At 68.4% G+C, this 57,289-nt stretch carries 52 protein-coding genes, 4 tRNA genes and 2 pseudogenes (2 of these 58 running past the window's edge); 39 read left to right on the forward strand and 19 right to left on the reverse strand.

The genetic code is table 11. From position 1 onward, the window contains the following. The 9 genes and pseudogenes from MBA17_RS33125 to MBA17_RS50645 all read left to right on the forward strand — a co-directional run. Positions 1-192, forward strand: the 3' end of a protein-coding gene (locus MBA17_RS33125; protein WP_238501001.1) for an ABC transporter ATP-binding protein. The gene continues 672 nt to the left of window position 1, outside the view; 192 of the gene's 864 nt are visible here — the last part of the coding sequence; its start codon lies off the left edge, out of view; it ends in the stop codon at positions 190-192. Positions 193-241: 49 nt separating this feature from the next. Then, positions 242-349, forward strand: a complete 108-nt coding sequence (amiA, locus tag MBA17_RS49810) for a streptamidine family RiPP (RefSeq protein ID WP_274386330.1) — start codon at positions 242-244, stop codon at positions 347-349. A gap of 105 nt (positions 350-454) precedes the next feature. Beyond that, positions 455-1,318: a hypothetical protein gene (locus MBA17_RS33130; RefSeq protein ID WP_238501015.1), complete on the forward strand. Its 864-nt coding sequence runs from the start codon at positions 455-457 to the stop codon at positions 1,316-1,318. 14 nt (positions 1,319-1,332) lie between these two features. Beyond that, on the forward strand, positions 1,333-2,889 hold the full coding sequence (locus MBA17_RS33135; RefSeq protein ID WP_238501017.1) for a CocE/NonD family hydrolase: 1,557 nt from the start codon (positions 1,333-1,335) through the stop codon (positions 2,887-2,889). Next, on the forward strand, positions 2,886-4,313 hold the full coding sequence (locus tag MBA17_RS33140; RefSeq protein ID WP_238501019.1) for a YcaO-like family protein: 1,428 nt from the start codon (positions 2,886-2,888) through the stop codon (positions 4,311-4,313). Before MBA17_RS33135 ends, MBA17_RS33140 begins: the two co-directional genes overlap by 4 nt. Positions 4,314-4,327: 14 nt before the next feature. Then, on the forward strand, positions 4,328-5,734 hold the full coding sequence (locus MBA17_RS33145) for a nitroreductase family protein (protein WP_238501020.1): 1,407 nt from the start codon (positions 4,328-4,330) through the stop codon (positions 5,732-5,734). Continuing rightward, entirely contained in the window at positions 5,731-7,452 is a 1,722-nt protein-coding gene (locus MBA17_RS33150; RefSeq protein WP_238501021.1) for an ABC transporter ATP-binding protein/permease, read from the forward strand. Before MBA17_RS33145 ends, MBA17_RS33150 begins: the two co-directional genes overlap by 4 nt. 15 nt (positions 7,453-7,467) lie before the next feature. After that, positions 7,468-9,225: an ABC transporter ATP-binding protein gene (locus MBA17_RS33155; RefSeq protein ID WP_238501023.1), complete on the forward strand. Its 1,758-nt coding sequence runs from the start codon at positions 7,468-7,470 to the stop codon at positions 9,223-9,225. 12 nt (positions 9,226-9,237) lie between these two features. Next, positions 9,238-9,408 (forward strand): annotated as a pseudogene (locus MBA17_RS50645) (molybdopterin cofactor-binding domain-containing protein); the annotation flags it as partial. 132 nt (positions 9,409-9,540) lie between these two features. Here MBA17_RS50645 and MBA17_RS33160 read toward each other — a convergent pair. Together MBA17_RS33160 and MBA17_RS33165 are read right to left on the reverse strand one after the other, a co-directional pair. After that, entirely contained in the window at positions 9,541-9,816 is a 276-nt protein-coding gene (locus tag MBA17_RS33160) for a hypothetical protein (protein WP_238501024.1), read from the reverse strand. Further along, positions 9,813-10,229, reverse strand: a complete 417-nt coding sequence (locus tag MBA17_RS33165) for a hypothetical protein (protein ID WP_238501025.1) — start codon at positions 10,227-10,229, stop codon at positions 9,813-9,815. Before MBA17_RS33165 ends, MBA17_RS33160 begins: the two co-directional genes overlap by 4 nt. A gap of 292 nt (positions 10,230-10,521) precedes the next feature. On the opposite strand from MBA17_RS33165, the gene MBA17_RS33170 reads away from it, so the two are divergent. After that, entirely contained in the window at positions 10,522-11,160 is a 639-nt protein-coding gene (locus MBA17_RS33170; RefSeq protein ID WP_238501026.1) for a DUF6461 domain-containing protein, read from the forward strand. A 952-nt stretch (positions 11,161-12,112) separates the two neighbouring features. Next, positions 12,113-12,571, forward strand: a complete 459-nt coding sequence (locus tag MBA17_RS33175) for a hypothetical protein (protein ID WP_238501027.1) — start codon at positions 12,113-12,115, stop codon at positions 12,569-12,571. Between the two features lie 1,560 nt (positions 12,572-14,131). Here MBA17_RS33175 and MBA17_RS33180 read toward each other — a convergent pair. Then, positions 14,132-14,413, reverse strand: coding sequence for a winged helix-turn-helix domain-containing protein (locus MBA17_RS33180; protein WP_238501028.1), 282 nt, complete (start codon positions 14,411-14,413; stop codon positions 14,132-14,134). Between the two features lie 1,261 nt (positions 14,414-15,674). Between MBA17_RS33180 and MBA17_RS33185 the strand changes: the two genes are divergently transcribed. The 9 genes from MBA17_RS33185 to MBA17_RS33225 all read left to right on the forward strand — a co-directional run bounded on the left by MBA17_RS33185 (position 15,675) and on the right by MBA17_RS33225 (position 23,264). Beyond that, positions 15,675-16,538 carry a DUF2637 domain-containing protein gene (locus MBA17_RS33185; RefSeq protein WP_238501030.1) on the forward strand — a complete coding sequence of 288 codons (864 nt, stop codon included), beginning with the start codon at positions 15,675-15,677 and terminating at the stop codon, positions 16,536-16,538. Positions 16,539-16,542: 4 nt separating this feature from the next. Beyond that, positions 16,543-17,580 (forward strand): toprim domain-containing protein, encoded by a 1,038-nt coding sequence (locus MBA17_RS33190; RefSeq protein ID WP_238501031.1) that lies wholly within the window; start codon positions 16,543-16,545, stop codon positions 17,578-17,580. Beyond that, positions 17,543-18,208, forward strand: coding sequence for a hypothetical protein (locus MBA17_RS33195; protein ID WP_238501032.1), 666 nt, complete (start codon positions 17,543-17,545; stop codon positions 18,206-18,208). The genes MBA17_RS33190 and MBA17_RS33195 overlap by 38 nt, the downstream gene beginning before the upstream one ends. A 25-nt stretch (positions 18,209-18,233) precedes the next feature. Then, a complete protein-coding gene (locus MBA17_RS33200; RefSeq protein ID WP_238501034.1) occupies positions 18,234-18,467 on the forward strand; it encodes a superinfection immunity protein in 234 nt (77 codons plus the stop codon). 206 nt (positions 18,468-18,673) lie between these two features. Further along, positions 18,674-19,009, forward strand: a complete 336-nt coding sequence (locus MBA17_RS33205; protein ID WP_238501036.1) for an NAD(P)-binding protein — start codon at positions 18,674-18,676, stop codon at positions 19,007-19,009. 60 nt (positions 19,010-19,069) lie between these two features. Further along, entirely contained in the window at positions 19,070-19,243 is a 174-nt protein-coding gene (locus MBA17_RS33210) for a M48 family metallopeptidase (RefSeq protein ID WP_238501038.1), read from the forward strand. Between the two features lie 191 nt (positions 19,244-19,434). After that, positions 19,435-20,034, forward strand: a complete 600-nt coding sequence (locus MBA17_RS33215; RefSeq protein WP_238501039.1) for a DUF1345 domain-containing protein — start codon at positions 19,435-19,437, stop codon at positions 20,032-20,034. A gap of 206 nt (positions 20,035-20,240) precedes the next feature. Beyond that, entirely contained in the window at positions 20,241-21,461 is a 1,221-nt protein-coding gene (locus MBA17_RS33220; protein ID WP_238501040.1) for an NAD(P)/FAD-dependent oxidoreductase, read from the forward strand. A gap of 705 nt (positions 21,462-22,166) precedes the next feature. Then, positions 22,167-23,264, forward strand: a complete 1,098-nt coding sequence (locus tag MBA17_RS33225; protein WP_238501044.1) for an FUSC family protein — start codon at positions 22,167-22,169, stop codon at positions 23,262-23,264. Positions 23,265-23,436: 172 nt separating this feature from the next. Here the strand turns inward: MBA17_RS33225 and MBA17_RS33230 are convergent. Together MBA17_RS33230 and MBA17_RS33235 are read right to left on the reverse strand one after the other, a co-directional pair. Further along, a pseudogene (locus MBA17_RS33230) lies at positions 23,437-23,613 on the reverse strand (helix-turn-helix domain-containing protein); the annotation flags it as partial. A 280-nt stretch (positions 23,614-23,893) separates the two neighbouring features. After that, positions 23,894-24,619 carry an SDR family oxidoreductase gene (locus MBA17_RS33235; protein WP_238501045.1) on the reverse strand — a complete coding sequence of 242 codons (726 nt, stop codon included), beginning with the start codon at positions 24,617-24,619 and terminating at the stop codon, positions 23,894-23,896. Positions 24,620-24,706: 87 nt separating this feature from the next. On the opposite strand from MBA17_RS33235, the gene MBA17_RS33240 reads away from it, so the two are divergent. Further along, the gene (locus MBA17_RS33240) at positions 24,707-25,585 is read left to right on the forward strand and encodes a LysR family transcriptional regulator (RefSeq protein ID WP_238501051.1); all 879 of its coding nucleotides are present in this window, start codon (positions 24,707-24,709) and stop codon (positions 25,583-25,585) included. 438 nt (positions 25,586-26,023) lie between these two features. Here MBA17_RS33240 and MBA17_RS33245 read toward each other — a convergent pair whose 3' ends face one another. Continuing rightward, positions 26,024-26,338 (reverse strand): MFS transporter, encoded by a 315-nt coding sequence (locus MBA17_RS33245; protein ID WP_455432904.1) that lies wholly within the window; start codon positions 26,336-26,338, stop codon positions 26,024-26,026. 498 nt (positions 26,339-26,836) lie between these two features. Between MBA17_RS33245 and MBA17_RS33250 the strand changes: the two genes are divergently transcribed. After that, a complete protein-coding gene (locus MBA17_RS33250) occupies positions 26,837-27,382 on the forward strand; it encodes a phosphate-starvation-inducible PsiE family protein (RefSeq protein ID WP_238501052.1) in 546 nt (181 codons plus the stop codon). A 214-nt stretch (positions 27,383-27,596) separates the two neighbouring features. On the opposite strand, the gene MBA17_RS33255 is transcribed toward MBA17_RS33250, so the two are convergent. Together MBA17_RS33255 and MBA17_RS33260 are read right to left on the reverse strand one after the other, a co-directional pair. After that, positions 27,597-28,346 carry an MFS transporter gene (locus MBA17_RS33255; RefSeq protein WP_274386344.1) on the reverse strand — a complete coding sequence of 250 codons (750 nt, stop codon included), beginning with the start codon at positions 28,344-28,346 and terminating at the stop codon, positions 27,597-27,599. A 95-nt stretch (positions 28,347-28,441) separates the two neighbouring features. Beyond that, the gene (locus tag MBA17_RS33260) at positions 28,442-28,870 is read right to left on the reverse strand and encodes a DUF2267 domain-containing protein (RefSeq protein ID WP_238501053.1); all 429 of its coding nucleotides are present in this window, start codon (positions 28,868-28,870) and stop codon (positions 28,442-28,444) included. A gap of 243 nt (positions 28,871-29,113) precedes the next feature. Here MBA17_RS33260 and MBA17_RS33265 point away from each other — a divergent pair, with 243 nt between their 5' ends. From MBA17_RS33265 to MBA17_RS33310, 10 genes are all read left to right on the forward strand, one after another. After that, complete coding sequence (locus MBA17_RS33265) at positions 29,114-31,747, forward strand: AAA family ATPase (RefSeq protein WP_238501055.1); 2,634 nt, start codon at positions 29,114-29,116, stop codon at positions 31,745-31,747. 160 nt (positions 31,748-31,907) lie between these two features. Continuing rightward, positions 31,908-32,381: a YflT domain-containing protein gene (locus MBA17_RS33270; protein WP_238501057.1), complete on the forward strand. Its 474-nt coding sequence runs from the start codon at positions 31,908-31,910 to the stop codon at positions 32,379-32,381. A 21-nt stretch (positions 32,382-32,402) separates the two neighbouring features. Next, a complete protein-coding gene (gene dnaK, locus MBA17_RS33275; protein ID WP_238501068.1) occupies positions 32,403-34,313 on the forward strand; it encodes a molecular chaperone DnaK in 1,911 nt (636 codons plus the stop codon). A gap of 11 nt (positions 34,314-34,324) precedes the next feature. After that, positions 34,325-34,891 (forward strand): nucleotide exchange factor GrpE, encoded by a 567-nt coding sequence (locus tag MBA17_RS33280; RefSeq protein WP_238501069.1) that lies wholly within the window; start codon positions 34,325-34,327, stop codon positions 34,889-34,891. Then, positions 34,891-35,832, forward strand: a complete 942-nt coding sequence (locus MBA17_RS33285) for a DnaJ C-terminal domain-containing protein (protein WP_238501073.1) — start codon at positions 34,891-34,893, stop codon at positions 35,830-35,832. Before MBA17_RS33280 ends, MBA17_RS33285 begins: the two co-directional genes overlap by 1 nt. After that, complete coding sequence (locus tag MBA17_RS33290; RefSeq protein WP_238501075.1) at positions 35,829-36,119, forward strand: chaperone modulator CbpM; 291 nt, start codon at positions 35,829-35,831, stop codon at positions 36,117-36,119. Before MBA17_RS33285 ends, MBA17_RS33290 begins: the two co-directional genes overlap by 4 nt. Positions 36,120-36,146: 27 nt before the next feature. Further along, positions 36,147-38,750 carry an ATP-dependent chaperone ClpB gene (gene clpB / locus MBA17_RS33295; protein WP_274386345.1) on the forward strand — a complete coding sequence of 868 codons (2,604 nt, stop codon included), beginning with the start codon at positions 36,147-36,149 and terminating at the stop codon, positions 38,748-38,750. A 1-nt stretch (position 38,751) separates the two neighbouring features. After that, positions 38,752-39,186 (forward strand): thioredoxin, encoded by a 435-nt coding sequence (trxA, locus tag MBA17_RS33300; RefSeq protein WP_238501081.1) that lies wholly within the window; start codon positions 38,752-38,754, stop codon positions 39,184-39,186. Beyond that, on the forward strand, positions 39,183-40,871 hold the full coding sequence (locus MBA17_RS33305; RefSeq protein ID WP_238501084.1) for an FAD-dependent oxidoreductase: 1,689 nt from the start codon (positions 39,183-39,185) through the stop codon (positions 40,869-40,871). Before trxA ends, MBA17_RS33305 begins: the two co-directional genes overlap by 4 nt. A gap of 5 nt (positions 40,872-40,876) precedes the next feature. Next, positions 40,877-41,326, forward strand: coding sequence for a DUF1931 family protein (locus MBA17_RS33310; protein WP_238501085.1), 450 nt, complete (start codon positions 40,877-40,879; stop codon positions 41,324-41,326). A gap of 281 nt (positions 41,327-41,607) precedes the next feature. Here MBA17_RS33310 and MBA17_RS33315 read toward each other — a convergent pair whose 3' ends face one another. Beyond that, a complete protein-coding gene (locus MBA17_RS33315; RefSeq protein WP_238501087.1) occupies positions 41,608-43,002 on the reverse strand; it encodes a helix-turn-helix domain-containing protein in 1,395 nt (464 codons plus the stop codon). 1,107 nt (positions 43,003-44,109) lie between these two features. Between MBA17_RS33315 and MBA17_RS33320 the strand changes: the two genes are divergently transcribed. Further along, entirely contained in the window at positions 44,110-44,442 is a 333-nt protein-coding gene (locus MBA17_RS33320) for a hypothetical protein (protein ID WP_238501089.1), read from the forward strand. Further along, positions 44,439-44,729 (forward strand): hypothetical protein, encoded by a 291-nt coding sequence (locus MBA17_RS33325; protein WP_238501090.1) that lies wholly within the window; start codon positions 44,439-44,441, stop codon positions 44,727-44,729. Before MBA17_RS33320 ends, MBA17_RS33325 begins: the two co-directional genes overlap by 4 nt. A gap of 179 nt (positions 44,730-44,908) precedes the next feature. On the opposite strand, the gene MBA17_RS33330 is transcribed toward MBA17_RS33325, so the two are convergent. From MBA17_RS33330 to MBA17_RS33345, 4 genes are all read right to left on the reverse strand, one after another. Further along, the gene (locus MBA17_RS33330) at positions 44,909-46,282 is read right to left on the reverse strand and encodes a hypothetical protein (protein ID WP_238501092.1); all 1,374 of its coding nucleotides are present in this window, start codon (positions 46,280-46,282) and stop codon (positions 44,909-44,911) included. Positions 46,283-46,454: 172 nt separating this feature from the next. After that, positions 46,455-48,212 (reverse strand): relaxase/mobilization nuclease domain-containing protein, encoded by a 1,758-nt coding sequence (locus MBA17_RS33335; RefSeq protein WP_238501094.1) that lies wholly within the window; start codon positions 48,210-48,212, stop codon positions 46,455-46,457. Beyond that, on the reverse strand, positions 48,209-48,625 hold the full coding sequence (locus MBA17_RS33340; RefSeq protein ID WP_238501096.1) for a hypothetical protein: 417 nt from the start codon (positions 48,623-48,625) through the stop codon (positions 48,209-48,211). The genes MBA17_RS33335 and MBA17_RS33340 overlap by 4 nt, the downstream gene beginning before the upstream one ends. 464 nt (positions 48,626-49,089) lie before the next feature. Beyond that, positions 49,090-49,161 (reverse strand) — tRNA-Val (locus tag MBA17_RS33345). A gap of 431 nt (positions 49,162-49,592) precedes the next feature. Between MBA17_RS33345 and MBA17_RS33350 the strand changes: the two genes are divergently transcribed. Further along, on the forward strand, positions 49,593-50,009 hold the full coding sequence (locus MBA17_RS33350) for an SsgA family sporulation/cell division regulator (RefSeq protein WP_238501098.1): 417 nt from the start codon (positions 49,593-49,595) through the stop codon (positions 50,007-50,009). A gap of 22 nt (positions 50,010-50,031) precedes the next feature. Here MBA17_RS33350 and MBA17_RS33355 read toward each other — a convergent pair whose 3' ends face one another. Next, complete coding sequence (locus tag MBA17_RS33355; protein WP_238501100.1) at positions 50,032-50,682, reverse strand: DUF305 domain-containing protein; 651 nt, start codon at positions 50,680-50,682, stop codon at positions 50,032-50,034. Between the two features lie 259 nt (positions 50,683-50,941). Here MBA17_RS33355 and MBA17_RS33360 point away from each other — a divergent pair, with 259 nt between their 5' ends. After that, positions 50,942-52,180, forward strand: a complete 1,239-nt coding sequence (locus tag MBA17_RS33360) for an LVIVD repeat-containing protein (RefSeq protein WP_238501102.1) — start codon at positions 50,942-50,944, stop codon at positions 52,178-52,180. A 41-nt stretch (positions 52,181-52,221) separates the two neighbouring features. On the opposite strand, the gene MBA17_RS33365 is transcribed toward MBA17_RS33360, so the two are convergent. The 4 genes from MBA17_RS33365 to MBA17_RS33380 form a co-directional block, all read right to left on the reverse strand. Next, positions 52,222-53,052, reverse strand: a complete 831-nt coding sequence (locus MBA17_RS33365) for an aminotransferase class IV (RefSeq protein ID WP_238501104.1) — start codon at positions 53,050-53,052, stop codon at positions 52,222-52,224. Next, positions 53,052-54,053, reverse strand: coding sequence for a chorismate-binding protein (locus tag MBA17_RS33370; protein WP_238501108.1), 1,002 nt, complete (start codon positions 54,051-54,053; stop codon positions 53,052-53,054). Before MBA17_RS33370 ends, MBA17_RS33365 begins: the two co-directional genes overlap by 1 nt. Positions 54,054-54,162: 109 nt before the next feature. Beyond that, a complete protein-coding gene (gene hutH, locus MBA17_RS33375; protein WP_238501110.1) occupies positions 54,163-55,695 on the reverse strand; it encodes a histidine ammonia-lyase in 1,533 nt (510 codons plus the stop codon). A 46-nt stretch (positions 55,696-55,741) separates the two neighbouring features. Continuing rightward, positions 55,742-56,428 (reverse strand): ArsR/SmtB family transcription factor, encoded by a 687-nt coding sequence (locus MBA17_RS33380; protein WP_238501112.1) that lies wholly within the window; start codon positions 56,426-56,428, stop codon positions 55,742-55,744. A gap of 134 nt (positions 56,429-56,562) precedes the next feature. Here MBA17_RS33380 and MBA17_RS33385 point away from each other — a divergent pair. From MBA17_RS33385 to MBA17_RS33395, 3 genes are all read left to right on the forward strand, one after another. After that, positions 56,563-56,634 (forward strand) — tRNA-Gly (locus MBA17_RS33385). 26 nt (positions 56,635-56,660) lie between these two features. Continuing rightward, positions 56,661-56,731 (forward strand) — tRNA-Cys (locus MBA17_RS33390). Between the two features lie 10 nt (positions 56,732-56,741). Further along, positions 56,742-56,816 (forward strand) — tRNA-Val (locus tag MBA17_RS33395). A 247-nt stretch (positions 56,817-57,063) separates the two neighbouring features. Here MBA17_RS33395 and MBA17_RS33400 read toward each other — a convergent pair. Further along, positions 57,064-57,289 carry the final stretch of a DUF72 domain-containing protein gene (locus tag MBA17_RS33400; protein WP_238501114.1) on the reverse strand. It continues 626 nt past the right edge of the window, so 226 of the gene's 852 nt are visible here — the last part of the coding sequence; the start codon falls outside the window, past its right edge — the gene reads right to left on this strand; the stop codon is at positions 57,064-57,066.

The raw sequence follows: 57,289 nt of genomic DNA on the forward strand, positions 1-57,289 counted from the left end.
CGTCTGGTGGCTCTGCGGGATGGACGCGTGGCGGCGGACGGGCCGCCGGACAGTGTGGTGACGTCTGAGCTGCTGCGGGAGGTGTTCGGCATCGAGGGCAGGGTGGGCCGGGATCCCGAGCGTGGGTGGCCGGTCTGCTATCCCGACAGATCTACCCCTCTTGATATAGAAAACCGTTTTCATTATCATTAACCTCGATACCCGATCGGGTGTCGCTTTCGCCCCCAATCAGGAGGAATCCATGGAGCAGCAGGTCTTCTCCCCGATCGACGAGCACGCCCAGCTCCCGCACCTGTCCGCCACCCACTCCAATGCCCTCGTCGAGAACCCCTTCGAGGACGAGGAGTAACGGCAGAGGCAGGCCCGTCCGGAGGCGCCTCCGGACGGGCCGTCCCCTGCCCGGTGGCATCCCCTGTCCTGCCGGTATCCGGCACAACGGCTCATGAGGAGAAACGTGCCGCGGCCCCAACTCTCCCCCGGCGTCGAGATCGTCACCGTGGACGGGCATCCGCCCGCGGTACGCACTCCCGACGGCGAGTTCCTGCGCCTCAACGCCTCTCCCAGGGCCACCGCAGGGCTGCTAGAGCTACTCGGTCACGCCACCGCGGCGAAAAGCAGCGGTTCGGACCAGACTCAGCCGAGTGACACCCGGGAGGTCGAACGACTGCTGGGCGCCTTCACCGAGGCCGGATACCTCGATGCGTCGCCCTCCTGGCCGCCGGACCGCGCCGACGTGCTCGTCCTCGGTGACGAACGGCTGACCTCGCCGCTCATCGAATTGCTTTCCTCCGCGGGAGCTCGGCCTCGCCCCGCGACACCACCGGATGTCGCGATACTCGCCGACGCACGGTCATCCGACGTCGCCGCGGTGGTCTGGTGCCTTGACCGTCCTGCTCCGCCGGGACTGTGGAAAGACGCCGACCGGCTGCCCGCGCGGGGCATCGCCTGGGCTCGCTGCCATCGTGAGGGCTGGCATGCCTGGATCGAACCCATCGCAGCCGCCCCAGGCGACGTGCTCGCCGCTCACGTGGCCGCGCGCCGCCTCGCCGCCACCCCGGCACATCGCGAACTGGCCGCCTACTGGGCCGGGACCGCCGCCACCGGCCCGCATCCGGTCACCGGAGCCGCAGCCGCGGCGACCATCGCCGCGCTGGTCACCACCGACCTCGCCGCATGGTCTCAGGGCCGGGCGAGCCGCGGGAACGGCCTACCCGCTCGCCGACGCCTGCGCAGACTCGACCTGCGGGACCTGCGGGTCACCGAACACTGCGTGCTGCCCGTTCCGCTCGTCGCCCCGACCACGGTACGCCGCGCATGAACCCTTGTCGCAGCATGTTCCTCGCCGCTGGTGACGACGCGACTCTGGCCGCCGACTACTGCCTGCCGAATGGACCCGGCCCGTTTCCCTGTGTCCTGATCCGCACCCCGTACGACCGTCGCTCGCACACTGCGGAGCTACGCGCCTGGGCACGGCGGGGCTTCGCCGCAGTGGCTCAGGACGTACGTGGCCGACACGGCTCAGGGGGACAGTGGCACCCCTACCTCAACGAAGCCGAGGACGGCGCGGCCACCGTGCGGGCATTGCGCCGGCAGCCGTGGAGCAACGGCGCGATCGTCGCCTGTGGAGCCTCCTATGCCGCGCACTGTGCACTGGTCCTGGCGTTGCACACCGACCCTGCGGTCCGACCTGACGCTGTCATCGTCGCCGTACCGGCGCTGGGCCTGGCGGAGACCGCACGCGAGACGAGCGGAGTGGAACGGCTGCTGGCGCGAACGGGTTGGTGGGCCGCCCACGGTGACCGTCCGGACAGTGACCCGTCCGCGTTGGACCGGGCGCTGGCTACCGACCCCAGTCTGCTCGACCACCTGCCTCTACTGGAACTGCCCAAGCGACTCAGTCGCCCGCTGCCCTCCTGGGAACGGCTCTGGGCCGCGGAGCGATCGGGCGATTCCGCCGGAACGATCGACACCGGTACCGGCCCGGGCGGCAACGGGCTGCGGGCTGAATCGGGGGTGATTCCCTTGCTCGCCGTAGGTGGGAGTTACGACCCTTTCGTCACCGAGACCGTGGCGCTGTGGCGGGTTTGGGGTCGGCGAGGCTCGGGGGCGACCCGGCTGCTGCTCGGACCTTGGGGCCACGCTCTCACCGCCTCTCCCGGCCCAAGAGCCGGTGAAGGTCACCGATTGGTGTTAGGACCGCTATATGCGAGGTTCGCGCAGGCCGCACTAAGCGGAACACTGACCGGGCGTCGCGGCGCGATCGCCCTTGAGGGCACAGACCAATGGCTGGCCGCCCAAGAGCTGGACCATCCTCCCAAGCCCGTCCGCATGGACGGCAAGGGCACGGGTTTGCGGGTGCTTCGGGGCGCGGGGTTCGTCGCGGACCCTGAACGTCCGGTGCGTTCGGACCACCTCGACGTGCCCGCGTGCGGCCGGCCTGACCGGTTCCTGGCCCTTGGCGAGCCGCTGCTCGATGCGCTTGATCTGGCCGGGGATGCCGAGGCCCGGATCCTGGCCACAGCGGATGCCCCCAGCGCCGACTGGGCCGTTCGCCTAGTCGTCGTCACTCCGCGCGGCACCGCCGATCCGCTGGCCACCGGCATCGCGCGCAGTCAGGCACCGGCCGGAGCACACGTCCTGATCAGCATCCCGCTCGGACCGCTGTACCACCGGCTGCCCGCAGGCGTCCGGCTGCGGCTGGAGATCGCGGGGCACCACTTTCCCGCCCACGCCCGCAATCCGCACACCGGGCACGATCCGCTCCGCGCCACCATCCTGCGACCCTCCCGGCGCACCGTCGTCCCGGACGGCAGCCACCTGTTGCTGCCCGCCCTCGACCCGGCCGCCACGATCCGACCCGTCGACCCAGCCGAGGAGATCACCAGGTGACCGCGCACACCGAGACCGCCACCGGTCCCGCGCACTACCCCACCACCAAGCTCGCGTCTGCCCTCCCAATGGACGCGCTGGTCGACCCGGTTTGCGGGCTGATCCGGTCAGTGGCCCCGGTCGGGCACCCACCAGGAACCCCGGCCCGCTACGTGGCGATGACCGCCAATGTCAGCGACGCCCGCCGGTTCGGAGCCTGGCCCGCCGACCGTGTCGCCCTGGGCACCACCTTCGGCGACCCCGGCGGGGCCCGCATCGCCGCCATCGCCGAGGCGGTGGAGCGCTACTGCGGCAACCGCCTGCCGCCCCCCGGCGAGCCGGACGCTCCGCTACGCGCCACCGCGGCCGACCTTGCCGGGCAGAACCATCTCACCGCGGCCGAGCTCCCTGCCTACGCCGACTGGCAGTACGACCGACCCTGCTTTCCGTACCGACGCTTCACCGAGGCCACCGAGGCGCTGTGGGCGCTTGGCACCGAGCAGTTGCCCGACGGCGGCGAGCGCGACTGCCTGGCGCCTGTGGCGCTGACTCATCTCAACTGGCGGCAGGGCGACCTCAAATCCCTGCCGCGCACCCATCACCTCAACTACGCGGGCATCGCGACCGGTGCCGGTCTCACCGACGCGATCGAACGCGCGCTGCTGGAAACCGTCGAACGCGACGCCCTCGAACTGTGGTGGCACTTGGACGGCCCCACGCGAGGCGTCGACCTGGACAGCATCCCGGGACTGTCGGCCGACCTCGCGGGGTCGCCGCTGCGGACCTGGGTGGTGGAGATGCCTAACGAGTTCGCCCCTGCCATGGCCGCCCTGGTGTACGACGCCGATCGCGACCTCTACGCGGCCGGGTTCGCCTGCCGATACGACCCCGCCGAAGCCGCTCGGAAGGCCGTTCTGGAGGCCGTGCACACCTGGGTGTTCACTCAGGGGCTCACCGACCCCGACGGATGGGTGTTCCAGGCCATTGAGGCCGGGATGCTCGCAAAGGGCCTCTATCTGGACCACCGGACGGATCGCCGTTACCTCGACGACGCCGGAGAGGACTTCGCCCGCGTCCGCGACCTGGGCGCCCACGTTCAGGTTTGGCTGGACGACCGACTGGCCCCATTGGCGCGGCGCTTCAGCCATCCCGCACAGACCGTGCCGGTCGACCGGATCAGCCCCGGTTCGCCGCAGCGGCTCCGCGAACGCCTCGCATCCGGCGGCCACCGCGTCGTCGCCTTCGACCTGACTACGCCCGATGTGGCCGAGACGCCGCTGCGTGTGGCTCGCGTTCTGGTCACCGGCCTGGTGCCTAACGCCCCCGCCGCGTTCGCCTACTACGGCTGCCCACGTTTCGCACAAGCGGCGCTCGCCCGCGGGTGGCGTGCCACCGTCCCCACCGGCTCCGGCGACTTCACACTCGCCCCGCCTCCGCACATGTAATGGGTCGCCCGAGCATGACCGCCACATCCACCGACCGGCTGGTCGCCGAGGCGCTCGCCGAGGCCCGTTCCACCCGGCCGGTCGACCCGGACACCTCCGCAGGCCCGGCCAGACAATCCTGGGCCGGCGAGCCGACCGATCTCGCGGCCGAGGGAGGTGCTCTCGACCTGGGACACCTGCTGGCGACCTCCCTCAAGGCCGGACCGGTCGACCGTACGGCCGAGCCGGTCGACCCTGGCGACGGCGTCTCGACGCGGCTGCGACCCGCAGCGTCTGCCGGCGGGCTGCACCCGGTCAACGCCCATCTACTGGTCGGCCCGGGGTGTTCGGTGCCGCCAGGACGCTATGCGTACGACCCACTGGAGCACCGGGCTTTCCGGCGCGGCCCCGCACCGGCCAATGCCCCTCGCGGGATGGTCGCCGTGCTCACCGTGACCGTCCAGCGAACCGCCTCCCATTACGGCCACCGCGCCTGGCCACTGCTGCTCCTGGACACCGGACACGCCGTGGCCGCCCTGGCCATGGCCGCAATCGCCCACGGCCACCATGCCCGGCTGACACTGAACGTCAACGCGGCGAGGCTGGCCGCTGCCGCCGGGCTGCCCGGGCCCGACCGGTGGAACGCCACATGGGCGGGTACCACAGCGGAACATTCGCTGGCCGCCGTGCACATCACGGTCCGCACCCCGGCCGATCAACCCGGCCACCTCACCCCCTGCCCGCTCACCACTTGGGCCGCCGAGCCGTTGGCGACGCGCCCGGCAACCGGCCCCGCGCCGAGTCCGGCCGGGCATCGCGCCGGAGCGGTGCTGATCGCCTTGTCCCGCACCACCGCCCCCGCCATCTGGTGGCCAGCCGAATCCTCGTTCAGTGGCGAGAAGTCGTCCTTGGCGCAGGCCATCGCCAACCGCCGCAGCGCACCACCGCCCCTGCACGGGCAGCCAGATCCCGGCGCTCTCGCCGCCGTGTTGTCCGCAGCAATCAACGCCGGCCCGTACGGTCCGGCCTGGTGTGCCGCCGTCGGCATGCCCCCGGGCCTGGTGACCGCCGATCCCTCAGAGCCGAAGGCGCTCCGCCCCATCGCCAGTGGAGAGGCACGGCCGACGCTGGCCGTATGGGCGGCTCGGCAAGGCTGGCTATCGCAAGCGGGAGCCGTACTCCTGGCCGAGGGAGTCCCGGACTCGGCTTCCGCCGAGCAGATACGCGTCGAGCATTTGGCCGCGGGTTACGCCGCCGCCTGCGCGGAGCTCACCGCGACCGCTCTTGGTCTGCGCACCCGGCCGATCGGCTCCTGGCAGGCCGCCGATCTGGGAGCCTCGCTCGGCGGCCCGGCTGGGCAGCGATGGGTCATCCACGGTCTCGCGCTTGCTTCTCCCTTTCGACCTTCCCCTCCGTCTCACTCCCGGAGCGACCGCCGATGATGCTGCATCCCGAGCTGCTGCGTGCTGCCCGTACCGCGCCGGCCACGCTGGTGCGCGCTACCGCATTGCTCACCGCGGTCACCGCCGCCCATATCGCCCAGGCCACACTGCTCGCCCTCACCCTCGCCGACATCGCCGGTGACCGCACCGACCGGCTGTCCGTCCTGCTCGTCGCGGTAGCCGCCGTGCTGCTCCTGCGCGTGTTCCTCATCAGGTGGCAGCGACTGGCCGCCGCCGACGCCGGTGCGCGGATTCGGTCGATCCTGCGCGACGAACTGCTCGTCCAGGTCGGTCGCCTCGGCTCCGCCCACAGCACCGCCGCCCGCGCCGGAGCACTGCGCGCGACCGTCGTCGACGGTGTCGAGGGCGTCAACATCTACCTGTCCCGCTACCTACCGCAGTTCGCAGTGGTGTGCCTGGTCACACCCACGCTCCTGACGTGGATCGCCACCATCCACGCGTGGGCGGCCGTCGTCCTCACCGCGGCCGTGGCCTCGGCGCTCCTGCTTCCACGGCTATGGGATCGCGCGCTGGCCGAACGCGGCAAGGAGCACTGGGACAGCTACGAGGACTTGGCCGCCGACTATCTGGAAGCGCTCCAGCAGATGCCCACCCTGCGCGCCACCGGAGCCGTCCACCGTAGGCGTCAAAGGCTGGAAATCCGGTCACGCCAGCTGCATCGGGCCATCGTCGCCAAACTCCGGGTCTCGCTGGTCGACACCGCCCTGACCGACATCGCCATCCAGGCGGGCACGCTCGGCGCGGTCCTGTTGGCCTGTGTGTCGGCCGCCACCGGCCGCGCCACCGGGGCCGAGTCCTATCTGCTGCTGACGCTCGCCTCCGAGTGCTTCCGGCCGTTGCGCGACCTGTCCAGGGAATGGCACGCCGGATACGTGGGTCTCTCCGCAGCCGACGGTATCGCCGCGCTGCGCACCGCCCGGCCCGCCGTGCCCGACACCGGCACGCTCGCGCTCTCGTGGCCGTCGCCGCCTGCCCTGTCGTTCGCGGATGTCCGCTTCACCTACCCGGGCAGCGACCGTCCTGCTCTCGACGGCGTCGGCTTCGAATGCCCAGCGGGCCGTACGACCGCGCTGGTGGGTCCATCGGGCGCAGGAAAGTCCACGCTGCTGGCGCTCGTGCAACGTCATCACGACCCTGATGCCGGGGCGGTGTCGCTCGACGGCGTCGACATCCGCGAACTGTCTCTGGCCGCGCTGCGCCGTACCGTCGCCGTGGTCTCCCAGGAGACCTATCTCTTCGCCGCCTCCATCTCCGACAACCTGCGGCTGGCCGATCCCGACGCCACCGACCAGCAGCTCATCGCCGCCTGCCGCGATGCCGGGATTCACGACGAGATCATCGCGCTCCCCGGCGGTTACGCGACCGTTTTGGGCGAACGCGGCGCAACCCTTTCGGGCGGTCAGCGGCAACGCCTGGCCCTCGCACGTGCCCTGCTCTGCGACGCCCCGGTCCTGGTGCTGGACGAGGCCACCAGCGCGGTGGACGAACACCGCGAACACCAGATCACCCGAGCGCTACGCCGCGCCGCGCAAGGCCGGACCTGCCTGATCATTGCCCACCGCCTGGCCGCCGTCCGGGACGCCGACCGGATCGTGGTCCTGGACCGCGGCCGTGTCGACGCCGTCGGCGACCACCGGACGCTGGCCGTCGCGGGCGGTACCTACGCCGCACTGGCCACTGCGGACCTGCGCGACTGATCGCCGAGGAGTTCCATGAACCCCCAACCGCCCACCCGGCGCGTCCTGCGCGGGCTGCTCCCCGCGCTTCGGCCGCACCGCCGAATGGTCGCCCGTACGATCATCTCCTGCCTGATCGACCAAGCCGCGCTCGTCGTCCTGATCACCTGGCTGGCCCATATCGTCGGACGGGCCGTCATCGACCGCGCCGCACCCGATCTTGCCACCGTCGGCATGCTCGGCGGGCTGGTGCTGCTCCGGGCCGTCGCGACATGGCGGCAGATGGACCTGTCGCACGACCTGGCCTACCGCGTGCTCGCCGAGTTGCGGGTGCGCATCTACGACGGTCTCGCCCGCAGCGCGCCCGCCCGCATCGCCGGTCGCCGTAGCGGTGACCTGGCGGCGACCGCGATGAACGACATCGAGACACTTGAGTTCTTCTACGCCCACACCACCGCTCAGTTGTTCGCCTCCGGACTGGTCTTCGTCTCCGGTACGGCTGTGCTCGGCGTGGTCGACCCCTGGCTGGCGCTTGCCGTCCTGCCCGCGGCCGCCGCCCTGATGGTGCATCCGCTGCTCGGCGACCGTGGCCGTACCGTCCGTGGGAAGCAGGTCCGCACCGCCATGGCCAGTCTCTCGGCCGATGCCGTCGACACCGTGGACGGCATCCGTGAACTACTTGCCAACAACGCCCTCGGCCCCCGCCGTCGGCAGCTCGCCGCCGCCAGCCGCCGACTCGCTCTCGCACAGCGCGCCGAGGCCCGTCACGACGGCGCCTTCCTCGCTGTTCAAGACATCCTCGTGGTACTGGCTCTGATCGCCGTGATCGCCGCCATCGGGACCGCGGGCGACAGCCCGCACGGCGCGTGGGCTCCTGCCGCGCTGGCACTGGCCGTCTCCGTCCTGGCACCGGTGGCCGCCGGTGCCGACGCCCTGCGCCAGGCCGGCAGCCTGCGCGCCGCCGCGGCACGGGTGATGGCCGCGATCGACGCCCCGCCGACCGCACCGCCCCCGCCTCGGCCGATTCCGCTTCCCGACGGCCCGGTCAGCATCCGGCTGCGCAACCTTCATTTCTCCTACGGCGACGTCCCCGTGCTGCGCGGCCTGAATCTTACCGTCCCACCGCGCCGCACCATCGCCCTTGTCGGAGCCTCCGGAGCCGGAAAAACCACCCTTGCCCACCTCCTGGCCCGCTTCTGGGACCCCGCGGACGGCACAGTCGAGCTCGTCACCACGGAGAGAGCCGTCGACCTGCGCGATCTCACCGACAACGAACTGCGCTCCGCTGTCGCGCTGGTCGGCCAGGACGCCTCCCTGTTCCACGGCTCGCTTCGCGACAACCTGCGGCTGGCGGCACCCGACGCCGATGACGACCTGTTGAACCGCGTCATCAGGCAGTGTGGTGTCGACCGGATCGCCGCCACCTTGCCCAACGGCCTCGACAGCATCGTCGGAGAACGCGGCGCCACCCTCTCCGGCGGTCAACGAGCCCGCGTCGCGCTTGCCCGCGCCCTGCTCACCGACCCCAAAGTCCTGATCCTCGACGAAGCGACCGCCCACGTGGACACCGTCGGCGACGCCGAACTCGCCCGCCTGCTCATCGGGCGGGACGCCACCACGATCGTCATCGCGCACCGCCCGGCCACCATCCGCCGCGCCCACCACATCGCCGTCCTCGAGAACGGCCAGGTGGTCGAAGAAGGCACCTGGGACACCCTCACATCCACCGACGGCGCTCTGAGCCGGCTGCTGGCCACCAGCGCGTCACACGGGCGAGGGAGGCATCTCGGATAGATAGCCAGCTCCCTGCATTCCGCGGCCGTTAGGATGGACCTGACCTATCGAACGGCGCGCAACCATCACAACCCGATGGAGCCGCACGCCGCCACCGCCCCATGGAGCGGCCATCGGCTCACCGTCTGGGACAAGACCCAGTGGGTCATGGGTTCGCAGGCCGAGCTCGCCGCCGTGTTCGGCATCCAGCGACAGGACCGCCCTGGGCCTCGACCCCACAGGCAGGACACAGTGAGCAGCACCGTGGGATTGCCCCGCCTGCTCTCGACGGCCGCGCAGGTACTGGAAGGGTCGGCGAGGTCCCGCCGGTCACGATCACATGCGATCAGGCGATCCTGCCGCGCGGGCGACGCAATGCCACACCGGCTCGGCATACCCCTGGTCGCCGAGCGCGGCCACCGGCTGCTTCAGCAACCCGTTCAACCGCCGGAAATCACGGGTGCCATCCGGCCGCAGGTCCGGCTCCAGCTCGGCCGGATGCCGCCATCCGGCCACCAGATGCGGATCCACATGCTCATTCGCCCGCCCCGGCCCATACAGGTAATAGATCAACCCCTCCACCCGGGACCCACGCACCACCTTCCCGATCACCGCAACTGCTTCCGCACCGCTTCCGCGATTCCGTCCAGCCTCCGCACCGTCCGCACACACGCCGCAGCGTACGGAACCAGATCCCCCGCCACCTCACCCGTCGCGTTCAACGCCGCAACCGCCTGATTCAGATTGACCCCGATCCGCCGCACCTGATTACCGGCCCGCATCAACACGATCAACGCCTCCCGCAACGGATCCGGCATCGGCGGATCCACCTCCCGCGCCGCCGCCAACACCGCCAGCGCCGCGTACGCCCCGCGCGCCAACCCGAGCCGCTGCGCCGCGGCCTGCACATCAGCGTGCTCATCCTCGGTCAACACGAACTTCACCACCCGCGACCGAGCCACCCCCTGCCGTTCCCGACGCCGCCGCACCGGCCCGACCACCGGCCCCTGGCCTTCATCAGGCATCCCCGATCACATCCCCCGAACGGACCGCGCCCGGTCCCTGCCGATCAGCACCACCCGCACCCAGCTGCGGAAACGTGGCGCGCCCTGATCAGCAGCGTGCATCGCCGGACCCCGCCGGGTCCAGAGATAAAGGGACGTTAGACATATCTTGCTTCGCTACGGCACAGCCCGGCACGAACCTGCCCGAAGACTCAGCGGCATGCACATGCCTGCTGGTGGCACGCACTGAATTGCCCGGCGTTCTTGTCGGCGCCGCATGCCACCATATGGCGAAACGATCAAGGAGGTTCCTGTGACCGACCCCCTCGCCCCGTTCCGTTGGTTGGAAGCTTCGCCGGGAGACCGCGACGATCTGCTGGGCGAGATCTTCTGCGTGTCCTTCTTCCGCCGGCTCGACCCCGCCGAGGTGCTGCACCGCTTCGGACTCGCAGGGCGCGAGATGACCTTCGACGAGCTCAGCGAGAAGGTCGAGAAGTTCATGCTGGAGACCGGTGGCGGGGATGGTGGCGGGTACGTCGGTGTCGCCCCCGTCGGTGAGTGGAGCGTGGCCCTGGAACTGTCGGGCTGGAGGGCGATGCTGTCCGAGACGGCGGCTGGGCTGTCAACAGGGTGCGAGTTGGTGGCCGTAGGGCGGCACGACTACGCCGAGCACGGCTTCGTCTATGCGGTCGACGGCCAGATCGTCACCAGCTTCGCCCCGCACCAGCCGGACATTCGATGGGGCGACGACCCGGATCAAATCAACGAGCTCATGCGGGAAGCCGGCTTCCCGCCGGACGCACTGGCCGACGATGCGGAACAGGCGGCATGGGATGACTTATACGCCAACGGGATCTCACGGGCGTTCTGTCTGGCAGCCAAGATCACCGGCGTAGTGCTCACCCCTGACATCCTCAGCCGGCCCCTGCTCGTCGGCTCCATCAGTCAGTGAGCACGAGAGGCGTTTGCCACCAGCCCAACGCCTTTACATTGTAGATCGCGGCCGTAGTCTTCTCCCGACGGGAGCCAGCCTCACAGCGTCAAGACCACTTATGGCGGTTCAACTCCACGACCACGCCGATGCCGGAACAACCCGATCCAGCGGCCCCGCTGACGGCCCGGGATGGCGAGTGACGTCTGGTCCCGGGGGCAAATGGGGGTCAGATAATCAAGAAGGCCGGACCCGCGACACGCGGTCCGGCCTGTGACCTGGAGATATATGGTGGGCGATACTGGGGATCAAACCAGTGACCTCTTCGGTGTGAAGCAATCACGGCATCGACTCGACATCGTCGCCACCCCCACCCCTTCCACAGCAACTGTCCACCGTTGTTTGCCAACGGCCGCGAGCATCCATGGCGGTTGTCACTCGGTTGGTCACTCGGTAGCCGCACACCGTAACGGCATCCGTCGTAGCGGCCTTCGGTTGGTACGACGGATGCCGCATCAGCACGTTACTGAGATACGCGCAACGCGTCTCTGTTATGCATGTGGACCGGGTGGCTACTTGATCACGTACATCGCAACCAGAGCTGAGACCTGGCTCATGACCTGCTTGATATCGGTTCCGGTGAAGCCGATCCATGCGAGAGCCAGTGAGGTGATCTCAGCGAATAGCCGGAAGATGGCTGTGCTCAAAGTGAGTTAGAACAAGCGCCGCGCGGGAGATATCGCCGATTCCGCTTTCCAAATATAGCGGGATTTGATTATCAAAAGCCACCAACGCTGACGACTGACCGATTGAAGTTCCTGACCATTGTGAGCTCCAGGAGGTCCATCGTCCGGGGGCAGGATCGCGCGATATACCGAAGACATACCGGCGGTCTCTAGCCTGGCTGGAGCTGTCACCGACCTGGTCGGCCGCCGGCGGCAGTCCAGAGCCGATCACATGGAGGATCCATCTCGTGAAGTTCAAGAGCCTGCCTAAGGCATTCGGCACGGCCGCGGTCGGCGCGCTCATCGCGGCCACCTTCGTCGTCGCCAACCCCAGCGCGGCGGCGGCGGCGAGCTTTAACTACGACGCGCCCACCAAGGCCACCGACGTGCGCACATTCAAGGAGTACGTGGCACCCAGCGGCGCGCGGCTCCAGCTCCGCATGGGCAAGTACAAGGGATCGTGGTACCGGTGGGGCCGCACGTCTAACCCGAGCAGCAACCTCAACAAGACCTACACCCTGTCATTCGGGCGGGTCGGCAACCCTTCTGCCTGCCCGAACGGCCACTCTGATGTGGACATCGACGGTACCTCGTACACGGGCGCGCTGAAGGTCACGAGCGCCCCCTCCCCCTACTGCACCTACAAGGTCGCCTGGATGAACAGGGAGGGGTCCCATCAAAAGTGGCTCGAATGGAACGGGAAATGACCGGTTGTAGCTGAGCGCCATCTCATGATCAGTGGTGGCCGCCTCCTGCACGGGCGCGAATCGACGTCCACGCACCGATCAAACAACCCTCAGACAACCAGATCCTCAGCCCGGACAACCGCACCTACAACCGGCTCCTACGAGCGGTATTAGATCGACTATAACGGGAGTACGACGCCTCCACGGCAGATCAATCTGTCGAAAAGGGTCGTTTATTGTACAGGCATTTAGCGTTTGGGTGTACGTACACCTTCTGCCCAAACTTGCAGGTCAAAAGCATGACGCCCCATATAAGTGTGCTGCTCAGACCCATTGATAATCCCGATTATCAATGGGTGATAGCGATCAGTTTCATTTTGGACACACTTGCAATGGATGCGACTTTATGGGGGGTTTTGAGACTTGTGTCTGATTGTTAGACCCGTTCTCCCCAGCTACTAGCCACCTGCATCCGGCGAGGCGAGACGGCCCGGGACGCTCTTCAAGGCGACTCGCGCATAGCCGCCGTGTCGCATGGAAACTTAGGATTCATGGCACCTCTCGCGGGTGCCAGAGACGGGGGGTGGGGGAGTTACAGGTCAATGGAGTGCCCGCACTTCTGGCACCCGCCCTGGCACCCCTCGTGGCACCCCCGCTGGCACCCCCCTGAATTCGACCTGGCATCCCGCCTGGCACCCCTGGCAGCAAGATCAAATGCTTGGGGGATGCATCCCACGCGCAGCCGTGCGCGCCATCCAGACCAACCCGCCGGCTACTCCCCCAGAGGCGTTCAGGGGCCGTTCTGCGTGAGTCACGCGGGGAAGGCGTCGGCCCCGAGCACCACGTCGGCCAAGTTAGGCCGCCAGAGGGGAGTTAGATCGCTAACCCCAGTCCCAATGGCTCCGTAACCCATGCCGACCTCGGGGAAGTTAGCGAGTTAGCTGAGTTGAGTCGGAGTCTCTCGCCCAGCTGCGGACCCCTGAGAGCGCTGATATCGGCGGGCTGGGGAGGTAACTCAGCCGCTACCAGGTAGCGGCATCGCTACCGCAGCCGCTACCGGAGCGACGTGCGGAAACGACCGAAGGTAGCGGGTAGCGGCACACGCCGTAGACGACACAGAACCATCCCCTGGCCCTCCTTCGAGGGATGGCGCTCCGCTACCGCTACCCCTGCACGGCGGTGGTGAAGCCCGACGCACATGGCCAGATGGCGCGCGGGAGGTTGCCCATCGCGCGGAACGCGTAGAGAGCGCGCGAAGCGACCCTTCTGGATTGGTCTTCACGTCTCTAGGTCTAGACCCTGACGCCTCTAGACCTAGAGGCTCCTCTAGAGGCTGATTCCGTGATCCACCTGCGGTCTAGGGCCTAGAGGCCCGTAGGCGACAACCGCCGTGAACGCCCCCGTGGCGCTCTCGTGAGAGCTGGGGTGCCACGTGGGAGAGTTACAGGGAGACCTCCGTGACACCCAAATGTGGCGTCTCAAGGTGCCGCTAGACCTAGCACCCTGAACCGCTAGGTCTAGCACCCCCGCTAGCGTCGAAACCGACCGTTGACCTGGCATCTAGCACCTAGCAGTCCCCCGTCAGGATGGCCCCATAGGGGACTTTCCGCCGCGCTCGCCGATGAAGGTTCCTTTGGCGGGCAGCGTCACGATCAGACCGCGCTCGCGGAGTTCCACCATCGCGCGTCGTACGGTGCCGAGCGCTACGCCGTACTCCTCAGCCAGAGCACGCTCACCCGGTAGACGCGAGGCTGGGCGGAGTTCGCCGGCGTCGATGCGTGCGGCGATATGGTCGGCCATCGCCGCGTAGACGTACACCGCGCCCTCAGGGTCGAACGGTGGAACGCCCTGGTCATCTCCCATAGAGATCACGTTAGAGCGGCCTTGAGCTGCACAAACAGGCAGGTAGCGGCATGCCGCTGTACACCGCTCTATACCGCGTCATACGATCGATGGATGAGCGGGCACCCCCTGAACGAGGTAGCGGGCACAGACAGCGTCTGCATCGCCTGTGAGACTCCGGTCATCAGGGCGTACAGCGTGTACATCGGCCTGCTCTGGGTGAGCATCGCTCCCCAAGGTGCCAAGATTCCGCCGACCCAGTGCCCTAAAGCTGAGTACAGGTTCGGCGTGTACGGCCCGCATAGGGCAACACCCCCCGATTGTCCTGCTCAGGGAGCGTCACCTCCCAGGTAGGAAAGGTCCCGCCGTCTGCTTGCCCGACATGGAGTGGCCGGCAGATGGCGGGGCCGCACCTTCCCCCGCGGGGGGGTTATCCGGGGGTGCTCCGTGGGGCATCCATTGCTGGTCAGCGGCCAAGCGAGCGTCACCAACGCGCCAGCTGGATGGGCCAGTCTTAGTGATTCCGCCTTAGAGCCAGTAGCTCAGGCTGCGTCCTTACCCAATCTTCTTCACGAAAGACCTGATAAGCGGACTCTCGAATTACAGGATCTACGACCAATGACACAAAATCCTCGGGAGTTGTTCCACAGAGATTCCGCAGCACTGCCGAAGAGTCGAGTAATCCCTTGATGAGCGCGCGCTGGTTGATCAGACGTCGAGGCGATCCGGCCTCTGCCATACAGCCATGCCTGCCGACGTAGGCGTAGCATGATGAAAGGCGTTGACCCGGAGGAAGCTGCACGTAGAAGGAATCAGGCAATGAGTGGCGATAGTAGTTAGGCTCAGTCGCGTCTAATGCCTGCAATTGCTCATCGTCGAGCCATAGTACAAATAGCTTGGATACCTCGCCTGGGGATACCACAGGCGTCGCTGGTATGTAACCAGCCTTATTGATGTGCGCAGACACCCCGGGGAAGATCCCATGGACGTCGGCGATAGTCATAGGGACTACCGCCCGAACTGAATGATTGATGAACTTACGTCTCAGCTGACTAGGCGAGGCATTGGACCCTACAGCCACCACACGGTGACGGTCGCCCATGAGACTGAGGTGAAGACTGCGTCACGACCGCTGGCTACTCAAGCTGACCACCACCTCCGTACTGTGCGCGGGAGCCGAAGGCGTGTACGCCTTCGTCACCCCCAGCGGCCGGATCCTCTCCTCAGCCGGCGACGACGAGATCGCCATTACGGCCCGCTGTCTGGCGGGAGCCCGACGGCCATGACCGGTCACCTCGGCCGCGCCATAACCATCGCCACGTGCCTGGTCGCCCCGCTGTTGCTGGCCTTGGCCGTCCTCGGCGGCATCGGCTCCTTCGGCACCATCAGCAAGCTCGCGCAGCCCTGGTTCGGCGCCTGGTCGTGGATCGTCCCGGTCGGAATCGACGTGGGCATCATCGCGCTGCTGGCCTGGGACCTGCTGATGGAGTTCGCCGGCCTGGCCTGGCCGGTACTGCGCTGGGTCGCCTGGAGCTTCATCGCCGCCACCGTCGTGCTCAACATCTCCGCCGCGCACGGCGACCCGGCCGCCGCCGTCATGCACGCGGCGATGCCCCTCCTGTTCGTCACGGTGGTCGAAGGGATCCGGCACCTCATCCGCCGCTGGGTCGGCCTGACCACCAACACCCGCCGCGAACGCGTCCCGCTCTCCCGATGGGCGCTGGCACCACTGTCGAGCTGGATGCTCTGGCGGCGCATGGTGCTGTGGAACATCACCAAATACCCCAACGGCCTCGAACTCGAATACGTCCACCTGCTCGCCGTGTCCCGGCTCAAGGAAGAGCACGGCCGGTGGCTATGGCGCTGGAAGGCGCCGCTCTCCGATCGGGTAGCCCTGCAGTTGCACCCAGCTCGGACCGCGTTCCCCGAGGACCTCCCTGAACCACAGTTGCCGATCGCCGAACGGGACGACGCGCTGATCGAGGCCGCCCAGAAGATCCTCGCCGAAGCCGAGCACGACGGAGTACGGCTCAGCCAGATGGACCTCGCGGCCCGACTTCGCGCCCAGGGTCACCGCATCGCCAACGAACGTCTGCGCTGGCTCGCCACCGCCGTCGGGCTCCGGCCAACCCGGGAATCGGTGTAGGCGAATGCTCTACACGATTCACCAGGAGGCTGAGCGGTTCTACCTCTCACGCCGCCCCGGCAGCTGGGTCCCCGATTACCTGACCGCGCGAGGCTTCGACGAGGCCGTCCAGCACGACTGGCGAATCGGGTACGCCCCCAACCGGTGGACCGACCTCACCGATCACCTACGCGGTCTCGGATTCCCAGACAGCGCGATCAAGAGCTCAGGACTGGCCTACGAGCCCAAACGCGGCGGGCTCATCGACACCTTCCGCGACCGCGCCATGCTGCCGATCACACGGCCCGACGCAACCACCATCGCCTTCATCGGCAGATCCGCAAGCGGCGAGCCGAAGTATCTCAACAGCCCCGAAACGCCGATCTACCACAAAGGCAGCACCCTGTTCGGGCTCGATCGGGTACGGCACGGCGTCCGTCCCGTTCTCGTCGAAGGACCGCTGGACGCCATCGCGATCACCATCACGGCACCCACAGAATTCGCAGGTACAGCCCTGTGCGGCACAGCACTCACCCCACACCAGGTGGACGCGCTCGCGCAGGTCTCCGATCAGAAGGTCGTCATCGCGCTCGACGGTGATCCCGCGGGGCTCGCAGCGGCGATCAGGGCCTACAAGGTGCTCGACGCCGACGCCGTACGCTTCCCCGACGGCCGCGATCCGGCCGACCTGCTGCGCCGCGGCGAGCTGGGTACGGCTCTGCGTCACCGAACCCAGCCGCTGGCCGACCTGGTCATCGATGCCACGATCGACCGCTGGAGCGGTTCCCTGCACTTCGCGGAGGGAACAATCGGGGCGATGCGAGAGGCCGCCACGGTCATCGTCCGCCTGCGTCCTGACGACGTCGCCCGGCAAGTCGATCGAGTGGCCACGCGCCTCGGCCTGGGCTGCGACGCGGTGACCGAAGCCGTCACCGATCTCGTCGCCCCACCGCTGGCCAAGGTCGACTTTCCCAACGTCCCGACGCCCGGCGGCACATCCGTACCCACCAAGGGGAGAAGACACGATGAACGCATTCGAGCACCACGCCGACCCACTCGGTGAAGCGACCGGCGAAGGCCTCGGGCGGGCCGTGCGGCTGACCTCCATCGGCGCGACCTTCATCCAGATCTTCGCCCAGATCCGGGCGGAGCGAGAACGGCTACGTACCGAGCAGGCCGAAGGGTCGGCGCACGCCAACCGGGATCAGCAAAGGGCGGCCCAGCAGGCGCATCGTCTGCGGTGGGCTCCCGCCCACGATTCGAAATGGTTGAGAACCGCTGATATGGCGCAGGTGGCTCGAGCGTGGGGCGGTGCGGTGCCGTACGTGGACAGCGACGTCAGCGCCGCCCACGCCGTACGCAAATGCGAGGAGCGGCTGCGCGAGCTCCACCCGCATGCGATGGAGCACTACGACCGTCTCCGCTCCGACGGACTGGGAGCGGTTGAGGCCATGCAGAAGGCGGCGCCGTTCTTCACGCGCGACCCGAACGTGCGGACAGGTGATCCGGCGCCGGCACGCGCGGCCGTACTCTCAGCGAAAGAAAGCCCGCAAGCGGCGCGCCTGGCACAGGCCGATTTCCCGCACAATGTCGGTGCATCCGTCCGCGCTGCCACGGATCGCAGCGCCACCCCATCCGGCACTCGCTCGCCAAGCTCCACCCAGCATCCAGGACAGAATCGCGGCGTGTAATCGACCGACTACGCAATGATGAAACGTGGACGCTCTCGCCGGCAATGCTGCCTTCTGGGTCCTGCTGATCCTGCTCCTGGTGGTGCTGTACATCCTGCCCAGCCTGATCGGCCTCGTCCGTGGCGTCGAATACTTCTGGCTGCTGGTCGTGGTGAACCTCATCGGTGGAACGACGTGCATCGGCTGGCCGGCCGCGTTGATCGGCGCCTTCATGCTCCCCACGAAGTCGGATCGCCCGCCCAACTACTTTTATCTGTAGGTTCAGGGTTGAGCCCCTGGCGCCCCACCACTAATACCCCATCTGACCTGGGCTTTCTCGGCCTGGCTGGAGCCTGTGCGAGCAGAAAACCTCGTGTGGTTGCTCGATGGCTGCTTGCGGGCACGGATCGGGCACGCGCGTGGCCCATCGGGCCTGCCTGAATGGCGAATGTGCCTGTCCCCGCGTCGGGCGACGCCGTATGCGATGTGATCGTCGTAGGCGCGGGACCCGCAGGCCTCGCCGCCGGCGTGTACGCGGCCTCTGACGGCCTGACAACCGTCGTGCTCGATGCCGTAGCTGCGGGCGGTCAGGCGGGCACCTCGTCCCGCATAGACAACTATCTCGGCTTTCCCACGGGCGTCTCGGGCGCCGAGCTCGCCGAGCGTGCCGTCATCCAGGCAGGCAAGTTCGGCGCCCGCCTGACGGTCCCCGCCGAGGCGAGTGGGCTGGAACCGCGGGTACGGCATCATCGTGGAGGGCGAGTGCGCCGTGAAGGCCCACGCCGTGATCATCGCGACCGGCGCCCGCTATCGGAAGCTTGACGTTCCCCATCTGGAGAAATTCGAAGGATCTGGCGTCTACTACGCGGCGACACCGTTCGAGTGCGGGCACCCGGCAACTGCCGCTGCCGGGAGACCGGCCGGCTCTCCTCGACCTCGCACCTCATGATCGCCAATCCGTTCCGTGGCGGGGGCATCGGGAGGCTCTTCTCCACCCACCCACCGATCGCCGACCGGATCGCACGGTTGGAGGCCATGGCCGGTTACCGCCGCTGATCTGGCTGTGCTCGGGGGCAGCGGGTAATTCCTCGGTGGCGGAGGGGCGAGGGCAAGGTCAGCGACAGCGAGCGCGCGCTGGACTCCCACGTCGAAGGGGTGGCGTCGGGCCGTCCTGTGACACTCTGGTGCAGGTGAGAGCAGCGTGGGAGCGTCGCGGACGGCGGATACTTTCCTTGCGGCGGGTTTTGATGTGCGTCCTGCTCGGTGCCGCGTCCGGCGGAGGCGTCGCGCTCATCGGCGCCCCTGAACTATTCTTCTTCGTCACCTGGGATGTGGCTGTTTCCCTCGTCCTGGCGTGGGCGTGGCAGATCAGCTGGTCGCAGGACCACGAGGGGACCAAGCGCATCGCCGAAGAGGAAGGCGGGACGCACACCACCGACACGGGCATCCTGATCGCCGCGGTGGCCAGTCTCGCGGCCGTCGTGACCGCCCTCCTCCGCTCGGGCAGCGATCAGGACCCGGTTGCCGTGATCGCGGTGATCTTGAGCTTGGTGACCGTGGCCTTGTCCTGGGCTTTGACGAACACCGTTTTCGCCCTCAAGTACGCACGCTTGTACTACGTCGAGGTTGACGGAGGCATCGACTTCCGGCAGGAGCAGCCGCCGAGCTATAGCGACTTCGCCTACACGGCGTTCACCGTGGGGATGGCTTACGGAGTATCGGACAATGTGCTGGCCAGCACCCGCATCCGGAAGGTCGCCTTCGGGCACGCCCTGCTTTCCTATCTTTTCGGCACCGTCGTTATCGCGGTGTCCGTCGGTCTCATCGCCGGTCTGGGACAGCGATGAGACTGTGTCGATGCCTGACGATCTCGAACAGGTCCGCCTGGAGCGTCGAGACGGTACTGGACGGGGCTGATCAACCAGTATCAGCAAAACGGTCTCGCATACGCCCAGGTCAATCCACGAGTCGCAATTCCTGCATCCCGCAGATTTAACGGACACTGGGCATGCTATAGGCCTCCGAGGGGGTGGCACGGGGCACGGAGATGGTCATGAGACGAAGAACTCGCGTTGTGGTCGTGGGGGCGGGTTTCGCCGGGCTGGCCGCGGCGCGAACGCTGGCCAAGGCAGGTGTGCTGGTCACGCTGATCGACCACAACCCGTACTCGACCTTCCAACCCCTGCTCTACCAGGTGGCTACGGCCGGGATGAGCATGTCCGACGTGTCATACTCCATCAGGACCTACGCCGCCAAGTGGCCGAACGTGCGCGCCCGTCGGGGTGCGCTAAGCACGGTGCTGCCCGAGAAGCGGCGCGTGGAGTTGGATGACGGAAGCGCGCTGGACTACGACTTTCTCGTGCTGGCCACCGGTGTGACCACCAACTGGTACAACGTGCCGGGCGCGCCGGAGAACGCACAGCCGCTCTATTCGCTCAACGACGCGGCAGCGTTGCGGCGGCGGCTCCAGCACTGTCTGGAGGACGTGGTGGCGGGCCGGCGCGACAGCGTCCACGTCGTGGTGGTGGGCGGGGGCTCGACCGGGGTCGAGATCGCCGGGACGCTGGCCGAGTTGCGGCGGCGCACGCTGCCGCTGACGCATCCCGAGATTCGTCCCGACCAGACGAGCGTGACGCTGGTGGAGCGCTTCGACTTCGTGCTGGCGCCGTACAAGCCGCGGCTGCGAAATGCGGCGGCGGCCGCGCTGCGCAAGCGAGGGGTGCGGCTGCGGCTGGGCGCCACAGTAGCGTCGGTAGAACCGGATTCGGTGGGGATCGTCGACGGGGCGCACGTGCCGAGCGACGTGACCGTATGGGCGCTCGGCGTGACTGCGCCCGCCTACGTGGCGGAATGGGGGCTGCCACAGACCAAGGGCGGCAGGATCAGGGTTACCGAGGCTTTGAGCGTGCCGAAGCATCCCGAGATCTTCGTGGCCGGCGACCTGGCCGGGCCGCCCAAGCCGCTGCCGCAGCTCGCTCAGCCGGCGATCCAGATGGGGGAGCACGTGGGCAAGCAGATCCTGGCGGCGGCTCAGGGACTGCCGCTGCGGCCGTTCTCGTACCGGGATCCGGGGATCATGGCGACCGTGGGCCGGGCCGAGGCCGTGTTGCAGCTGTCGAACGGATTGACCATGCGTGGGTGGCCGGCGTGGCTGATATGGATCTTCATCCATGTGGCGTACCTGCTGGGCGGGCGCAACCGGATCACCGTGCTGGTCAACTTCTTCTGGCGGTACGCCGGGCCGCGCCACGCCGCCACCAGCGTCAGCCAGTGAGCGCCGCCGACAGGGCGGCCAGGTCACCAGCTTGGAGACCGTCGCGCCACAGCCGAAGCCGGGCCGGGCGGGCTCGCGAGGGCCACAGCCCTGGCCGTCCCGTCACCCTCTGCCACTGTTGTTGCCTCCGTCCCGCGGGCTGGGCATCGGCATGCTCGTCCCGGCGGCCACGCGCACTGCCGACGACCTGCCCGGTCTGGGCTTGACCGTGATGGGAACCGTGGACCGACTGGTGGCGCCGGGATCATCACGGTTGGATGCGGGATGGCGGCACGGTAAGACAGCAACGAGGTTCCCGGTTGGGCATCAGATCTTGGTCGACTGCTGGCGTACCAAGGCCTCTCATCCGCCCACCGTCCTTCGTGCACCTGCCGCGACCCACCGTTTACCGGGATGGACGCTGAGAGGGTCTTATGCCGATCAGCGACGTCGGTGCTCGATCCACCGCCGTGTCCTCGAAAGGCATGGTGAGGGCAAAATGCTGCTCGGGAACGGAGCGCCCGCTGCCCGACACGGGCAGCCTCACGATAAAAGGTAAAAGACGGCCCGGAAGCCGCCAGGCGGGGCACCACGTCTGGGGGTGCGGTGATGGCATTTTCCGCCGCGAGGCGATGGCTGGACCGGTGGGGTGACCGAGCCCCCGGCTCGGGTCGATGGCGGCGGCGTGGGCTACGCCGCTGGGTGTGGCGTGAGAGGCAGTTGCTGATGCCGACGGTGACGGTCACCGTCGGCTGCCTGGTGGCTTGGTGGATCTCCACCGAACTGATCGGCTCACCTCAGCCGGTGCTCGCTCCCACCGGCGTGTTGCTGTCGGTGACGGCGACCGCCTACAGCACCGTGGTCCAGGCCATCCAGCAGACCATCGCGGTGCTGGTCGGACTGGCGGCTGCAATTGGCTTCGTGCAGGTGTTCGGCACCAACGCCGCCACGATGGCCGTCCTGGTCGCGGTCGCGCTGGTGGTCAGCAGAACCGTCGGCATACCGTGGCAGAACACACAGGCGCCTATCACCGCCCTACTCGTGTTCGCCCTGGGCCGCGAGTACGGCATGGCGCGGCTGCTCGACATTGTCATCGGCGCGCTCGTCGGAGCCACGCTCATACTGATGATCCCGCCCCGTCACGTGGGCCGGGCCGCTAAGGACATGGCCGACCTGGCCGATGATCTCGCCGACCTTTGCTCCGACCTGGCGGAAGGCGTCAGGCAACCCTGGACCGCGCACCAGGCGCAGAAATGGCTGGCCCGCGCCAGACGCATGTCCGTCAGGCTGCGTTCGGCCCACGAGAGCGCCGAACGAGCCACTGAGTCCCTGCGTTTCACCCTACGTCGGGCGCGAACCCGCCAGCGCTTGCGCCGCATCATGCAGGCTGTCCTATGTCTGGAGCACGCCTGCCTTCGACTGCGCGGCGTCGCCCGTGCCCTCGCCGACCTGGCTGCCGGGGTTCGCGGCCTGCCAGGACAGCGCGAGACCGGCAGTTTTCCCCAGGTATTCGCCGACCTGCTGGATGCGATCGGGAAGGCCTACGCCTGTTTCGAGCAACTGCTGGTCGCCCCTGGCAGCGGCAAGGACCTGGTCCACCTGCGCGCCACCGTAGCGGAAGGCGAGCGCCTCGAACGCGCTGCCCGCGAGCAGATGGCAGAGATCGATCCGCATTCACCCCTCTGGACGTTGTACGGCGCGCTGCTCGACGACTGCGTCCAACTGCGACATGAGGTCGATCCCGACGACGGGCCACATCGCGAGGCCATCCCCCCACACGCCCGTGAACAAGCGGCCCGGCTCACGTCACGTCGGCGATACTAACCTTCCGCCGTCCAGAGGTTCACCGGGGTGTTGTCGGCCTGTACGCTGCAGCGCTCGACCTGAGTGATGGATCAAGCGTGACAGCTTGGCACGCGCAACACGGTCTCGTGCGACAGGTGGTGGCGCTGATCCACGAACTGCCGACCAGCACCAGATCGGCGCCTGCGGCGTGCCGCGCCGTCATCCCGGCAGGTCCCTGCTCGCGGTAGCGGTCGGCCCACCGTTTCGCTGTGGTGGGTGAGACTTGGAAGCGTTCTGCCGCGCGGCGGAGTGGCCATTGATCGTCGACGACGCACTGTGCCAGGCGCAGGCGGCCGGTCTCGGTCAGGGGTGCGTTGCGGTGGACCATGGGGGGCTTTCTGCTCGGAGGATGACGATGGCCGGGTGCACGAGTGATGTCTCGTGCACCCGGCCGTTTTGTGGGCGCCGTCAAGTGCTGAGGTTCGGTAGCGGGTTGTGAAACGTGGGTGGGCTCGCGCGGAACGCGTGCGCTATTCGCGGGTCGCCAGCTCTCTCAGGCGGGGCTCGCCGATCATGCTGAGCAAGTCGGTGTGGTGTGGGGTCCACTCCAGTTCCTGGCGGGTGCGTGGCGCGCCTATTGCCACCTCGGCGCTCTCGCACGCGCAGAGTCACCAGGCGACGGCTCCCTTGTCGTCGAAGAAGCCGCCTCGGGGGCCGTCGGCGGGCAGGGTGGCGAGGCGAAGGGCGATCGCGGCGCCCTGCTCGGGTGTTCGTGCCCCGGCGAATCCGGTGAAGTCGGTTGCGACGTACCCGGGGCATGCCACGTTCACGATGATGTTCGTGTCAGCGAATCGGCGGGCGTACTGTGCTGTGACGCTGTTGAGCATCGACTTGGAGGGTGAGTAGGCGGCCATGACCGGGCCGGTCTGCAGCGTCAGCGAGCCCATGTTGCTGGACATGTTGACGATCCGGGGCGAGGCGGCACGGCTGAGCAGCGGGAGCATCGCGTTCGTCACCCGTACAACCCCGAACACGTTCGTTTCCAGGACCGTCTGCAGGACGTCGAGGTCGAGGGTCGTGGGGTCCTGCGCCCCGTCCTCGAACCGGCCGGAGATTCCTGCGTTGTTGACGAGGACGTCGAGTCGCCCGGCTTCCTTCTCGATGCTCGCCGCCGCTGCGGCGACACTGTCGTCGGAGGTGACATCGAGGGCGACTCCGAACGTATCTATTCCTGCGGCACGCAACCGCTCCACGGCCTCCTCGCGTCGGGCGTCGTCACGCGCCCCCACAGCGACGGTGATGCCAAGGGTTCCGAGACCCTGAGCGATGGCGAAGCCGATTCCCTTGTTCGCACCGGTGACCAGCGCTGTCTTGGTGTTGTTCACGCTGCCCATGCTCGGCGCGCGGCGTCCGTTTCATCCAATATCGATCAAGTACGTTGTGATACCTGGCGGGTATCACGAGGTGGATAGGGTATGTGCATGGACGACCTGGAGACCCGTGAGCTGCGGTACTTCGTTGCGGTCGCCGAGGAGTTGCACTTCGGGCGCGCGGCCCAGCGGCTCGGGATCGCGCAGCCACCGCTGTCGCGCGCCATCCGGCAGCTGGAACGTCGGCTCAGCGTCCAGCTTCTGGACCGGGACCGACGCGGGGTGGCCCTCACCGGCGCCGGCGGTGTGTTGCTGCGCGAAGCCCGGGTGTCCCTCGATGCGGTCGCGGCTGCCGCGCGCCGGACCCGGCGGGCAGCGGATCTCCAGCGGCCGCTGGTACTGGTGACGAAATCCGGCGCATCACACGAGCTACTGCAACGGCTCCTCGCCTCGTCGGCAGCCGACACCGATACGGCGCCGGTCGAAGTCGTCCCGTGCGAGGTCGGTGAGCAGGCACGGTTCCTGCGTAGCGGGCGCGCGGATGTGGCCCTCATGCACCGGCCGGTCGACGACCTGGCCGGGTTCGATACCGAAGACCTCTGCACCGAAGGCCAAGTCGCCCTCCTCCCATCGGGACACCCGCTCGCCGCACGGCCCCAGCTCACCCTCGCAGACGTCGGCAACGTGCCGGACCTTCCCATCGCCCGATGGCCCCGGCTCGACGGCTCCTACCCCGACGGCCCCGGGCCAGAGGTGCACACCCAGTCACAGCTCGCTCAGCTCGTCGCGCTCGGCAAGACCCTGCTCGTCATCCCTGCCTCCAGCCGCGCCTGGCAGTGGCCCGACCATGTCGCGGTGCCCGTCGTCGACGCCCCGGACATCACGACCGTGCTCGCATGGCCAGCTGGCCACCACTCATCGGCCCTCGCCGCACTGGCCCGAGCCGCGGCCGGGCTTCGCACCACTCCACCAGCTGCGCCCACGCGCTGAACGCCGACCCGCTCGCCTGATGCGACTGTTCGCCATCGCCGAGAAGCTGTCATGCGGACGGCGCCACCGCCCTCGCCCGCAAGCGCCTCGGCGAGGCGGAAGCCCAACTGATGACCGACCTCGACGAGACGGAAGGGCGCCAACTGCGCAGCCTGCTCGAACGGGTCGCCCAGACGGCCCGACGCGAGGCGATCACACCCGACGACGTCTGTTAATCGGGCGATTAGGGCACCCTGGGCCGCCACCTTGTGGGTCTCGGACATCGACGCCGATACCGGTGCGCCACACCTATTTGACCAGCGCTCGGGCACGCCTCTGGTCGGCGCCGTGCCCGCCAGCGGGCGACCGAAAATAGCACCTCCTCGCCACCCGACTCTGCGGATGTAAACAGGGGACCAACCAGAGCTATATCGTCACCAACCTCTGTGGACAGAACACCTAGGCCTCGTGGTGTCCCGCGCCGGCGCGACACCACGGCCGTACTGAGCGGGTCAGCCCATTTCCTCCAGCTTGCGGCCTTGGTCTCCCTGATCCATCTGGCGACGAAGATGAACGACAGCAGCGCCATGACGGCGTACCGGCGTAGGTGAGCGGAAGATTCCACTCCGCGAGCGCCGGGAACGAGACCGAGATCAGCCAGCTGGCGAGCCACTGGGCCGCGGCGGCGACGCCCAGGGCTGCGGCGCGGATGCGGTTGGGGAACATCTCACCGAGCAGCACCCCCCCCCCCCACGACAGTGCGAAGAACAGCACGAACGCGTTGGCGGCGACGAGCGCGATCAGCTGTGGGGGCCGAGAACCTCATCCGCCCTGTGTGAGCTGCAGTGATGCGGATCTGTTCGTGGACGAGGGCGTCCGCGGATGGTCCGGCATGATGGGCGGTCATGTGTCTTGCTGCCGGGAGGTCCTCGACTGGACCGTGGTGTGGAATCAGGTGCATCTGCAGCCTGTCCTGGCCGAGTACGAAGATCATTACAATCGGTACAGGCCGCATCGGACGCTCGATCAAGCCAGTCCGCTGACCAAGCTCCCCGAGCCCGCAAACCTAGATCAACTCAAGGTCCGGCGGCGAAACCGTCGGCGGCATCATTCACGAGTACTCCCAGGTCCCATGACGTGGACGAGGTTCTCGGCACGGACAGGAAGAACAGGGGGCGTGTCCGGCTGGGTGGCGGAGGACAGTCTGATATATCTGGGGTGGCCAACGATCATGTCATGTGGTGTCCCCCCGAGATTTCGCTTGGGGGAGGTATGCCGGACGAGGCCGACGCGTGTAGCTCCCGGCCGCCTGCATCCAGTTCTCCGCCCGCGCATTTCGCCTATCGAGCCGACGGCCGCTTGTTGCGGCTGCTGTCGAATGCCGAGCACGCGATTCTCTACGTCGTGTGTGCTGTTCTCCTTTCCGTTGCTGTGATCATCATGGTTCAGCTTGGTGTCACCATCGTGCGGATCTACGGCTCCTGGCTGGACATCATCATCGTCTCCATCGAGGAGCTCTTGCTCGTCCTCATCGTGCTGGAGATATTCGTCACGGTGCTCACCCACCTTCGAGGTGGCCATCTGCTGCTCGAACCCTTCATCATCGTGGGCATCATCGTGGTCATCCGGCATATCTTGTCGGTGGTGGTCAAGCTCACCGTCGTGCAGACACCGCATGGGGAACGTGAAGAGCTCGTGGAGCTCGGCGCATACGCCGGGGCCGCATTTCTGCTCACGGCCGCCCTCGCCCTGTCCCGATGGTCCCGGAAGTGGCCCAGCGAGATGCCGGGACCGCCGTCGGAAGGCCGGTCGGTCTGAAAGCGGGGGTCAGTCTGCAGGCCTGCACGGCGGCTGGAGCATCCGGCCTGCCCTCGCCGATCTGAAGGAGGCCGCCCCGCCCGACGCAGCCGCGCGATTCCAAAATCGGCGGAGATGGTCGTCGGGATGCTCTCGCCGCCCGGTATGACGAGGAACCTCGCGCAGAAGCTGGCGCGCGACCTGCCAGGGCGACTGAGGGCGCGCTTTCCTGGCTTCACATGGCGGGTCGAACGCCGAACAGCAGTTCGGCGATGCCGCCGACGGCCATGGCCGCCGCGCCGATGAAGAACCCGACGGCCACCAGGGTGATGTTGCCGCCGTGGATGAACTGGCCGAACAGCGCCGGCCCGGTGATGCCGCCGATCGCCGTGCCAACCGCGAAGAACAGGGCGATCGCCAGAGCCCGCGTCTCCATCGGGAAGACCTCGCTCACGGTGAGGTAGGCAGAGCTCGCCCCCGCGGAGGCCACGAAGAAGGTCAGCGCAATCAAGATCATGAACGAGTTGGTGGTCAGTGTTTCGTTCATGAGCAGAACGGCGAGCAGCGCGATCAGGATGGCCGAGCCCAGATAGGTGCCGGCGATCATGGGAATCCTCCCGACGGTGTCGAACCAGCGCCCCAGGATCAGAGGCCCGAGGAAGTTGCCGGCCGCGAAGATGGCCATGAAGTACGGGATGGCCCCGGATGCCACACCGAAGAAGCCGTGCAGCAATGTGCCCAGATCGAAGGTGACAGCGTTGTAGAGGAATGCCTGGCCGACGAAGAGGGCCACTCCCAGGATCACCCGGCGCGGGTAGCGTTCCAGAGCGACCCTGGCGATCTCGCGGAAGGGGATGGCCTTGCGCTGCCTGACAGTGATCGCGGTCCGAGGAGCAGGAAGGTCTCTGCCGGCCTCCGCGCGAACCTCCGCCTCAATCCGGTCGACGATCCGCTCGGCTTCGTCGGCGTGGCCGTGGATGAACAGCCAGCGCGGGCGACGATGTCGGCCGACGAGCTCCCCTGGTGGGGCTCATGCCGCTGCGGCTCATCCGTGCTTTCCGCAGGCGGAAACCTGAACGCCTAAGGCAGCACGGAAGCCAGATCCTTCGGCATGCTGGACTTCACGTCTTCCCATTCACCATCGGTGATGTGCCTGCGGAGCGCCTGCAGCACTGTCTTGACCAGCGTTTCCGTACCTCCCTGATAGTCGAAGGCGATCTCGCCGCGGACACGGTCGAGGAACTCCTCGCGGTCGGCCTTCACCGGGACGACGCTCGGGCGCCAGCCATCGAAGTAGACGCCGCGAATCAGCAACGGCAACTGGGCGGCGAGGTGAGCGCTCTCCTCCACCGTCAACCGGTCGCGCAGAGCGTGAAGAACGACGCGCAAGGCGGTGTAGGACTGTTTCCGGCGTTCGGCCGGCCATCCGTGAGCCTCCTCGATCTCTCGCAGAACGCGGTTCGTCTTGTCCACCGTCCGGTTGAACGGCGCATAGCCGGTCTCCGCCATGTCATCAACCCCTTCCGTCTCTCTTGCGGGGAACCAGCAGCCGGAGCGAACAAGGAGGCCTCATCGGCGGACACCACATCGAGACTCTCCTGGCTACTCCTAGGCCACATCCCCCAGCCATGCAGTCATCCGGACGGCTCGGATCGGGATGCGCCGGGGCCGGGGCGCCGCGGCATGAAAAATCTCCACGGGCATGAGATTCACCGGTCGCCGTCCGGAGAACAGTTCGAAGAGGGACGCGAGATGCGAGGACGCGAACGGGAATGGCGTTCCGTCGATGGCCTGCTTCGCACGGTCGAAGGAGGCGGAGGTGGGACCCTGCTGGTGGACGGTGAACCGGGGGTCGGCAAGACCCGGTTGCTCGCCGAAGCCGCCGCCGCCGCATCCGAGCGCGGCATCAGCGTGGCCCGGGCCGGCCCAGAAGAACTGGGCGAACTGGTCCCGTGCGGTGTGCTGTTCGATGCTCTGGATCTGCGTCCCGAGCCGGACGCCGGCCATGACGATCCTTCCGCCCGCCTCCACTCGCGGGCGCGGACACTGGAACGCCTGAGGGCGGGCTTCGAGAAACGGGCCGCGGCACCGGCGCTGACCGTGCTTGACGATCTGCACCGGGTGGACCCGGCGACACTCATGGCGCTGCGTGCCCTCCACCACCTGCTCGCCTCCCGGCCGATCGGCTGGCTGCTGAGCCGCTCGACCGCCGTGGACAAGGGCCAGGCCGCTTCCCTGTTCGACCTTCTGGAGCGAAACGGGGCCGAACGGGTGAAACTTCCTGCGCTCTCCCCGGACGCGGTCATCGCGCTGATGACGGACGCGCTGGGGGTGCCACCCGATCCGACGATGCTGGCCCTGGCGGGGGCCGCCGGAGGCAATCCTCTGCTGATCACCGAACTGCTCGCCGGCCTCCGCGACGAAGGCATCCTACGCGTCTCAGGAAACCGTACCGCCCTGCCGTACGCGCACGTCCCCAATCGGTCTCGGATAGTCGTGCGGCGTTGGATCGACACCCTGAGCAGAGATACGAGAAACCTGATCGAGACGGTCGCCGTGCTCGACCGGTCGGTCTCGCCGCAGCAGGCCGCATCGTTGCTCGGCACCACACCGGCCGCGCTGCTCCCATTGGTGGAGGAATCCATGGCGGCGGGCATCCTGTTGGTCACCCCGCACGGTTTCGCTTTCCGCCACGAGCTGGTCAGGTGTGTCGTAGCCACCCAGGTCCCTCAACCAATACGGCACGCGCTGCTGAACCAGATCGGCACTCTCGCCTGCCCCGAACCTGCGAGCCGGTCACCGGCCGCTCCCCGCCCCAGCCACACCATCACTGGCATCGACACGGCAATCGCCGCAGGGCGCCTACATGAGGCCGAGCAGACGGTCCGGGGGCACCTCACCGATCACGACTCGGCACACGGCGAGGCCAAACTGCGCTGCGCGCTCTCGGACATCATGTACCTGACCGGCAGGATCGGCGAAGCCATCCGAGAGGCTGAGACGGCGCTGGCCGTACCAGACCTTCCCGGCCACGTGCGCGACCGGGCGATCCTGGCACGGCTGTACGCCATGACCGGCTTGGGGGACGACGACGTGTCCGCGCGGACACACGCGCACGAGGTCATCGAAGAAGGTTCTCGACACGGTGCGGCAGCCACGGTCGCCGCCCTGATCGCGCTCGCGGCGACCGAGTGGAATGAGGGTCAGTTTTCCGACGCGTTGACGCTCGCCGAGGATGCCCGGCGACTGGCCGGCACCAACGAGCCGGCAGTGCACCGCTACGAGTCCCGCCTCGTCTCCGCCGCGATGCTCATCGACGTTCACCGGCTCGACGAAGCGCGGGCGATCCTCCAGGAGGCGCGCAAGGACATGTCCGACCACGGCCATCTGGCCTGGGCCGCGGACGCCTCCGCCCTGCAGGCCCGAGCCGAGCTGGTCGCGGGCCGTTTCGACGACGCCGTCACCGAAGCGGAGAGAGCTTTGGATCTCGCCACCGCCCTGAACACGCCCCTGTCCGCCGCGGTGGCCAGCTCCGTACTCGCCACCGTCGCGCTTCGCCGCGGCGACCTGCAAGCGGCGACACGGCATGTCGCGGACGTGCCTGGGGGTTCCCTCGACGGCCGTACGCGGCTCGCTCTGCTGACAGCGCAGGTCACGGAGGCGCGCGATGGCCCGCTGGGCGCGATGACTCTGCTCGCGGGCCTTCCGGACCCGCTCGGGCGGCAAGGCTTGATGCTCGCCATGGAATGCACAGTGAGCGCGTGGATGGTCCGCATCGCCCTTGCCGCGGACGACCGGCCGGCAGCCGTGGCCGTCATCGCCGCCGCGGAAGCCCTCAGCCGGGCCAACCCGGGGTTCCCCGCGCTGGTCGCCTCCGCCGCGCATGCCCGGGGCCTCCTCGACGGCGATTGCGATGCCCTCGCCCAAGCCGCCGAGCAGACAGAAGACGTATGGGCGGAGGCCTCCGCCACCGAGGACCTCGGCGTGGCGCTCTTCGCGGCCGGACGCCGGGAGGACGCGATCGGCAGCCTGGATCGCGCGCTCGCGATCTACGACGACACCGGATCCGCCAGAGACTCGGCGCGCGTCCGCCAGAGGCTGCGCGGCATGGGCGTGCGCCGCCAGCACTGGAGCTACACCGAACGGCCGGTGTTCGGCTGGGACAGCCTCACCGAGACCGAGCACAACGTCTCGTTGCTCGTCGCCGACGGATGGACCAACCGCCAGGTCGCCGATCAGATGTTCCTCAGCGTGCACACGGTCGCGTTCCATCTGCGGCACGTCTACCGCAAGCTGCACATCAACTCCCGTGTCGAGCTCGCGCGCCTTGCGGTGGCCCAGGGAAGGATCGATCCCGAACCTCCGCCCGGCTTGATCCCGGGCTGAGCGGCACGCGCAGGTGCGGCGGCCATGCCGCCGACCGGCCGGGATGGCTGGTCACAGGACTACACGTCTGGGGGATGTGGCGGCGAAGCGCCCGGAGAAGAATGGAAATGGAAAGTGTGTACCGGATTCCTAAGACGGCCGAGACGGCTGAGGAGGAGTCATGTCTGTCGCGCGGTCGGGTCCCATCACAGCGAACCGAGTGCCGATAGCCAGCTATGGGACGTACGAGGAGGCGCAGAAAGCCGTCGACTACCTGTCCGACCATGAGTTCCCCGTGAAGGGAACGCTGATCGTGGGGGCGGGGCTGCATTCGGTGGAGCAGGTGCTCGCGCGCATGACCTACCTGCGTGCGACCGGGATGGGCGCCGCGGCCGGAGCCTGGTTCGGGCTGTTCATCGGCCTGTTCCTGGGGATCTTCTTGCCCAACATCGCATCCATGGCCGCCGTGGTGCTGTGGGGGTTGGTGTGGGGCGCGGTCGCTGGAGCGATCTACGGCCTGATCTCGCACGCGTTGCAGGGCGGTCGGCGGGACTTCGTCTCGCAGAGCAGCCTGATGGCCGACAAATACGAGGTTCTCGTCGAGTCCGAACACGTGGCGAGGGCCCAAGAACTGCTCGGGAAGATGAGCGGCTAGGCCGCCAAGGGGGAGTGAGCAATGGCGAAAGCAGTCGGTATCGATCTCGGCACGACGAACTCGGTGATCGCCGCCACGGAGGACGGCCATCCCACGGTGCTGCCCAACGCGGAAGGCTCCCGGACGACGCCGTCGGTGGTGGCCTTCACCGACCAGGGCGAGCGGCTGGTGGGCCAGCTCGCGCGCCGCCAGGCCATACTCAAGCCGAAGGGGACGGTCTACTCCGCCAAGCGTTTCATCGGCCGGCGCTACGACGAGGTCGAAAGCGAGCTGCACGCCGTCTCCTTCGACGTGGTGCAAGGGCCGCAGGGAGCTGTCCGCTTCCAGGTCGGCGACAAGCAGTACGCGCCGGAGGAGGTCTCGGCCCTCGTACTGAGGAAGCTCACCGCCGACGCGGCCAAGTATCTGGGCGAGAAGGTGACCGAGGCGGTCATCACCGTGCCCGCGTACTTCAACGACGCCCAGCGCCAGGCGACCAAGGACGCGGGCCGCATCGCGGGGCTGGAGGTCCTGAGGATCATCAACGAGCCGACGGCCGCCGCACTGGCCTACGGGCTGGACAAGAAGTCGAATGAGACGGTGCTTGTCTTCGACCTGGGCGGCGGCACCTTCGACGTCAGCATCCTCGACATCGGCGAGGGGGTCATCGAGGTCCGATCCTCCTCCGGTGACGGGCATCTCGGCGGGGACGACTTCGACCGGCGGGTCGTCGACCACCTGGCCGACGAGTTCCAGCGGCAGCAGGGCATCGACCTGCGCAGCGACCCGCAGGCGTTGCAGCGGCTGTTCGAGGCGGCGGAGAAGGCCAAGACCGAGCTGTCGGAGGTGACGCAGACCACGGTCAGCCTGCCGTTCGTCACGGCGGACGCCACGGGGCCGAAGCACCTCAACACCACGCTCATGCGCTCCACTTTCGAGCAGATCACCGCCGACCTGGTCGAACGCTGTGTACATCCGGTCAATCAGGCGATGGAGGACGCCAAGGTCCGGTCCGCGGACATCGACGAGGTGATCCTCGTCGGCGGGTCGACCCGGATCCCCGCCGTCCAGAGCCTCGTGCGCAGGCTCACCGACGGCAAGGACCCCAACATGACGGTGAACCCGGATGAGGTGGTCGCCATCGGCGCGGCAGCCCAGGCGGGCATTATCAAGGGCGATGTCGAAGACGTCGTGCTGCTCGACGTCACGCCGCTCTCGCTGGGCGTCGAGACCCTCGGCGGGCTCATGACCAAGGTCATCGAGCGCAACACGACGATCCCGGCCCGGCGTAGTGAGACGTTCAGCACGGCCGAGGACAACCAGAGCGCCGTCGACATCGTCATCCTGCAGGGAGAGCGGGAGCGCGCGGCCGACAATCGGGTGCTCGGGCGCTTCCGGCTGGAGAACATCCGGCCCGCGCCGCGAGGGGTGCCGCAGGTCGAGGTCACCTTCGACATCGACGCCAACGGCATTCTCAACGTCTCCGCCCGCGACAAGGACACCGGCGCCGAGCAGCGCATCACCATCAGCGAGAGCTCCAACCTGGACAAGTCGGAGATCGAGCGGATGGTCGCGGACGCCGAGCGGCACCGGACCGAGGACGTCAGACTCCGGGAGACCGTCGACGCGCGCAACGAGCTGGACTCGGTCGCCTACCAGGTGGAGCGCCGGTTGGAGGAGCTCGGCGAGGCGGTTGCCGTGCATGAGAAGGCGCGGGCCGAGCAACTGGTGGCGGACGCCCGGCAGGCGATCAAGGAAGAGGCGCCGATCGACCGGCTGCGCACGCTCAGCGGCGAACTCCAGCAGGTCTACCACGGTCTCGGCGCCGCGGCCGGCGCCTCCGGCCGGCCGGAGGAGACGCCCGGCGTACCACCGCAGGACAGGAGGGAAAGCACCCCGGGCGGCGACGACGATGTGATCGACGCCGAGTTCACCACGTCCGAGCCCGAATGACGTGAAATGACATGAACGCCCACGAAGACATATCAGGGACCGGCGACCAGATGGCCGGGAACCAGACGCGGGACGACGCGCAAGCCCAGGAACCGGCCGCGACCGCCGGCGCGGGCGAGGAGGCCGCCGCCGCGCCCGTAGAGGTGGACGCGAAGCTCGCGGAGCTGGAGGATCGCTGGCTGCGCGCCGTCGCAGACCTGGACAACCTGCGCAAGCGCATCTCCCGTGACGCCGAGCGGCTGCGGGCCGAGGAACGGGCCAGGGTGGCGGCCGCGTGGCTGCCGGTCCTGGACAACCTGGAGCTAGCGCTTAGCCACGCGGCAGGTGACGCGGACGCGGTCCTCGACGGGGTACGAGCCATCCGGGACCAGGCCGTCGGCGTCCTGTCCAAACTGGGCTACACCCGCCACGACGAGACAGGCGTGCCCTTCGACCCCACCCGCCACGAGGCGGTGGCCACCGTCGAACGAGAGGACGCCGAGCCGGGCACCGTCGTGGAGGTGCTGCGGCCCGGCTACGGCGACACCGAACGCCAGCTCCGCCCCGCGGCCGTGGTCGTCGCGAAAAAGGCGGCCTGATGGCCGCACGACGGGACTTCTACCAGGTGCTCGGCGTCGACCGGAACGCCGACGCCGACGAGATCCAACGGGCCTACCGCAAGCTCGTACGCGCCCACCATCCCGACGTCAACAAGGATCCCGGCGCGGAGGACAGATTCAAGGAGATCTCCGAGGCCTACGCCGTGCTCTCCGACCCCGAGACCCGCCGCCGCTACGACGCGTTCGGGCACGACTTCCGCCAGGTGCCACCCGACGTGAAGCCCGAGGACTGGGCCCGCGCCCGTGCCGGGGCAGGGGCGCGTGCGGGCGGCGGCACCCGGCGCTCGGACCGGAGCGAGGACTTCGGGTTCGTCGAGGGGATCGACATCGACCTGGAGGACCTGCTCGGTGGCATGTTCGGCGGGGGCGGCCGGCGCCGCTGGGGGCCCATGCCCGGGGCAGACCAGGAGACCGAGCTGACGCTCACGGTCGAGGAGGCGTACCACGGCGGGCGCCGCGCCCTCACACTTCCCGGGGGCCGGCGGCTGGACGTCACGATCCCCGCAGGGGTCACGAACGGCCAGCGCATCAGGCTCGCCGGCCAGGGCGGGCACGGAAGTGAGGGGGCGATGCCGGGCGACCTCTACCTGATCGTACGGATCGCCGATCATCCCCGGTACCGCGTGGAGGGCCGCGACATCCACACCTCCCTGCCACTCACTCCGTGGGAGGCGGCACTGGGTTCCACCGTCGCCATCGACACGCCAGGCGGCGAAGCGAAACTGAAAGTGCCGCCGGGCACCTCGACCGGCCGCCGCCTGCGCCTGCGGGGGCGCGGCATGCCCAACCCGCGCGGCACGGCGGGCGACCTGTTCGCCGAGGTACAGATCATAGTGCCCGCCAGGCTCACCGACGAGGAACGACGGCTGTTCGAGCAGCTCGCCGCCGCCTCGCACTTCGATCCCCGGAGGCGCTCATGACCTACGCCCTCGTCCGGATCCGGCTGCTCGACCTTGACTCCTTCGCCGGCGCCACCGGGCTGCACCCCGAGGTGGTCCGCCGCCTGGTGGCCCTGGGACTGCTCGACGCAGCCAAGGGCAGCCGGGGCGAACTGTGCTTCCCCCTCTCCCAGGTCGCCGTGGCGGCCCGCATCCAGCGGCTGCACGCGGGCCTCTCGCTCAACTACGCCGCGCTCGGCCTGGTAATCGATCTGCTCGACCGCATCGCGGAGCTGGAGACGGCGCTGCGGGACCGCTCACGACGTTAGAGGAGGCCGACGGTGGATCCGAACCGCATGACGCAGAAGTCGCAGGAGGCCATGCACGACGCGCAGACCAAGGCGCTCCGCTTCGGGCACACCGAGGTCGACGGCGAGCACCTCCTGCTGGCCCTGCTGGAACAGCCGGAAGGTCTCGCGCCGCGCCTGATCACCCAGGCGGGTGCCGATCCCGAACGGCTGCGCGGCAACCTGGAGGACCAGCTGTCGCGGCGGCCCAAGGTCAGCGGTCCCGGCGCCGAGCCCGGTCAGGTCTTCGTGACCCAGCGGCTGTCCCGGCTGCTCGACGCGGCGGATCGGGAGGCCGGGCGGCTCAAGGACGAGTACGTCTCGGTCGAGCACCTGCTGATCGCCCTGCTGGATGAGGGGACCGAGACGGGCGCCGGGCGACTCCTCCACGGCGAAGGGCTGACCAGGGACAAGTTCCTGCAGGCGCTCACCTCGGTGCGCGGCAACCAGCGGGTCACGTCCGCCATGCCGGAGGTCGCCTACGAGGCACTGGAGAAGTATGGACGCGACCTGGTCGCCGAGGCCAAGGCGGACAGGCTCGAACCGGTCATCGGGCGTGACTCGGAGATCCGCAGGGTCATCCAGATCCTCTCGCGCAAGACCAAGAACAACCCCGTGCTGATCGGCGACCCCGGAGTGGGCAAGACCGCCATCGTGGAAGGGCTCGCCCAGCGGATCACCCGCGGCGATGTGCCCGAGGGGCTGCGGGACAAGACGGTCTTCAGCCTGGACATGGGATCGCTGGTCGCGGGCGCGAAGTACCGGGGCGAGTTCGAGGAGCGCCTCAAGGCCGTGCTGAACGAGGTGAAGGCCGCCGAGGGGCGGATCCTGATGTTCGTCGACGAGCTGCACACCGTCGTCGGCGCCGGGGCGACCGAGGGCGCCATGGACGCGGGCAACATGCTCAAGCCGATGCTGGCCCGCGGCGAGCTGCACATGATCGGCGCGACCACGGTCGAGGAGTACCGCAAGCACATCGAGAAGGATGCGGCCCTGGAGCGCAGGTTCCAGCCGGTGCTGATCGACGAGCCCTCGGTCGAGGACGCCGTGTCGATCCTGCGCGGGCTGCGCGAGCGGCTGGAGATCTTCCACGGTGTGAAGATCCAGGACAGCGCCATCGTCGCCTCCGTGGTGCTCAGCCACCGCTACATCGCCGACCGGTTCCTGCCGGACAAGGCGATCGACCTGGTCGACGAGGCGTGCGCGATGATCAGGACCGAGATCGACTCCATGCCCGCCGAGCTCGACGAACTCACCCGCCGGGTGATGCGGCTGGAGATCGAGGAGGCTGCGCTGGCCAAGGAGGACGACGCCACCAGCGCGGAACGCCTCTCGGACCTGCGCAAGGAACTGGCCGACCTGCACAGTGAGGCCGACGCGATGCGGGCCCAGTGGGAGTCCGAGCGCTCCGCCCTGCGCAAGGTCCAGGCGCTGCGGCAGGAGATGGAGAGCGTGCGGCGGGAGGCCGAGCAGGCCGAGCGTGACTACGACCTCAACCGGGCGGCCGAGCTGCGCCACGGCAGGCTTCCCGAGTTGGAGCGGCGGCTGGAGGCGGCGGAGGAGCGGCTCTCGACCCGGCAGAACGGCCACCGGCTGCTGCGCGAGGTGGTGACCGAGGACGAGATCGCGGACATCGTCTCCCGCTGGACCGGCATCCCGGTGACCCGCCTGAAGGAGGGCGAGCGGGACAAGCTGCTCAAACTCGACCAGATCCTGCACGAACGCGTCGTCGGCCAGGAGGAGGCTGTGCGGCTGGTGGCCGACGCCGTGATCCGCGCCCGCTCGGGCATCAAGGACCCCCGGCGCCCCATCGGGTCGTTCATATTCCTCGGGCCGACCGGCGTCGGCAAGACCGAACTCGCCAGGGCATTGGCCGCCGCGCTGTTCGACACCGAGGACAACATGGTCCGCATCGACATGAGCGAGTACCAGGAACGGCACACGGTCAGCCGCCTGGTCGGCGCCCCACCCGGATACATCGGGTACGAGGAAGGCGGCCAGCTCACCGAGGCGGTACGGCGCAAGCCGTACTCCGTGGTGCTCTTCGACGAGGTCGAGAAGGCCCACGCGGACGTGTTCAACACACTGCTCCAGGTGCTCGACGACGGACGGCTCACCGACGCGCAGGGCCGTACCGTCGACTTCCGCAACACCGTGGTCATCATGACCTCGAACATCGGCTCGCAGCACCTGCTCGACGGCGTGACACCGGAGGGAGAGATCAAACCAGACGGCCGCGACCGGGTGATGGCAGAGCTGCGCGCTCACTTCCGGCCCGAGTTCCTCAACCGGGTCGACGACATCGTGCTGTTCAAGCCCCTCAACGAGGCGGAGATCGAGATGATCGTCGACCTGATGTTCACCGACATCAGGAAGCGCCTGGCCGACCGGCGGCTCACCCTTGAAGTCACCGAGGAGGCATGTCGGCTCATCGCCAACCAGGGCTACGACCCGGTCTACGGCGCCCGGCCCCTGCGCCGCTTCATCGCCCGCGAGGTCGAGACCAGGATCGGCCGCGCCCTGATCGCCGGCGACGTCCCCGACGGCTCGACCATCACCGTCGGCGCCGACAAGGGTGAGCTGAACGTCACCTTCGACCGGCCAGGGAGCTGACATGTCGTCGTCAACGACGAGCTGCGCCAACTGCGGCAAGAAGAACAGGGTCCCGGCCGCGGCCGGCGGCGTGCCCCGTTGCGGGAACTGTCATCAGCCGCTGCCGTGGATCGTCGACGCCTCCGACGACACCTTCCCGGAGGTCGCCGAGCGGTCGGGCCTTCCGGTGCTCGTGGACTTCTGGGCGGACTGGTGCGGCCCGTGCCGGACGGTCACGCCCATACTCGAACAACTCGCCCGCGAGATGGCGGGACGGGTGAAGCTCGTCAAGGTCAACGTGGATCGATCGCCGGCGGTCGCCCAGCGATTCGCGATCAAGCACATCCCGATGCTCGTGATGCTCGGGGACGGCCAGGTCATCGCGCAGCGCTCGGGCGCCGCTCCCGCTCCCGAACTGCGGACCTGGATCGAGGACGCGCTGAAGGTGCGGCCATGAACACATCACCGGCACCCTCTCAGTCCGAGACGCCCGACCTCTACGGGGCCTACCCCCGGTTGAGCGAGGAGCAGATCTCCCCGCTGTCGAAGTGCGGTGAGTGCCGGGCCGTGTCGCCCGGCGACATCCTGTTCAGGGAGGGCGAGCCCACCAGGGAGTTCATCGTCGTACTGCGGGGCAAGGTAGCCATGATCGAAGCGTACGGCGACCGGCAGCGGACGATCGCCGTCCACGGCCCAGGCCGATTTCTCGGCGAGCTCAGCCTCCTCACCGGCCAGGCGGGATTCCTGACCGCCGCAGTGCGGGAACCCGGCGAGGTGCTCGCCGTACCGGTCGACGACCTGCACATACTCGTGGCGGGAGACTCCACGCTGGGAGACCTCATCCTGCGGGCCTACCTCGCCCGCCGTACGCTGCTGATCGGACTGGGCGCAGGCTTCCGCATCATCGGCTCCCGCTACTCCTCCGACGCCCGCCGACTGCGTGAGTTCACCGCGCGAAACAGGATCCCGCACCGGTGGATCGACCTGGAGGAGGACAAGGAGGCCGACGCGCTCCTGCGCGAGCTGCGCATCTCCACGCAGGACACCCCAGTCGTGATCTGGCGTGGCGACCAGGTTCTGCGCAACCCGACAAACACGGAGCTGGCGAAAACCATCGGCCTGCCGCACCTGGCGGCCCGCGACACCGTGTGCGACCTGATCGTCGTGGGCGCGGGCCCCGCAGGCCTGGCCGCGGCCGTCTACGCGGCCTCGGAGGGCCTGGCCACGGTCGTGCTCGACGCCGTTGCCGCGGGCGGCCAGGCGAGCACTTCATCCAGGATCGACAACTACCTCGGCTTTCCCTCAGGCATCTCGGGCGCCGAGCTCGCCGAGCGCGCCATTATCCAGGCGGGAAAGTTCGGCGCCCGGCTGACCGTCCCGGCTGAGGCGAGCGACCTGGAACCGCACGACGGCCATTACGGCGTCGCCATTGAGGGCAGGAGCGTCGTGAACGGCCACGCCGTGATCATCGCGACTGGTGCCCGCTACCGGAAGCTCGACGTCCCGAAGCTGGAGGAGTTCGAGGGATCGGGCGTCTACTATGCGGCGACACCGTTCGAACTGGCCATGTGCCGGCGATCGCCGGTGGTCATCGTCGGCGGCGGCAACTCCGCCGGCCAGGCCGCGCTGTTCCTGGCCAGGAACGCATCGTCGGTGCACTTGCTCGTCCGTGTCCACGACGTGCGCGCGAGCATGTCGCGCTACCTCGTCGACGAGATCGAGCGGACCCCTGGCATCGAGATCTTGTACCGCACCGAGGTCCGGGAACTGCTCGGCGAGGGAACCCTGCGGGCCGTCCGCGCCGAGAACACGTCAACGGGCGAGTTCCTGGAAATCGAGACCGGGGCGTTGTTCGTCTTCATCGGCGCCGACCCGCACACAGGGTGGCTGCGGGGAACCATCCCGCTCGACGACCGCGGGTTCGTCATCGCCGGGCAGGGCGCGTTCCCTCCCGGTGCCAGCTGGGACACAGTCCACCCATCTCCCCTTCCACTGGAGACCGGCTGCCAGGGTGTCTTCGCCATAGGGGATGTCCGCAGCGGATCGGTCAAGCGAATCGCGTCCGCGGTAGGGGAGGGCGCCATGGCCGCACGCCTGGTGCACGAGAGGTTCACCACAGGAAATCCACAGAGAAGACGGTGATCCACATGCCCGTGATCGGAGTCTCCAAGTTTGAGCACTTCTTCCGCGCCGCCGCGGGACTCGACGTGGACAAGGCTGACCTCAAGCGCTACAGCAACTTCGTCAACCAGAAGCTTCACGACATGCTCGTCGTCAGCGAGGCCGCGGCGAAGTCGAACCAGCGCGACATTATCCAACCGTGGGACCTGCCCATCACCAAAGGGCTTCAGGAGAGCATGCATGACTTCCGAGACCTGGACGAGGAACTGGACCTTGCTTCCATCCTGCAGGAACTCACGGCGCTGCCCCCGCTCGACCTGTCGCTCAGCGTGGAGACGGAGGCCCGCCTGCCGGCCATCGCCGGCGGACTTTCCGTAGCGCTCGCCAGGGCATTCAGGATCATCGAACCCGATCACAAGAATCCCGCGAGCGAGCAGTGGCAGCGCACCACCCGTATCTTCGACCTCCTGCTGTAAGAGCGGGGTGAAGGATGTCAATACTCGGTTCATGGCTATGACCTGCAGTGATGTCCTCACATTGTTGGTCGAAGCGGTGGCTGGTACTGACTCGAAGATCGGTCGGTTACCTGGCAGGAGGCAGCGGACCCTGGCCTGATGAGCGGGGTGGGGCCTTCGTCGGTGGTGACCGCTGGTAGCGGCCCGGCTGTTGACGTATGAATCGTCGCTAGGTCCAAGTGGCGCGTGATTCACATAAAGCAAAGAACCGGAATCTCAGGCACCTCAAGGACATTCTGAGATCAGCCGGCCAGTTCTGTTTCCAGATACGTGTCGAACTCCTTCACCAGGCGGTTGGCGCGGTGGGGTTGCAATTGGATGTGAAAATCCCGGACAAAGGTGATCGCTCGGGTGGAGGTGAGTTCCTTAGCGCCGCGGGCGGCGGCGCGGGCGCTGTCCAGTGCCTGTTCCAGCTCGCCCATGGCCAGCTGTGACTTGGCCGCGCTGATGTGGGTGAGCTGTACCGAGCGGGTGTGGTCCGCTCCGAATCCGTCGAGAGCCTGTTGCGCGGCGGCGGCGGAACGGCGATGATCACCAATTGCATGCCAGCACAGGCTGCCTTCCCCAGCGAGTTCAGCTTGGCTGAAGTCCGTGATCCAGGCCGGGTTGCCGTCACTTGGCCCAGTGGCGAACAGTACGTCAGCCTCAGCCAGCAGAGTGGTGACCCGGCGCTTGGTGTGCGGGTCGGCTGACTCGGCGCCGGCCGCTTGTGCGGCCAACGTGTGGGCCTGTCGCAGCAGCAGCATCGCCATCACCCGGGGCGGCGCCTTGGCTTCATGCCCGGCATCGACAGCGGCTTGGGAAAGCCGCACCGCCCACCGCGGCTGATTCAGATCGCGTGCTTGGTGGGCAAGGGTAGCCAGCACCGAAGCGGCCACGAGCGGGCTGTGCGCCGCCTTCGCTAGTTTGAGCGCCTGGCCGTAGTGGTGCTGGGCTTGGCCGTGGTGGCCGAGGTCGAAGGCCATCCATCCGGCGAGCTGGGTCATCGTCGCCGCCGCAGTCAGCAACTCGGCCCCGACTCGGTCCGTGTAGGAGCCGCGCAGGAGCGGCGCGAGCGTGTAGTGCATGAAGTCGGTTACGGCGGGGCGCACCAGCCCTGCGCCGAAATGGTGGTCCATCCGGGAGAACGCCACGCGTGCATCGAGAACCCGCTGCACATCGGCGAGTCCCACCGCTGGACCTGATCCGCTACTCAAGGCAGGGGAGGCCGCGCTGTCGTAACGCCAGGACAGCAGCCATTCGCCGAGCATCGCGGGGACGAACGGGAGTCCCGTGAGCAGGTGTCGCCGTGATGCGTCCATTTCCCACCTCCACAACCGGCCGGCCGCCTCCACGCTCGAAGCCGCGCTTCCGGACGCGTCTTCGTCTTCCCATGGAGGGCTGTCTTCACGATGAGGGGCATCGACGTCCGGGGTCGTGTCCAGCCAGCGTTCCACTTCGGCGGCGTCCACCTGCCACGTCTGGGCGATGCGGGCGCGGTAGACCGGGCGTACGCCCTGCTTGCCGCGTTCCCAGCGCGCCCACGTGGTCGCCGAGACGCCGATCTGCTCGGCGGCGGCCTCCTGGGTGAGGCCCTGTCGCTTGCGCGCCCGGATCAGGGCGAGGCGCCCGGGTCCGTGCTGGGCTGGCTCATTCACCGCGCCACGCTCCCTCACCGTTTCTAGATGACCACACACTGTGCGGTAACTCCAGCCGCTCAGCCCGTCGAATCGCGAAACGACCAGCAAACGACCACGAAGCGACCACCCGGCCCTCTGGTCACCGACCGGCGGCTAACGCACGGGTCACGCCCTTCACAGCACCCCCGCCACGCCGATTACATAGAACCCGTCACTCAACGTGATCGCTCGTGCGGAGCCCAACAGCAGGAGCCGTTCGCCACAAGTGACACCGGTCCCTTTCTTCCTCGCCATCACCACGACCGCCTCACGAGGAACGAGGGATCGAACCGGCCTGGACGCCGGGCCACACCCACATAGCCCATCGCCGTCCAGGGCGGGGTGGCGCTCTTTCCGCAGGGCAGTGCGAAAGGAGACGCTTCCAGCTGGCCGTACCGGGGAACCGGCCAACTGGGCGGTGGTACGTCGTGCACGCAAGGTCACGGCGTACCACCTGGCGGTCCCGCCCAAGTGCGAGAAGCACTCGGAGCGGGGCCGCCACCTCGTGAACGTCTGGCCGGAGGAACACCCCCGTGGCCTCCGACCGGACCTGGCCCCCGACGGCGTCCCCCAAACGCCACCCCCGCTCGGGGGCCACCACATCCCAAAGAAAGAGCAGGCCCACCGGAATCCCGGCGGGCCTGCTCGCGTATAGAGGTCTGTCTCGCTGCCGGCCCACCCGTGGCCGCACTGCCCACGGAATTCATGCACGCCACAGCCGGGCGGGCGGTGACGAGCGCACCCCAAGCGGCACCCACGCCATCCACATACCTGCCTGACGGGAAACGACCGGGTCGTGCACCTCACCGTTGCCCGGCGTGAAACGCCCGGCAGATCGCCCTTCAGATCCCCCGGGCCCAGCGCTTACCTGGAGAACGTAACCGACTGTGATCGACAAGGCGGCTCGTGTGACATCTGTGACCACGTCTCGGTCAACATCGCGCCCGTCGACGTCCCGACACACCGGATCGCCGCACGCATCACGGTTCCTCTCCTGCCAGCCCTCTCCGCAGAGGCCACGCCCGCCATGGCATGTGGTTCGGCACGGCACGGCCGCAGACCCACCCGCTTCCTGGGAGACGACTTATGCCCCGACTCATCGACGCCGACGCCCTGGCCACCGCCATCGAGCATCTCACCCAACTCCGCGACCTGCTGACCGAACGCGGTCTGCACGCCCGGCTCCTCACCGACTCCAGGCGCCTGCCATGCCTGCAGGTGGTCCACCTCGTCGCCGCCACCGCACTGACCGAGCACATCCTCGCCGCTCCTAAAGAGGGCACCTGGCGGTTCTGGTGGTCGTGGGGCGAGCAGATCGGATGCGTCAGCGACATCACCACCACAGCCGACCGCATCCAGCACGTCCTAGCCCCCACCGCCTCCACAGCGGCCACGACCACCGAAGCCTCTCCGTCGTGACCGTCGCCCCCGACCAAACGCAGATCGCCCGCAGCCTGCAAGACGACAACCCCGGCTGGGTAATCATGTGGCGGCTCTGGGCCCGCCGATTCTGGGCCTGCCCCTGCTGGGGCCCCGACAGCCCCGAACCCCTCGAAGCCAAAGACGCCGACGACCTGCTCCATCAGATACGGCAGGCCGAAACCGCGACCCGCCACCCGCAAGCCACCGCCACCAGACCAGGCCGACACGATCAACCTCCGCCTCCGAACAACGCCCGGCACACCCTGCAGCGCCGCGGCTTTTGAACAAGGCCCAGATGACCTTCCACCCTCCGAAAAGGGCATGCCCACTGGAGACTCCAGCGGGCCTGCCCCACAACGGCGCAAGCGGTGTCCATCAGCCTGGAGTACCCAGAGTGACGATACTCGTGACGATGTCGCTCGGATCAGGCTCGTCATCGAGGGGCGCGCTTGACGGCTGACGCTCAGCGGAGCTGCAGGGCAGCCAGCGCCTGAGGCAGCGTGACGGCGGGAAGCCCGTGACCTACCCACGGCGGTGCGTGCCGCCCCGACAGGTGGCTGATGCGTCCGTCGGCGTCGACCGCGCAGGTGATGCCGTACGGCCAGCGCTCCAACATCACGCCAAGGACGAGAGACTCGGCTCCGGCCCTGATCCCCCGATCCAATGTCTCCGCCTCATCACCCAGCACGGTTATCACGAACAGCCAGGGCAGATCCTCAGCGTTGCCGTAGTCCTGGCGCTCACCGGTCCGACGGACGATCTCCACCTCAACATGGGTCACCACGTCTCGCACCGAGTCCAGGACCACCAGGCCGGGCACCGTGGTGGCGTCTCCAAGCAATCGTCGGGCGAGGCCGTGCGGCATGACCACTTCAGTCGGGAGTGCGGACCCGACCAGGAGATCGATGAGGATGGCACGGGCGAAGTCCTCGGCCCCGGGACCGGTCAGCCCCACTCCATGAAGTGCCGCCAGCGAGATCGCGTACGCGGCGGCGCTGCCCGGGGCGATGTCCCCCGGTTCCAGAACAGGCTCCTGAACCGGCGACACCGTGCTCGTGTCCTGTGAGCTCTCGCCATCATCATCGTGAGCCGGCGGCACCGAACCGGCCTCTTCGGGCATCGCGGGGGCCGGCGACTGGAGGCGTGCCAGGTGCATCTCTTCCCGATTCGCCCGCCATTCCCGCAGCGCTCCCCCGACGCTGACGGCGATACGCCGCCGCATGACGTACATGGCGATCAACGCCAGCGCCACGACGGACCCGAGGCCGGCAGGCCAAAGAGAGGTCGTCTGCGACACAGGCACCTGGACACTCGGCGGCGCCACGTCCACCTGCCGGGCCGTACCCGATTGGCTTGGAGAGGGGGCAGGCGAGGACCGTTCTCTGACCGGCCGCTCGGGCACCTTCGCCTCCTGTCGGGCTTCCGCCCGCCTCCGCTCACGTTTCTCAGCGAGCACCGACTCCACCGGAACCCGCGACTCAACCGGTCGCTGCCGCTCTCGCCGACCCTCATCGCGCGCGCCTTCGGGCTGTTTCTCTGTGGCTCTTTTGGACGGCTCCGGTGGTCGCCGCCGGCCTTCCGACGGCATTGACTCCTTCACCAGAGGTGTCGCCGGCTTCACACCGGGCTCTGGGGCGGCCCGATTCTTCTGGGAATCATTCAGAACCCGCCCCCAATCAGGGCTGCGACCCGTCTCCAACCACGCGCCGAGTTCCTTGTTGGCTTCCGCACAAAGCTTCTTCTGGTCGAAGTGCTCCTTCGCCGCCCCCCGCAGATCAGGAGGACAGCCCACGACAACCGCCCCGGCGCTCGACGGCACCCAAACGATGACGGCCAACGCAGCGACCGCCGCCCAACGCCCACCACCGGCAACCAGACGTGGACAGCGCGACATCCTCAAGCGATCCCTCCAGGAAACAAACCACGATCGATCGTCCCTCGATGATCACGTGGTTACTCCGGCGGAACCGCGCACTTGGCCATGGGTGACCAATCCCTTGATCGAACCTCTACCGCCCGGGGCCCCGCCGAGCGCTGGGCGGCTCAGGACCACGCCGGGAACGCCCTTCGCCCTGCCGCGTGCCCGCCTGCCGAGCAGCCGGTCGGCCCGGGAAATCCAGCCCCGCCAACCGCGCCTGAACAGACGCACCTCGCCCGGTTCCGACCCCCGCCGTACGAAGATGTCGGGCAGCAGCCCGAGCGCCGGCCGCGTGTGCCATACGCCGCTGAAACTCCCGCAGCTCCGCCACCGCAACCACGACCAGACCCAAATTCCGCACCAACGCGGCCACCGTGTCGTTGCCCGGCATCGCTCCAGCCGCCGCCATCAACCGCGCCACCACCCGCAGGCTGTTCCCCGCCGCGCCGGGATCGGGGATGCGGGCGTACGGCTCGCGCGCGGCACGGTCGAACGCATCCGCAGCCCGGCGCAGCGCCGGGTCATCCAGCATGCTCGCCGCGACATGCAACACATCCGACGCCGCCCACGCCGCATCCCCCGCCGCCGGATCACCCACCGCGCACTGGCGGATCTGCTCGGCCGCCCGTCCAGCAATCGCCACCGCATCTTCAAAGATCGCCTGCCGCTCGGCCGCAGTGATCTCCTCCACCCGTGGCGAAGTCCCCGCCCACCGGAGGCGCAGCTTGGGAAGCGTCAGATCATCCGCGAGTCGTCCACCGGCGAACCAGCGCAATCCACCGCTCCGGTCCCGGAATCCGGACAACGCCACCGCATACCCCGTGACCTCACCCGGATCACGCTCACTCACTCGCCAGCGAACCAGCAGCCCCGCATCCTTCAGCCGGGCGAAGAACTCCTCCTCCGAACCGACGTCCTTGGCGGCCTGCCGTACTGCCGTACGCGCCAGCAGCTTGGCACTGACCTCCGAGACACCCGTCCCGGAATCTCTTCCGACCGCATTCCGGGGATTCCACCGGGCCCGCAGCTTCGGAAGTGTCAGATCGGCCGCCAGCTTCCCGCCGCCGTACCAGACCGGCTCGCCAGCACGTGTGACGTGTACGGGCAGCGCGACCGCGTAGCCGGTGACCTCACCCGGGTCGCGCTCGCTGAACCGCTTGCGGACCAGCACCCCCGCCGCCTCCAGACGGCCGAAGAACTCCCCTTCCGACGCGGCGCCACCGGCCGCGGTGATCACGTGGCGGCGCAACACGATCCGGGGCGCCTCCACCCAGCGGCGTCGCCGCGCCTGCTCGGTCTCCGCCCGCGTCGGCCTGCGCGCCGCCGTACGATCCCCCGGCGCGGTCACACGCAACCCGAACCGACGCTCCACCGCCTGGCACGCCTCCCGCACCCGGTAGAAGTCGTTCCACGTCTTCGGCTTGACCCCGTCCTGACGGGCCAGCGTGGCCACGATGTGGATGTGATCAGGGGCGTGCCGGACCGCCACCCACCGCACCGCCTCATCATCATCGGCGGCGGCCAGGCCAGTGTGGTGCATGATCTCGTGCGCCACCATCGCCCACTCATCATCATCCAGGAACCGGTCCTCACCTGCCGCGCGGGCGACACAGTGCCACACCGGCTCGTCATACCCCCGCTCGCCGAGCGCGGCCACCGGCTGCTTCAGCAACCCGTTCAACCGCCGGAAATCACGGGTGCCATCCGGCCGCAGGTCCGGTTCCAGTTCGGCCGGATGCCGCCATCCGGCCACCAGATGCGGCTCGACATGCTCATTCGCCCGCCCCGGCCCATACAGGTAGTAGATCAATCCCTCCACCCGGGAACCGCGCATCACCTTGCCGATCACCGCAACTGCTTCCGCACCGCTTCCGCGATTCCGTCCAGCCTCCGCACCGTCCGCACACACGCCGCGGCGTACGGAACCAGATCCCCCGCCACCTCACCCGTCGCGTTCAACGCCGCCACCGCCTGATTGAGGTTGACCCCGATCCGCCGCACCTGATTACCGGCCCGCATCAACTCGATCAGCGCCTCCCGCAACGGGTCCGGCATCGGCGGATCCACCTCCCGCGCCGCCGCCAGCACCGCCAGCGCCGCGTACGCCCCGTGCGCCAACCCGAGCCGTTGCGCGGCGGCCTGCACATCGGCGTGCTCGTCCTCGGTCAACACGAACTTCACCACCCGCGACCGAGCCACCCCCTGCCGTTCCCGACGCCGCCGCACCTGCCTAGCCCCCTGCTCCCTGCCTTCATCAGGCATCCCGATCACCTCCCCCGAACGGACCGCGCCCGGTCCCTGCTGATCAGCACCACCCGCACCCAGCTGCGGAAACGTGGTGCGCCCTGATCAGCAGCGTGCATCGCCGGACCCCGCCGGGTCCAGAGATAAAGGGACGTTAGACATATCTTGCTTCGCTTCGGCACAGCCCGGCACGGAGCTCTTCTCCCGGGACCCGTGACCAATCTGGCGCCCTTTACGTTGTAGATCAACTAGCCCTCTAACGCCGAGGCGCACACCTCGTCCCGTTGGACGGCACCCTCACCGGCACCGCGCAATTGAACACCGCTGGACCGGCGGGGCGGCGAAATACCTGCCATGACGTGGGGCGTGGTGACGGTCCGAAGGGGTGGGTGACGGCTGGTCCCACGGTCCAATGACGGTCCAGACATGAAGAAGGCCAGACCCGCGACATGCGGTCTGGCCTTTGACCTGGTGATTTTCGGTGGGCGATACTGGGATCGAACCAGTGACCTCTTCGGTGTGAACGAAGCGCTCTCCCGCTGAGCTAATCGCCCGCCCTGCCTGGCTCCTCGCGGTGCCGACGAGTCAAACCATACCGCACTTGGGAGCCGCTAGCGAAGCGGTAGACGGTTCGGGGCAATGGTCGCGGATGGCCCCGGCGGGAGGGCTGGGTGTCATAGCATCGTGCTGACCCGCGGTGACACGATAAGAACGGAGCTGGGATCTTTCGTCCGGGACGTCCCATGTCTGGGAGGGCCCGGAAGATCGGTAGTGACACGCAAAACCCTCGCAAACACGGCCCTTTTGGCATCGTTTGACCTGGTAGGGGCCTAAATGTCGCGCTGTGATGTGCGTTACAGAAGGGCCTGGAGGCGGAATCTTTCCTACAGGTTTCTTCGTTCCCGCGTCATAGCTCGGGACGAAGTCCGTCAGAGCAGTGATAGCCCCGATGAGGGGACCCGACGACGAAAAGGTTTGGCTGACGATGAACAGCACCACCGTCTCTGCCGAGCTGGGCCTTCGGCTTGTGGTCCCCGACCGTACCACCGTCCCCCTGCTCGCCGGCCTCAGCTACACGGCAGAAGACCCGTATGCGATCCGGATGGCCTTCCACGTGGGGAACGACGAGCCGGTCGAGTGGATCTTCGCCCGCGAGTTGCTGACCGTGGGCATCGTGCGACGTGTCGGCGACGGCGACGTGCAGGTGTGGCCTGCGCGTTCCGACGGCGAGCGCACGTTGCACATCAGCCTGACGTCCCCGTTCGGCCAGGCCCTGTTCGAGGTGCCGCTGGCGCCTCTGACCGAGTTCCTGCACCGCACCTACGAGCTGGTCCCCGCCGGCCGTGAGACCGATTTCATGGATCTCGACTCCGAGCTCACGAACATGCTCTGGAGTTCGTGACCACCCGGCGGACAGCCTCCGGTCAGGAGAGCAGACCCCGCATCCTGCTGATCTCGACGCTCTGGCCCGAGGCGACGTCCTTGGCCATCAGCCGCATTCTGCGGTCCGTACCCTCTGCCAGCTCCTCCTTGGCCATGGTCACCGCTCCCTCGTGATGAGCGATCATGAGGCGCAGGAAGAGCTTCTCGAAGGCCGTCCCCCTGGCCGCCCGCAACGCGTTCAGCTGTTCCAGCGTGGCCATGCCGTACCCCTCGGCCACGTGATCGTGCCCGGCGGGTACGGCGCGGCCGAGTGTGGTGAGCCACGTGGACATGACGCGGATCTCGGGGCCCTGGGCGATGGAGATCCGTGTCGCGAAGGCCCGCAACGTGCGGTCGTCCGTACGGCCGGCGACCAGGGCGGCCATCTCCAGCGCCTGCCTGTGGTGCGGGATCATCGATTCGGCGAAGGTCACGTCCGCCGCGCCGGGGCGTGACTCCGGCTCCCCGAGGCTCTCGCCGGGGGTCGCCGTACGGCCCTGCGCGCCGGGGGCGTCGGGCAGGACGAGAGGCGCGCCGGTGCCCGCGGTGAGAGGTGCGCCCCGGTCGTTCCCATTCCCTTGAGTGCATCCGACAAGGGTTGCTGCCGCTATAACTGTGATCAAAAGCGGACGCACTCCCGTGTTCACCGACATACCTTCCATAGTGGTGGACGCATTCACTGGGAGCGCGGCAGATGGGGGCAGGGTGCGAAAGGCGCGATCAATCGGGCTGGCAGCGGTGGCGGCATTGCTCGTGGCGACGGGATGCACCGCGGACCCGGAGCCCGCGGCGGCCCCATCGGCGACCCCCGGCCAGAGCCAAATGCCGAGTCAGCAGCAGAGTGCGACGCCGGTCGAGACGGGGGCCGCTCCGGGGCCTGACGAGATCCGTTCGAGCGACAACGTCGAACTGGTGACGAACGTGCCGGCGCAGGCGCCGTTCGACGGGCCCGAGTCCTGGGGCACCGACCTCGCCTTCCAGGGGAAGTACGCCTATGTCGGCAACTTCGATGGATTCACGGTCTATGACATCACCGATCCGAGGAAGCCGGTCACGGTGAGCCAGGTGCTCTGCCCCGGCGGTCAGAACGACGTCTCCGTCAGCGGAAACCTGCTGTTCCTGTCGATCGACGATCCACGCTCGGACGAGACCTGCGACAGCGACCCGGCGGACGGCCTTCCCGACCAGGGATGGGAGGGGATCCGGATATTCGACATCACCGACAAGGCGAAGCCGAAGTACGTCTCCTCGGTCGCGACCGCCTGCGGCTCGCACACGCACACGATGATTCCCGGCAAGAAGGGCGAGGTGCTCTATCTGTACGCCTCCTCCCCCGGCCCGATCGCCGGCTCCCGGACGTGCGCGCCGCCGCGCGACAAGATCTCGGTCGTCGAGGTGCCCCTGGGCAACCCGGCCAAGTCCAGGGTCGTCGCCGAGCCCGAGGTGTTCGACCGGGACCAGAGCACCGGGCAGGGCGGCGAACTGGAGCTCGCGGGCTGCCACGACATCACCGCCTACCCGGAGAAGAACCTCGCGGCGGGCGCCTGTTTCGGCGACGGCGTGCTGCTCGACATCTCCGACCCGGTGAAGCCCCGGGTGCTGCAGCAGATCGACGATGACGAGAACTTCTCGATCTGGCACTCGGCGACGTTCAACGACGACGCCTCGAAGGTCGTGTTCACCGACGAACTCGGCGGCGGCGGCTCGGCGACCTGCGACAGCAACACCCCGTCCACCAAGGGCGCCAACGCGATCTACGATCTCAAGGACGACAAGCTCACCCTGAACGGCTACTTCAAGATCCCGCGTGAGCAGACCGAGTCGGAGAACTGCGTGGCCCACAACGGCTCGCTGCTCCCGATCAAGGGCAAGGACATCATGGTCCAGGCGTGGTACCAGGGCGGCATCTCGATCTGGGACTTCACCGACGCGGACCGGCCCAAGGAGATCGGCTACTTCGAGCGCGGCCCGCTGAAGGGCGACGCGGGGCTGGGCGGCTCCTGGTCGGCCTATTACTACAACGGCTACATCTACTCCAGCGACATCACCAAGGGCCTGGACGTGATCGCGATCAACGATCCGCTCACGGACCCGGCGAAGAACGTCGTCATGGAGGACTTCAACGTCCAGACGCAGCGGTCGTACTTCTAGCCGGTGGCCCCCGGGCGCTCCGCACCCGGGGGCGCCGCACGTCACGGGTCGATGTCGGCGGCCCCGCGCTCGGCGAACACCTGGATCGCCTTGGCGGTGATCGGGCCGGGGGCGACGGGCATCGCGGTGTCGTCGACGAGGCGGATCGGCTGGATGTCGCGGGTGGTCGAGGTGAGGAACGCCTCTTCGGCCTCGTAGAGCATGCTCAGCGGAACATCCTGTTCCGCGGCGCCGCACCACTCCAGGACCAGGGCCCGGGTGACCCCCGCCAGGCAGCCGGCGGCCAGTGTCGGGGTGACCAGCCGGCCCTCGGTGACGATGAACACGTTGCTGCCGGTGCCCTCGCAGAGGTCGCCCGCCAGGTTCCCGAAGATCGCCTCGCCGCCGCCGCGCTGCTTGGCGTAGGCGAGGGCCTTGGCGTTGTCGCCGTAGGAGGTGCTCTTCACGCCGGCCAGCGCGCCCCGCTCGTTGCGCGGCCACGGCACCACGGTGACGTCGCCGGTGACGGGGAACGGCTTCTGCTCGCCCACGATCACCACGGCGGTGGTGCCCTCGGAGCCCCGGTCGGAGCCGAGCGGGCCGGGGCCGCTGGTGTAGGTGACGCGGATCCGGCCGAGCGGCCAGTCGGGCGCCTGAGCCAGGCAGGCCTGTACTCCCTCGGCGATCGCCTCGACGTCGGGCTCCGGCAGGTCCATGCGCTGTGCGGAGAGCTTGAGCCGGTCCAGATGGCGGGTGAGGGCGAAGGTCCGCCCGTGCACGCTCTTGATCGTCTCGAACACGCCGTCGCCGACCATCAGGCCGTGGTCGAAGACCGAGACCGTCGCCTGCGCCGGATCCAGCAGTTCCCCGTTGACCCAGACGGGTGTCGTCATCAGTTTCCTCCTGTCGATGCCAGGGCGATGAGCCTGGACGCCTTCAACTCGGTCTCCTGCCATTCTCTCCGAGGGTCGGACCCCCAGGTGATGCCGGCGCCGGTGCCGAACCTGAGCAGGCCGGACTCGATCCAGAAGGTGCGGATCCCCACGGCCAGCGCCGCTTCACGCCGGTCGGCGTCGACCCAGCCCACCGCACCACAGTACGGCCCGCGCGGCTCGGGTTCGAGCCGATTGATGATCTGCAGGGCCGATGACTTGGGCGCCCCGGTCACCGAGCCCGGCGGGAAGGTCGCCGCGAACAGCTCCGGCCAGCCGACGCCGGTGGCCAGCCGCGCCCGAACCGTGGAGACCAGGTGGACCAGCCCGGGATGCTCCTCCACCGCGCACAGCTCGGGCACGTCGACCGAGCCCACCGCGGCCACCCGTCCCAGGTCGTTGCGGACCAGGTCGACGATCATCACGTTCTCGGCGTGGTCCTTCTCCAGCAGGTCGTCCGCGGTGACGCCGGTCCCCTTGATCGGCCGCGACTCGACCACGTCGCCGCTCCTGGCGAGGTAGAGCTCGGGTGAGGCCGACACGACGGTCAGCCCCGGCAGGCTCACGGTGGCGGCGTGCGGCGCGGGGTTCCCCTCCGCCAGCCGTACGGCGAGCGCGAGCGGATCCTGCGGACCGGGCAGCGGCGCGGACATGATCCTGCACAGGTTGGCCTGGTAGACGTCGCCGCGCTCGATATGGTCACGGATCCGCTGGACGCCCGCCTCGTAGGCCGGCTGGTCGAGGGAGGTGGTCCAGGCGTCCGCGGCGGGACCGTGCCAGGGGCGGGAGGGGCGTGGCAGGGGGGCGCGCCGTACGTCGTCGAAGCGCGCGCAGGTGACCTTGCCCTCGTAGTCGACGACGACGGCCCACCAACCGGCGCCGTCGAGGGCCGCCAGGTCGGTGGTGACGTCACGCAGGCCGGTGGCCAGCTGACCGCCCATATGGGCGAAACCGTCATGCACTCGCTCATTCTTTCAGCAGGAGCCACGGCGCCGCTCATTCCAGCGGGAGACGCGCGGGCTGCGGGGAGCGCCGCCGTACGAGGCGGGCCGCGTAGACGGTCGGGGAACGCTAGGCGAGTGGGCCGGTCACGGACTCGGCGGCGGTGATGAGGGCGCCGTCGGCGACGAAGCGGACCGCCGCCTCGATCTCCGGGGCGAGGAAGCGGTCCGGTCCCGCGCCGGCGACGTCCTGGCGGAGGGCGGCCACCACGGCGGCGGTGGCGGGCGCGGGGGCGGCCGGGGCGCGCAGGTCGAGGGCGCGGGCGGCGGTGAGGATCTCCACCGCGAGCACCCGGGTGAGCCCGTCGACCGCCCGGCGTAGTTTGCGCGCCGCCGACCAGCCCATGGAGACGTGGTCCTCCTGCATGGCGGAGCTCGGGATGGAGTCGACGCTCGCGGGCACGGCCAGGCGCTTGAGCTCGGAGACGACGGCGGCCTGGGTGTACTGCGCGATCATGTGCCCGGAGTCGACGCCGGGGTCGTCGGCGAGGAAGGCGGGCAGCCCGTGGTTGCGTGCCACGTCGAGGAACCGGTCGGTGCGCCGCTCGGACATCGAGGCGACGTCGGCGATCACGATGGCCAGGAAGTCGAGCACGTAGGCGACGGGCGCGCCGTGGAAGTTGCCGTTGGACTCCACCCGGCCGTCGGCCAGCACCGCCGGATTGTCGATCGCGGAGGCCAGCTCGCGCGCCGCCACGCTCGCGGCGTGCGCGACCGTGTCGCGTGCGGCCCCGGCGACCTGGGGCGCGCAGCGCAGGGAGTAGGCGTCCTGCACCCGGGTGCAGGAGCCGTCCCGGTGCCCGGCCATGATCTCGGAGTCGCGCAGCAGCACGCGCAGGTTGGCGGCGCTGGCGGCCTGGCCGGGGTGCGGGCGGAGCGCCTGCAGGTCGGCGGCGAAGACCCGGTCGGTGCCGAGTAGTCCCTCCACGCTCATCGCGGCGGCGATGTCGGCCGTCCTGAGCAGCCGGGTGAGGTCGTCGAGGGCGAGCACCAGCATGCCGAGCATGCCGTCGGTGCCGTTGACCAGCGCCAGCCCTTCCTTCGCGGCCAGCTCGACGGGTTCGATCCCGGCCTGCTTCATGGCCTCCGACGCCACGGTGAGCTGCCCCGAGGCGTCGCGGACCGGCCCCTCGCCCATCAGCGCCAGCGCGACGTGGGCCAGCGGCGCGAGGTCGCCGGAGCAGCCCAGGCTGCCGTACTCGTGCACGATCGGCGTGATCCCGGCGTTGAGCAGCCCCAGGAGCGTCTTGGCCGTGGCGGGGCGGATTCCGGTGTGCCCGGTGGCCAGGGTGTGCAGCCGCAGCAGCATCATCGCGCGCACCACCTCGGTCTCCACCTCGGGACCCGAACCCGCCGCGTGCGAGCGGATCAGGGAGCGCTGCAACTGCGCACGGAGCGAGGGGTCGATGTGCCGGGTGGCGAGCGCGCCGAAGCCGGTGGACACGCCGTACGCGGGGGTCGGGCTGTCCGCCAGTTCCTCCACGCGCGATCGGGCGGCCGCCATCGCGGCGACCGCGTCATCGGTGAGGCGCACGTCGGCGCCCCGTCTGGCGACCGCGATGACGTCGTCGAAGCTCAGCGGCTCCGGGCCGAGGTCGACCATCAGCTCACTCTTTCACTAGGTAACTGGCGTATCGGATAGTAGCCCCTTACAAGGCCGTCATGCCGCTCCGCCCGTGCTCTGTCAGCGTCAGCGCCCGCCGGGTCGTGCCGCGCTCGAACCAGCCCCGCTCCATCAGCCGCTCGGTGAGCGCCGCGCCCAGCGCCCCGCCGAGGTGCGGACGGCGCTCGGTCCAGTCGAGGCACGGGATCGCGAACCTGCGCCGTGCCCCTCGGACCGCGGCCAGATCCACCCCCAGCTCGGCGAGGATCCGTTCCCCCTTCTCCCCCACCTCATACCCGTCGGCCGCCTCCACCAGGCACTTCCCGCCCACAAGCCGGTCGAGCAGTTCCACCCCGGCCTGTCCGGCCAGGTGGTCGTAACAGGTGCGCGCCTCCCGCAACAGGCGCGCCTGCCTGGCCCCCTTCAGCGACCGTACGGCCGGCCGCGGGCTGATCCTCGCCAGCGACTCCAGCGCGTGCGCCACCTCGTGACCGGTCAGCCGGTAGTAGCGGTGCCTGCCCTGCCGCACCACCGTCACCAGGCAGCCGTCGAGCAGCCGCGCCAGGTGCGCGCTCGCGGTGGCCGCGCTCACCCCGGCCAGCCTGGCCAGTTCCCCGGCGGCCAGCGCCCGCCCGTCGAGCAGCGAGGTGAGCATCGCCGCCCGCGTCGGATCGGCCATCAGCGCGGCGGCCTGGGTGATGTCTGCGTCACTCGCGACGTGTTCGACGACCATCTTCCGACGCTACCCCCGCCATGGTTCGCCTCACGACGAAGCATGGACGGGTACGGCGAGCGGCCTCAGTTTGGGGACTCGGCGGGGATTCGCTAGAGTCCTCCCTGTGACGCCGGGGAATCCGGCGAGATCATGCGGACGTGGCTCAGTGGTAGAGCATCACCTTGCCAAGGTGAGGGTCGCGGGTTCAAATCCCGTCGTCCGCTCGGAGAGGTCGTTGCCGGCCTCGCCTGGTGGAGTGGCCGAGAGGCGAGGCAGCGGCCTGCAAAGCCGCGCACACGGGTTCAAATCCCGTCTCCACCTCGTTGTACGAGGGCGATTAGCTCAGTGGGAGAGCGCTACCTTGACACGGTAGAGGCCACTGGTTCAATCCCAGTATCGCCCACCATTGCCTGTAGCCAATACGGGCTTACCTGGTCAAACAGCCGTCAAAGTCCCAGTTCCGGGGCCTTGGCGGCTTTCTCGTGTCCGTTGATCCGGCTTGTTCCCATCTCGGTGCCGACCCGTGACCGGAAGTGGCGAGCGCCGTACCGATCCTGGCCGGCGTCACACCGGGCCATGGTCGCCAGATCCCGTTGAGAGCCCAGAGCCTGGGTCAGACGCCGCCCGGGAGGCGCCCATCCACGTCAGCACTGTCAGAAGAGGGTCAGCGGCTCGGTCGGCAGCGGCTCGGGCAGCGGCTCGATCTCGGGCAGAACGGCCCGCACGTCGTCATGGAAACGACGGGCGAGCGTCAGCGCGTCGGCGTTGTCGGGGGTGTGGATGAACACGGTGGGCGAGCGGCCTTCGCGCAGCCATTCGGTGACCGTGCCGACCCAGTGCCGCCAGCCCTCGATCGTGCGCGCCGTGTCGTCCCGGCCG

This window comes from Dolomitihabitans soli, assembly GCF_022213955.1.
GTDB classification, from domain to species: domain Bacteria; phylum Actinomycetota; class Actinomycetes; order Streptosporangiales; family Streptosporangiaceae; genus Streptosporangium_A; species Streptosporangium_A soli.

Excerpts from the sequence above, each read along its gene's own strand:
- amiA (WP_274386330.1), top strand. The coding sequence starts at position 242 with ATGGAGCAGCAGGTCTTCTCCCCGATCGACGAGCACGCCCAGCTCCCG.
- MBA17_RS33135 (WP_238501017.1), top strand. The coding sequence starts at position 1,333 with ATGTTCCTCGCCGCTGGTGACGACGCGACTCTGGCCGCCGACTACTGC.
- MBA17_RS33145 (WP_238501020.1), top strand. The coding sequence starts at position 4,328 with ATGACCGCCACATCCACCGACCGGCTGGTCGCCGAGGCGCTCGCCGAG.
- MBA17_RS33150 (WP_238501021.1), top strand. The coding sequence starts at position 5,731 with ATGATGCTGCATCCCGAGCTGCTGCGTGCTGCCCGTACCGCGCCGGCC.
- MBA17_RS33155 (WP_238501023.1), top strand. The coding sequence starts at position 7,468 with ATGAACCCCCAACCGCCCACCCGGCGCGTCCTGCGCGGGCTGCTCCCC.
- MBA17_RS33165 (WP_238501025.1), bottom strand. The coding sequence starts at position 10,229 with ATGCCTGATGAAGGCCAGGGGCCGGTGGTCGGGCCGGTGCGGCGGCGT.
- MBA17_RS33180 (WP_238501028.1), bottom strand. The coding sequence starts at position 14,413 with ATGGGAGATGACCAGGGCGTTCCACCGTTCGACCCTGAGGGCGCGGTG.
- MBA17_RS33185 (WP_238501030.1), top strand. The coding sequence starts at position 15,675 with ATGACCGGTCACCTCGGCCGCGCCATAACCATCGCCACGTGCCTGGTC.
- MBA17_RS33190 (WP_238501031.1), top strand. The coding sequence starts at position 16,543 with ATGCTCTACACGATTCACCAGGAGGCTGAGCGGTTCTACCTCTCACGC.
- MBA17_RS33195 (WP_238501032.1), top strand. The coding sequence starts at position 17,543 with ATGAACGCATTCGAGCACCACGCCGACCCACTCGGTGAAGCGACCGGC.
- MBA17_RS33215 (WP_238501039.1), top strand. The coding sequence starts at position 19,435 with ATGTGCGTCCTGCTCGGTGCCGCGTCCGGCGGAGGCGTCGCGCTCATC.
- MBA17_RS33220 (WP_238501040.1), top strand. The coding sequence starts at position 20,241 with ATGAGACGAAGAACTCGCGTTGTGGTCGTGGGGGCGGGTTTCGCCGGG.
- MBA17_RS33225 (WP_238501044.1), top strand. The coding sequence starts at position 22,167 with ATGCCGACGGTGACGGTCACCGTCGGCTGCCTGGTGGCTTGGTGGATC.
- MBA17_RS33235 (WP_238501045.1), bottom strand. The coding sequence starts at position 24,619 with ATGGGCAGCGTGAACAACACCAAGACAGCGCTGGTCACCGGTGCGAAC.
- MBA17_RS33240 (WP_238501051.1), top strand. The coding sequence starts at position 24,707 with ATGGACGACCTGGAGACCCGTGAGCTGCGGTACTTCGTTGCGGTCGCC.
- MBA17_RS33250 (WP_238501052.1), top strand. The coding sequence starts at position 26,837 with ATGCCGGACGAGGCCGACGCGTGTAGCTCCCGGCCGCCTGCATCCAGT.
- MBA17_RS33260 (WP_238501053.1), bottom strand. The coding sequence starts at position 28,870 with ATGGCGGAGACCGGCTATGCGCCGTTCAACCGGACGGTGGACAAGACG.
- MBA17_RS33265 (WP_238501055.1), top strand. The coding sequence starts at position 29,114 with ATGCGAGGACGCGAACGGGAATGGCGTTCCGTCGATGGCCTGCTTCGC.
- MBA17_RS33270 (WP_238501057.1), top strand. The coding sequence starts at position 31,908 with ATGTCTGTCGCGCGGTCGGGTCCCATCACAGCGAACCGAGTGCCGATA.
- dnaK (WP_238501068.1), top strand. The coding sequence starts at position 32,403 with ATGGCGAAAGCAGTCGGTATCGATCTCGGCACGACGAACTCGGTGATC.
- MBA17_RS33280 (WP_238501069.1), top strand. The coding sequence starts at position 34,325 with ATGAACGCCCACGAAGACATATCAGGGACCGGCGACCAGATGGCCGGG.
- MBA17_RS33285 (WP_238501073.1), top strand. The coding sequence starts at position 34,891 with ATGGCCGCACGACGGGACTTCTACCAGGTGCTCGGCGTCGACCGGAAC.
- MBA17_RS33290 (WP_238501075.1), top strand. The coding sequence starts at position 35,829 with ATGACCTACGCCCTCGTCCGGATCCGGCTGCTCGACCTTGACTCCTTC.
- clpB (WP_274386345.1), top strand. The coding sequence starts at position 36,147 with ATGACGCAGAAGTCGCAGGAGGCCATGCACGACGCGCAGACCAAGGCG.
- trxA (WP_238501081.1), top strand. The coding sequence starts at position 38,752 with ATGTCGTCGTCAACGACGAGCTGCGCCAACTGCGGCAAGAAGAACAGG.
- MBA17_RS33305 (WP_238501084.1), top strand. The coding sequence starts at position 39,183 with ATGAACACATCACCGGCACCCTCTCAGTCCGAGACGCCCGACCTCTAC.
- MBA17_RS33310 (WP_238501085.1), top strand. The coding sequence starts at position 40,877 with ATGCCCGTGATCGGAGTCTCCAAGTTTGAGCACTTCTTCCGCGCCGCC.
- MBA17_RS33320 (WP_238501089.1), top strand. The coding sequence starts at position 44,110 with ATGCCCCGACTCATCGACGCCGACGCCCTGGCCACCGCCATCGAGCAT.
- MBA17_RS33340 (WP_238501096.1), bottom strand. The coding sequence starts at position 48,625 with ATGCCTGATGAAGGCAGGGAGCAGGGGGCTAGGCAGGTGCGGCGGCGT.
- MBA17_RS33350 (WP_238501098.1), top strand. The coding sequence starts at position 49,593 with ATGAACAGCACCACCGTCTCTGCCGAGCTGGGCCTTCGGCTTGTGGTC.
- MBA17_RS33355 (WP_238501100.1), bottom strand. The coding sequence starts at position 50,682 with ATGTCGGTGAACACGGGAGTGCGTCCGCTTTTGATCACAGTTATAGCG.
- MBA17_RS33365 (WP_238501104.1), bottom strand. The coding sequence starts at position 53,052 with ATGACGACACCCGTCTGGGTCAACGGGGAACTGCTGGATCCGGCGCAG.
- hutH (WP_238501110.1), bottom strand. The coding sequence starts at position 55,695 with ATGGTCGACCTCGGCCCGGAGCCGCTGAGCTTCGACGACGTCATCGCG.
- MBA17_RS33380 (WP_238501112.1), bottom strand. The coding sequence starts at position 56,428 with ATGGTCGTCGAACACGTCGCGAGTGACGCAGACATCACCCAGGCCGCC.